The following is a 57,671-nucleotide window of genomic DNA, read 5'->3' on the forward strand; positions in this document are numbered from 1 at the left end:
GACGACCTGAATGTTCACTAAAGCAGTTTGATAGATAATCATCCAGCTTCTCCCAATCAATAAAATCAGCTAATAAGCAAAGTTTATGAGAAAGATCAATTTGCTCTGATAATTCTGGTTTGAATAGGTCTTTGGTTTCTTTGAATTTTTGCTCTTTATTACGCATGAAATTGCAAGGTTTTGCATGGTTGATACCATAAATCTTGCAATTTAGCTTGCGAAATTTCAAGTGCTAACACACTACTTATATAGCTTTAAGGAATTTTTCAGGGGCGACTAGTTAAAAGGTCTTTGTCCGATCTGATTTTTGTATCTCCTAATAATATGATCTCTAGGCTATTTCGAAAGACATTCCTATATAATATCCATGCAGCTTCTACAAAATCTTGCCACTGTCCAGCGCTCCATGCTTGTCCACCTGCAAAAAAACCAAACCATGCATTGTCTAAATCATAATAATTTTTCATTAAATTTGCTGAAGACTTAAAGCGTGATTCTGACATCATAGTGTTATTACTATTATCTAACATGAGACAACCTCCATTTATATTAATTGAATATCAACAAGCCAAAGGCTTAATGGAAAGCGTCTGTTAAATAAGCCAAGAAAAATATATTAATATTTCTCAGAATTCGATATTGATTAGAAGAAAGCCACTGGAAGCTTATGCTCTTGGTGATCAATTGAGGAAAAATACCATTATGACCTAGGTATTCTATTTGTTGAAACAGGTACTGTTTGTTAAGACAGTAGTGTCTCCTCCCAACGCCAGCTATCTTTAACCATATCACTGAGATCCTTTTCAGCTTGCCAGTTCAGCTCTTTTTTGGCCTTTTGACAATCCGCATAGCATGTCGCGATGTCACCTTCTCGTCTTGCGGTAATGTTATAAGGAATGCTCTGCCCTGTTTCCTTTTCAAACGTTTTGATGACATCTAACACAGAGTTACCTTTCCCCGTGCCTAAATTCCAAATATACACCCCTTTTTTATCGTGAATATAATCACAGGCTTTTAAATGCCCTTTTGCCAAATCAACAACATGAATATAATCTCGAACACCGGTGCCATCTTCTGTGGGATAATCATCCCCATAGACAGACAGCGCCTTTAATTTACCACTTGCAACTTGAGTAATATAAGGCATTAGGTTATTTGGTGTCCCGCCTGGCAGCTCGCCAATCAAACCTGAACTATGTGCGCCAACTGGATTGAAATAACGCAATAGTGCAATCGACCATGTGTTATCCGCTTTTGAAAGATCTTGCAGAATTTTCTCAACCATCACCTTTGATTGACCATAAGGGTTGGTTGGCATGCCAATTGGACAGTTCTCGGTAATGGGGATTTCTTTTGGATCACCATACACGGTTGCCGATGAGCTAAAGACGATATTTTTAACATTCGCCGCTTTCATTGCCTCAAGTAAATTCAAGCTTCCAGCAACATTATTATCATAATACTCAAGTGGCTTTGAGACACTTTCTCCCACCGCTTTAAGGGAGGCAAAATGAATCACCATAGTGATGTCATATTGAGAGAATACTTCTTTTAAAATCGCTTCATCACGAATATCTCCTTCAACAAAAATGGGCTTATAGCCTGTAATATCATCAATGCGATCAATCATTTTTTTATGTGAGTTGGATAAATTATCAAGGATGACAACCTTATGCCCAGCCTCAATAAGCTCAATAGCGGTATGCGAACCAATAAAGCCCGTTCCACCTGTTATTAATATCATATTTTTACACCTTAATTTTATCTAAAAACACTATACCATTTCAGATAGCAAACTCAATCTTGTAAGCATCTAAGTTTGTCCCACCCCCGGAATGATCAGCTCAAATGGCGACCAACGGATACCAAAACTCAGCCCTAATAATGACCACACAACACCTTTGGCGCTTATCTTCCAACCGATCAAACCAAACAATGAAAACTGTGTGAGTGTATATTGATTGATGTAGTCCTTACCCAAAGCCTCTGGTGGCATTGCCTCGTAAAGTGCTGGCACATCACGCACGATATAATCAATAAACGTATTACTATTTGGCCCTGGCCATGCCCGATATGTCTCCTTATAGGGATAGTGATTTACTGCGCTTTCAATTTGACTGATCGCCTTATCTGCACTTACCCCAGTTAGCTCTTTTACAAGGATAGGACGCTGATCAAACCACTTTTTGTCAGGTGAGCCATATGAAACATCGATATAGGGTTTTCCTCTATTTTTATTCCACCCAATCACTTGATAGGTGGTAAATTGATGCGCATTTTTCTTTTTAACCGATAGCCACATATGCACACTAAACATACCGCGCCAATTAAATGCTCTTGCCTTAAATAACAACACAACCGACTCATCTTGATAAGCTGATGAATCAACCATATGTGCACTTGTCCTATCGGCATCTTTATAGGATTTTCCAAGTGTTAAATTCCCCTTCCAAAGCACCCAAATAGGTCCCATTAAAAGGAGCAAAAGTACGATAATAATCAACAATGTAGATTTTAGCATCCGAGCACCTTCTATCATTAAAACTATTACTATTTTAACAATCATCACGCCGATATTCAGTAAAACAAATCGAGTTTCTTCTTATCACAGTTGCCAATTTTTAGTGAATCATGCACAATGCCGTTAAGTTAATAAATTGATTGTCTACATGGGTCTTTTTAAACGTTTCAAACGTAATAATAAACTAGAAGAAAAAGTTAATATAAATACTGAAGAACTCATCGATGAGCAACTGCCGCACGATGAAGAGAATGACAGTGATGCTAATTTAATCGAAGCAGAAGCGAGTGCACCTCAAAGAAAGATGGATCTTGAAACTGAAGCTGAAACTGAAGCTGAAACTGAAACTGAAACTGAAAGTTTTACAGCCCCAGTTTCTGACACTCAACCCTCTAATGATCAAGAAGTAGCAGAAACACCAAAAGAGAAAACCTCTTTACTGTCACGCTTAAAGTTTGGTCTTAAAAAGACACGCTCTAAGCTCTCAGGTGGCATTGGGGAGCTTCTTCTTGGAAAGAAAATCATCGATGAAGATCTTATTGATGAGATTGAAATGCAGCTTCTGACCGCCGATGTTGGTATTGAAGCGACTGAGGAGGTCATGGAGGCCATTCGAAATAAAGTCTCTCGCAATGAGCTACAAACCATGGATGCTTTAACTTCACTTCTAAAAGAGAAGTTAAGTGATATTATCACACCTTGCCAGCAGCCACTTATCATTGATACAAGTAAAAAACCTTTTGTGATTTTAATGGTTGGGATTAACGGCGCTGGAAAAACGACCACCATCGGCAAATTGGCTAAACAATTTGAGCAGCAAGGCAAATCTGTTATCTTAGCAGCTGGGGATACTTTTAGAGCTGCGGCTGTTGAACAGCTTCAAGTGTGGGGAGATAGAAATAATATCCCTGTTATTGCACAACATACTGGCGCTGATAGCGCTTCTGTTATTTTTGATGCTGTTGAAGCGGCCAAGTCTCGAGGCATTGATATTGTCATTGCCGATACCGCAGGACGTTTACATACAAAAAGCAACCTAATGGAAGAGCTGAAAAAAGTCGCAAGGGTAATGGGGAAGCTAGACCAAAGTGCGCCACATGAAGTGATGCTTGTACTTGATGCTGGCACCGGACAAAATGCCATTATGCAGGCTGAGGAATTTAATAAAACCATCCCTGTTACGGGAATTGCCTTAACTAAAATGGATGGCACAGCCAAAGGTGGCGTGATTTTTGCTATTGCTAAGCGCCTTAAAACGCCTATTCGCTATATTGGCATCGGTGAGAAAATAGATGATTTACGCACGTTCCAATCAAAAGATTTTATCGATGCCCTTTTCACACAAGATAAAGAGAACTAAACAAAAGGATTCCCTTAATGATCGGGATACATAAATCAAAGCTTGATACTCCAGCACTTATTATTGATAAAGATAAGCTTGTTAACAATATTCGCACCATGCAGAATAAAGCGCGCGCGCATGGCAAAAATGTCCGCCCTCATGCTAAAACACATAAATGCTCAAAACTTGCCAAACTGCAATTAAATGAAGGTGCCATTGGGATTTGTGCAACCAAAGTATCGGAAGCCTTAGTATTAGCTAAATCCAACATTACAGGCATTCTTATTACCTCACCTGTTGTCAGTCAGTTGAAGTTAGAGAAGTTGGCTCAGCTCTATAAGCTACAAGCTGATACGATGATTGTCAGTGATAACAAGGCAAACCTTGATCAGTTAAACATACTTGGGAAATCCATCAACCAACCCATCAATGTGATTATCGACATTGATTCAGGTATTGGGAGAACTGGCTGCACATTTGATCAAGCGCTTGAGCTTGGGCTATATGCACACAAGCTTGATTTTCTATTCCTTAAAGGCATTCAATGCTACGCAGGACACTTCCAGCATATTAACACATTTAAAGCGCGTGAAAATGCCTCAAAGTTACTACTCAATCAAGCTGGCAATATTAAACAAGCACTAATGGATCAAATAGGCGTTAATGATTTAATACAAACCGGCTCTGGCACAGGAACCTACAGCATTGATCTGACACTTGAAAGTGTCAATGAGATTCAACCTGGATCTTATACTGTGATGGATAAAGAGTATTTTGATATCGAACAAAATCAAGCGCATTTTTTACCTGTGATGACCCTTTTATCAACAGTCATTAGTGACAATCACTCAACACACGTAACAGTTGATGCAGGACTTAAAGCCCTCTATAAAGACCCAACAAAACCAAAGGTTATTGCACCGCATAATGCACTTTATTATGACTGGGACTATTTTGGTGATGAACATGGTAAACTCACTGGCAAAAACCTTCCTAAAAATGGCGAAGTGGTTGAGATGATTGTTCCACATTGCGATCCTACCATTAATCTTTTTGATCAGTTTTATATCATAGAAAATGATATTGTGGTTGATATCTGGCCGATTGATCTTCGAGGGAAAAGCCAATAATCAGTGAAAGAAAGACTCAAGGAACAGCAGTATATGGAATTAACCAATCTTGCCATTAAAACAAACTTCATTGAGTATACTGAAACTACCAACATTATAAACCATGGCAGCTTTATTCAAATTTGTACAAAACATCGCCCTGATTTTATCTGGGGAAACTATCTTATATTCCCAAGTGCGCCACAAACAGTTGATTATGCAAGGTGGATAGACACTTTTAACCATGCATTCTCTAGCCAAAAACTACAGCATTATGCCTTTAGTTGGGATCGGCAAACTAAACCAAATGCAGATGCTTTTATTACAGCCGGTTTTAAACTGTGTGAAATGACCCACTTTAGCGATGGATAAAGCACAATTTAAGCCCTTTAGCTGTCATTTAAACCTTCTTATCACACCACGAAAAACCACTGATTCATGGGATGATTACAGTGAGATTCACTTTGATGCCAATTGGCACTATGGCAGTGATCGTGAGCAGCGGGATTTCCTACTGTCACATGTAAAAGAATATAAAGCCCTCTGCCAAAGAAACAAGGCCATGCGTTTTGTGGCTTATTTAGAGGGGATCGCCGTTGGTGATTTGGGCATTCATTGGCATGGAGACATTGGTCGATTTAATGCTGTTGGTGTTCATCGTAATTACCGAAATAGAGGCATTGCCAAAGCACTTATTAGCTACGCGGCCCATTTCGCTTTTGAGCAATTAAAACTTAAAAGACTTATTATCGTTGCTGTTACAAACTATCATGCATTTGATTTATACCAATCTCTTGGTTTTCAAGCTTTTCAAACTTATGTGACTTTAGAGAAGATTAACCCTTGATTTGTCTTAGAATATTTTAACAAATGGAGAATAAGCGAATGAAAATAGCAGTTGCAATAGCATCAGGAACCTTGAAAGGCGTATTTGCTCATGGTGTTTTAAGTGCTTTAGAAGAAAAAGGGATATATGCCAACACCTATGCATGCTCATCGTCATCAACACTCTCAGGAGGACTTGCTGCTGTAAAAAAGTCACGGGAGATAGGTGTTGATTATTGGATAAATGTTGCTCAAAAATCAGAAAAGCTTAATATGAGTGATGTCGTTTTATATAGTATTGATCACTATGGAAAACTTATCAAAAGTGTGATATTTAATAACAACTGTGCTCAATTACTCGTTGCAACTAGTGAAGTGATAACTGAAGAAGCAAGGATACTCACACAAGGTAATGGCGCGAGAAAACTAGGTAGAAAGTTATTAATACAAGCATTAAAAAAAGATACAAGCTGGGTAAAAGAAAACTTGCAAAAAGTGCTCTTTAGTTCAAAAGAAGATGCGAGTAATGAAACATTAACGTTTGATAATTTCAATGAGGTTGTTTACGCTTCAACACGGATGTTACATGCTTGGAAAACCCCTGCATGGGTTAATGATAAAGCTTTTATTGATGGTTCTTATACTTGCTCATGTCCTGCTTTAGAGTTAGCACAACAAAATCAGTTTGAAGCAATCATTGTTATCTCTTCTGATCCATTGCATTGTTACAATGATTTGTTTCAAACAACCTTACTAAGCCAAGAAACTGTACAAGCTAAAAAAGTTTATTGTATCTACCCTGATTTTGATTTGAAGGAAATAGGGGTTGATTATACGAAAGCAACAGAGCAAGGTATGCGCGATGCTTATAATCAAGGATTTAAAAAAGGAATTGAGTTAGCTAAAAACTTTATCGCTGAGCCACTTAAAATTTAATGTTAGGTAGATTAAAACATTAGCGCAACAAAGGTGGTGTTTCATACATTTCATCTGCACCAACCTCTTGGTTTTCAGGCTTTTCAAACTTACGCCACTTTAGAGAAAACAAACCATGACGAAAGCCGCTAGAGAGCACAGCTTATCAAGACTAGCACGCCATAATAAATTTTGATATTCTCTCATTCCAGTCTATGATTACTAATAGAAGCCAGTTGACCAAGCTTATTATCTTATGGAAAAAATTGCAATTATTGATGATGATCGTGATATTGCTGATGGGATTTCTGCCTATTTAGAGAGAAACTGCTATCAGACGGTAGTCTATAACAGTGGACACACATTTTTAGATGAGTTTCAGACACAGAATTTCTCACTGATATTATTAGATGTCATGATGCCTGAAATTGATGGCTTAGAGGTCTGTAAAGCCCTTAGAAAAACCTCTGATGTCCCCGTTATTTTCCTCTCTGCGGCTGGAGAGGCTTTTGATCGAATTTTAGGGCTTGAGGTAGGCGCTGATGATTATATTACCAAGCCTTTTGAAACACGTGAAGTGCTGGTTAGAATCAAAGCGGTATTAAGACGCCATCAAAATAATCACCCACAGGGCTCAGGCACCATAAAAACAAAATTTTGGCAAATATCACTCAGTAAACGAATGATTACTTATAATGATGAAACTGAGGTTAAATTTACCCCAGCCGTGTTTGAGTTATTTGAATATTTATATCACCACAATGGCAAAGCTGTATCACGACAAAAAACCTTTGAAGATTTACTTAAGCGCCCTTTTGAAGAATTTGATCGCACCATTGATATACGTATTAGCCGCTTAAGAAAAATGTTAGATATTGATCCTAGTCACAAAAATAGCTATATTCAGACAATCAAAGGCTCTGGGTATTTAATGAATTTAGAAGATGAACGTTAGTCTACGCAAGGTTATTCGCGCACAAAAGCTTCTTTTTAATATCGGCCTTGCCGTTGCTTTTGCGATTATTCTTATTCAATTTATCTATACCAGCTATTATATTTATCAAGGGGTGAATTTCACCAAGTCATCCTCCATCCAAAGCTATAGCAGTATCACAAACACCCAACTCTCGAGTTTAAAGGTATTTGATATTGGCACCTTTATTAACACTGATTCACATTATAACTTAACCGATCGCTTTGCATTTTTTTCAGACTCGCCTGCCTGCACCTCCCTTGGAATCTCAGCACTATTAAAGCAAATACAAACGCCTGTGCACCGCTGTGATAGCTATTTAAACGAAAGTGGTAACTGGCTAAATATTATCTATTACTCAAAATACCAGCTAAATACTCCATTAAGTGCAACCTTTGGGATCGTTATTATCGTGCTACTTGTTCTTATTTTTATCGCTGTGATCCAAATTAAATGGAGTATGCCATTTTTTGAGTTTCAGCGATTTGCACAAGATATGGGTATGCGTATGCAGGCAAGCCCCATTCATATTCACAAAGGACTTTTTACCAAACAAGCTGCAGAGACATTTGATTTTATGCAAGAGCGCATTACTAATGTATTAAAGTATCAAAATAAGCTTCTTGCCATGACTTGTCATGACATCCGTACCCCACTTGCCAGAATGCAAGCCAGAAGATTAAAAGAATATGGTAAACTGGATAAGCTCGATCAACGCGATATTAAAGAGATCAACCAAATGTTAGATGATTTAGTCTTATTTTCTAAGGATAACTGGCTAAGTGGCATTCAATTTGAGCCCACAAATATTAGTGATTTTTTTGAGGAATGTATTAGTGCCTATCTTGAAGATGGAAGACAGATCCGCTTTGTTAATATGCTCGATGAGGATATTGAAATTGACATTAAAAAAGCCGCATTCAAGCGCGCAATTAATAACCTGATTAACAATGCGCTTAAGCATGGTAAGCACGTTGAGGTTATTCTCACTAACAACCCAAATGCACCAAGACATTTACAAATTAACATTATGGATGATGGGCCAGGCATCCCCAAAGCTGAAATTAAGAATGTCTTTAATCCATTTTATACTGGCTCCTCCAGCATAAAGGGCAATGGGCTTGGTCTTTCAATCACTAAAGAGGTTATTGATATTCATGGTGGAGCGATTACACTTTACAACCGCCCAGAAGGAGGACTAGATGTTTGCATCTTACTCTAAACATCCTTGGGTGAATGTTTTCTTGCTTTTTGTGACGCTTTTTCTCTCTGCTGTGAGCTTTATGCTTTACACCATCTACATCATCCGAGAAATCGCACTTCATGATGTTTATTATGATTTATATCTGTATCAAAGCACGCTGTTTTTTATGATTGTCAGCCTGTATTCTCTGGGCTTTTTCATCTTGCCATTTTTGCATACACTGACAGGAAGCGTCAGCCACAAACAGCTTTTGTTTTATACATTTGGCATTCAACTAGTCAGTTTGATATTACTTTATTTTTTCTTAACCTTTCTTGTCATGCTGCTCTCTGTTATTGCGATGTCTCTCTATAACGCAGCCTTTGTACTTTTGTGTATTAACATCTGGCGTATTACGCCTAAAAAGTGGCGATTTTTGATGCTTGCATTGATTAATGGAATCGTAGCAAGCATTATTACCACTGCTTTTAAGCTTAGTTTTGTTGTGTTAGAGGCCGAAGATTTAAGCACACACTCTTTGCTGATCGTTTCAAGCATTTTTTGTGCGATTAATCTTTTTTTAGTTTTTTTAGCAAGTTTCCCTCGCTCATTAAAGCGGCCAATAAAACGCATCTCAGATCATCTTTTTATCAATATTTTTCACTTGGTAAAACATTACAAAGCCTTTGTTAGACTCCTTATCCTTGTTATTATCATTTATGTGTTTTATATTTCTATCGATGCTGCAAACATTCACTGGTTTATTCTAACCTACGAGCCACTATCGATTTACCAAATGTCAATTGTGATTATTTTAGCCTTTATCATTCTTATTTTATTTGGGGTTCTTGTGACCCAAACCAGAAGAACGCACCTTGCAATTGGCTTCTTTTTTATCGCGACTTGCCTGATCTCAGGGGCATTTTATTGGCTCTCTTATTATGACATCACCAATACACTAACCATTCAGTTATTTTATTTTACCTATGAGATTCTATCTTTGATCAGCTACTCTTTTATCATTGCCGCCTGTATTGATCGTCTATTTAGTGCATTTCCTAATAATCGTGTATTTACCTTCAGTGTATTTTATTTATTGAGTAATATTTTTATCTGGATTTCACTACAGTTTGTCAGTCGCCTTTTATAGCATATACTGATTCTCTCGACATAGCTTGAATAACACTGGATAGATTGTATGCGCAAAATCCACCAATTCTTGTAAATGAAAGCAGTTAAATTTTCTTTTTAGATACGAAACCCAGTAGTAGACCTTGCGCTTATTGACATCCATTTCAAGCGCAATACTCTCAACACTTTTATACTGTGACAACAAATATAAACATTGATGATAATGCTTTGGCAGATTCATTAAGTGCATATTGGTCAATGCATTTTGGTATAAAAAGCCTGCCACATTATGAGTTAGTGCCTCATTAGTATATTGATCTTGTAGCTCTACCACAGCGCTCTCTAACGGGTTTGCTGTTAGTGTCATTCTCATTTGATAAAAGCTATTTGCCTCCTTATAGCATAAATCAGCAAGCTGAGAGAAGTGATAGTAAAGCTTTAGCGTGTGGTTTAACCTCCGATTTAGATAGAACTTATAAAGTAAAAAATTCTGATAGCGATTATTTAGAATCACATAAATACTTTCATTTAATGTGTTTGATGATAAATCAAATGCCTCCACTAATTCAGAAAATAAATAGACGCCTGTAATCCTGCTTTTATGAATACGCTCCACTAACTGCCCCAGATAGGCATTATCAAGCTTATCTAACATATTCAAAGATGCAACTTGATAACCATTTGGAAACTTTGTTATCTTTAACACATTCTCCACATTCAAAAGAGACAATCTCTTTTGTAGTTTTTCTCGAGAAAACCCCATTCACACTCCCCTAAATTTTAATCGCTAATAGCCTAGTTCATTATGCAAAACCTGTTTCAGCTGCTTCAGTGAGCCTACCTCAAAGTGTTCTTTTAATTCAGAGACATACTTTTGAATAGTTCGTTCAGTTTTTCCAACTTCATAAGCAACAGATTTCAATGTGGGTAATTCGCAAATAAGCTGGTGAATTTTACACGATCGAACTTTTTGTCTGCCAAGTTTTCCCTGTGCCAAAAATGCTTTGTATTCTTTTGAAATATCATTACTCATCCTGATGCCACATGCGCTAACTCTTTTTTTATCCAGCTGATTAAATAAACGCTCAATCATGCTTTGCTGATCGCTGATAAAGGCCTCTATCAATGGGAAAGTGAATAATGAATTATACCTTTGAAGATTTGACGCTTTTTGATTGTAGTAAAAACTATACACTCTTACTTTATTATTAAACGACTCTATGTAGTAATAAGCACCCAAAGCTTTTTGCTTTAAGTAGTTAACGTACTCATCAGAAAAATTGCTCAGTTGGGCAGTACTAAAACTATAGCGGCTTTGATCATTTGATTTGGTAAATAAGCTTGGACATAACCACAAATTTGATTTTTTTGCCATTTTGTTTTTGAAATACTCATCGGAAAACTCAAGGTTGCTACTTAAATAACGAAACTCTCCCGTAATTGAGATTTCATGGATTGCAACAAATTGAATTCCTATTGACATCAATGGCTTAATAATTTGCAAGAAACTTTCACTTTGTGCATTTATACTTTGTAAATAATCGTGCATCCTTCCCCCATCTTGAATTCACACAAACTACTTTTCAAGTGTCTAAAAGATTTGCAATGAAATTATGTAGATATGAAAATTTTATGTATATTCTTCATAAAATTACTAACACTTTCGAGCCGCTATGCTTATATAATACGTAGAGAAGGAAAAAAATGCGGACAATAAACTATGATAGATTCAAGAACCCCTATCCAACATGTGCTGATTGTAGATGATGATATCGGCATCACCGAAAGCCTACAAAGCACGCTTAAAATTCGTTTTAATATAGACTCAACTGCGCTAAATCATACACAACATGTATTACAAACGATTCAACGTAAAAAATTTGACGCTGTCATTTTAGATTTAATGCTGCCAGAAACCGACGGTATTCAACTGTGTCAGCAAATACGCCAAATTTCAAACATTCCAGTTATTATGATCACTGCATCAGAAGATGTACACGAAAGGCTTTTTGCCTTTAAATCAGGCGTTGATGACTTTCTGGTTAAGCCGTTTAACACACATGAACTTATTGCGAGAATAGAGGCTATTCATAGAAGGCTTCGTAGTCCAGAGATGCAACTTAATGATCTGGTATACGCTTTTGAACGCTGGGAGTTTGACACAAGAGACTCCATGCTTCACAGTAGTGATACTGAAGTGCCACTATCTACCGCAGATGCACAACTACTTAAAACTTTTTTAGAACATCCAAATAGAATTTTGTCTCGTGATTTTTTATTAGATGCATCCAAACATAAACAGCGCGATGTCTATGACCGCTCTATTGATGTCCGCGTGGGGATATTGCGTAAAAAAATAGAGAAGAACCCCAAAAAGCCCACACTGCTTTTAACACAACATGGTCAGGGTTATATTCTAAACGCACCTGTACAGAAAAAGCAGGTATAATATGCAGCGCAAATATCACTCGCTTATCCTCTTACTTATTTTTATTCTTCTGAGTATCTTCAGTATATTCTATCTCTTCTATTCGGCCTTTGATGAAATTGAGCGCGATGTCCATGAAGAGCTACACCATAAGATCGCATGGGAAATTGCAAAGATTATTAAATACGGTGAAGATGAAGATTTAAAGAACTTTTTAGTTACCTTTGATAACAAACACTTCTCAAAACTTAAAATTCAACGAATCACCTTGAATCTTGCTCTATCTTCTAAGCCAAAATATACCCCCGATTATACCATTAAAAATGCGCTGGATTTAGAAGAAAAAATTGTCCACCATGATCAAGCAGAGCACCATTTTTCGGTATTTATACGCAATGGCTTATGGCTTGATATCAGAGTAACCAAAAACTATCATTACTTTTTTTCAACAATGTCTGCTGAATTTGCCATCATACTGTTAATTGCCTTGTTATTACTTATTGCCTGCTTTCTCACCTATCGCATGTACCGATTAACTCATTTAAGTCGAAAAATGCTTGAGAACTTGGGCATTCCAAATGACCCTGCACTTTATGCTAGCATACTAACAGGTCCAGATGCATTGTTTCAGGAGCTTAAACTTAGGATTCAAAACCTGACAAACACACGCTCTGAGCTCTTATCCTCAATCGCACATGATTTTAAAACACCATTATCAAGAATGCGCTTTCGCATGGAAAAACTTGAAGCAGACAACCTGCCTGAGGTAAATAAAACCATTGCAGATATTGACTTATTAAGTCAAACCATCAGTGATTTTTTAACGCTTGCAACCCTCTCAAAGCAAAGTGATAAAAAAGTTGATTTAAATTTGCTTCTTCTAACTTTACAAGAAAACTATCAAGATCAGGACTACCCCTTACATTATAATGAGTCTAAAAAACCCGTTGTCCTTCATAGCAGCGTCTCTGTGCTGAGTCGAATTGTTACAAACCTTGTTGATAATGCCCTTCGGTTTGCTAGCAATGTGTACCTTAAGCTTGAGCAACGAAAAAAACTCATTATACTCACTGTTTATGATGATGGCCCAGGCGTTAAACCTGACGATTTAAATAAGCTTCAAGAGCTCGGCTTCACACGCAACAAGGCACAGCATAAAAATCACTATGGCCTTGGGCTTGCGATTGTGCACGAGCTTGTTAGCTTAACAGGTGGAAAGGTTATCTTTTCAAACCGCCACCCTTCTGGTTTTGAAGTCAATATTTATTGGCATACTAAATAATCTATCTTAGCTTTTTGCATACTTATACGCTTAAATCCAATTTACCAGCACAACGCAAAATACTATCAAAATTGTGCACACTATAGGCCTCAACTAGTGCTTTACATACTTCAATACCACGATAAGAGTTGCCAAGCTTATCAAGTCTCGGTGAGTAAATTGCCATACCAAGCACGCCTGGAATAACAATATAAATACCACCCGATACACCACTTTTTGCTGGCAAACCAATGGAAAATGCCCATTCTCCTGAATAATCATACATACCACAGGAATACATCAATGAAAGGCAATTTTTGACTGTTTCAGGCAAAAATACTTGTGTGTTTGTGATGGGATTTCTACCCCCTCCAGCAAAGCTTGCCGCAATATTTGCTAAAATCTCAACATTTAGCTCAATTGAGCAGGCTTGGAAATATAAATTTAGCGTCCTTTGTAAATCAGTGCCTTTTGGAAATGCCTGATGTTCACGCATAAAATAACCTAAAGCATAATTGCGATCAGCGGTATCTTTTTCAGAGTTATACACCGCATTGTTAAAAGTGATTTTGTCACTAGCGCTTAAGCGCTCTAATGCATCAACAATACATTTAAACCTTGCTGCTGGCGTTTTTTTTGCCTGAATCATCGAACATGACATGATTGCCCCTGCATTAATCATTGGATTATGTGGCAAACCTTCTGCATTTAGCGTTAACTCATTAAAGCCATGTCCACTTGGCTCTCTACCAACATGTTTATGCACATGCTTAAGCCCTTTTTCTTCTAATGCAAGTGCATATAGCACAGGCTTAATCATAGACTGCATGCAAAAGCGCTTATTATCACCAATTTGAAAGCTTTGACCATCAACCGTGCACACAGAAATTGAAAAAGCATCCTTCTCAACATGTTTTAGCTCTGGAATATAACTTGCAACAGCCCCTTTGGTTACCGTTTTCAATTGATGATAAATAGCCTCAATATCTTGTGTGAAAACTTTAAACCTAGGCACAACAAGCGCCCCTTTACACAGCTTTTCATAAAAGGTTAAATCTTCTTTAGCAAAAATCTGGCAGAATGCCTCATAATCAATCGCTGCATTTGCCTCTAAATTGAGTGCATCAAGCGCCTGTTTCAATGAACTTACTTTTAGATTACCCTTGCCAAAACCATGTTGTGTTAAAATCCGTTTAATACCAGATACCGTAATATGGTTACCAAATTTTTCATTAAAACACAGATAAAGCGCTTTTAATTTTGTGTGACTCACCATTGTTATAATTATGTAATTTCTTTACTCTTTAAAATGGCTTTATTGTACCGTTATAATCCCTATTATTGTATCTTTGTTCTGCTTTTTTGCAGCTGTTTTAAATGCTAATACATCTTAAAAAAGCTTTATTGACTGTATCTAAAGCATGTTTTCTTCGCATGATGATTGGGCTCTGCTCTTTAGCTATTTCATTCTAAAGACAAATGAAGCTTAATTGCTTCGTTAATCTCGCTAATCAATAGATCACTCAAGCGACCAACCATTTTTCCACTTATCCGTTCAATTGATACAGTTCTTATTTGCTGACATTGTGCTTTTGAGTCTTTTGGCAAGCTAGATTCACTTTTCTTAAGAAGAACTTCAAATGGATATACCTTTTTTATATTTGAAGTAATCGGCACAACTGTAATAGTCTCTGAAAATTTATTGTTTGCATTATTGCTAACAATAAGAGCTGGTCGTATTTTTTTAATCTCTTTACCTATAGTGGGATCAAGGTTTAAATAATAAATATCACCACGCTTCATCACTCAACCCATCATTCGCTGTTGACTCAAAGCCCTTCTCAATTTCACTATTTGCCATTTTATAACATTGCTCTAGGTGCTTTTCTTGCAAAAGTTTTAATGCCTCTTGAATCACCTTGGATTTCCCCTTTTGTATCACTTTTCCATACTCCTCCAGAAACTCAAACTGAGTTGATGGAATAGATATTGTTAATCTTTCAACACTCATATTATTACACCTAATACCGCATAAAAATCATATTAAAAGTATGAATAAATTTACTACTATTGTCAAATTACCATTTAGCAAAAAATGCAGCCATTACAACCAAACACATAAAATAATATTTATATGTTGACATTAGCCTTTCTTAGATATAAATTTTTATTTATATAAAACTTATTTGATTTGATCATGGATAAAAACACTCTACAAACAATGGAAACCATTGCAAATGTCTGCCACTTAATGGGGGAGACAAACCGCTTAAAGATACTTTTTTTATGCCTAAAAGCGCCTCAGTCTGTTTCTATGTTGGTTAAAGAGCTAGAGATTTCTCAGCCACTTGTCAGCCACCATCTCAAGCTTTTAAAAACGGCCAAACTGCTTTTTTCTGAAAGAAATGGAAAACAGATTAATTATCATATCTTTGATGATCATATTCGCTGTATTTTAGAGGATATGTATCAGCATTACAGTGATAAATCACACTTAACTACAAAAACTCAAAGTAATAAAAAGGATGCATCAAAATGATTGAGTATAAAATCTATGGCATGGACTGTGCCGATGAGGTGGCTGTAGTGAAAAGCGCACTTTTGCCTTATGTCAAAGATGATACTTTACTTCAGTTTAATTTATTAAAAGGAAAGCTCACAGTACATAATGCACAAAACTTTTCCCAAAAAGAGCTGGAAAAAAAGCTAAAATCAACAGGTTATCGCTTTGTTATTTGGTCTCAATATGAGTCACAACAAGATGAAACTCAAAGCTTCTGGCATAGAAATATGCGAACAATACTCACTGTTATCGCTGGATTGTCTCTACTTATTGGCTATCTTGTGCATGGCAGCATGCATGGCTTTTTACATGCTTTAGTAGGTGATGAAGGGCAAACACATGCCCAGCCTGTTATTTCTGTTATTTTCTACCTTGGCGCTCTTATTATCGGCGGCTGGTATATCTACCCTAAGGCGCTTCTATCACTGAAAAGGCTACGCCCAGATATTAATCTTTTGATGAGTATTGCCGTAGTAGGCGCTATGTTTTTAGGCCAATGGTTAGAGGCAGCAATGATTGTCTTTCTATTTTCCATTGCCACTTTACTTGAATCATGGAGCGTTGGACGGGCAAGAAAGGCAATTCAAGCACTTTTAGAGGTTGCACCTGATACTGCAGATGTCTATTGCAACCATCATAAAGATCTTACATCAAAAGCGGTCTCTGAGGTAAATATTGGCAACACCATCGTCATTAAACCTGGCCAAAGGATTCCCCTTGATGCTACTGTCATTAAAGGAGAGAGCTTTGTTAATCAAGCACCCATTACCGGTGAGTCACTTCCAATTTCAAAGAAAAAGGATGATAAGCTATATGCTGGGAGCTTAAATGAGGATGGGCTATTGTATGCTAAAGTCACTAAACTTGCCAATGACTCCACACTTGCTGGCATTATTCGCCAAGTTGAGCTGGCTCAAGCAAACCGCGCTACATCTGAGATGTGGGTGGAAAGCTTTGCCAAATACTATACCCCATTGATGATGTTATTTGCCTTTTTAGTGATGATCATTCCACCTTTATTCTTTGCAGGTGATTGGTATCGCTGGATTTATGAAGCACTTGTTATTTTAGTTATCGCTTGCCCGTGTGCTTTGGTTATCTCAACGCCCGTTAGCATTGTATCAGGCCTCTCGGCTGCCGCTGGTAATGGCGTACTTATTAAAGGTGGAAACTTCCTTGAGCTCGCTGCTAAAATCAAAGCCATTGCATTTGATAAAACAGGGACGATTACTAAGGGCAAGCCTTCAATCACAAACATTATAAATATCTCAAACACATACAATGATCAAACACTTTTAGCATTAGCTGCTTCATTAGAAAAGGGAAATAATCATCCCCTTGCACATGCGATCTTTGCGGCAGTTGAAGCACAAAACATCAAAGTTCAATTTGAAGCACACGATATCTCAGTGATCAAAGGCAAAGGCATTCAAGGTTATGTTGATAACCAGCTTATATGGATTGGATCTCATCAGTACTTTCATGAAAAAATGAAACTACAAGATGAATTAAAGGCATTTCACCAGCAAATACTTGAACTTGAATCCTCAGGCCATAGCCTTTTAATCATCGGCAATAATGATCATGTTCTTGGCCTGTTTGCCGTTGCTGATCAGTTAAGAGATAGTGCCCCTGCCGTTATTAAAGCACTTAATGATGAGCATATCTCTACCGCGCTTTTAACAGGTGATAACAAAGGTGCTGCAAAGTTTATTGCTAAGAAAGCCAATCTTAAAGAAGTCTACTTTGAACTGTTACCACAAGATAAAGTCACACAAATAGAATCACTTAAAAAAGAACATCATTATGTTGCCATGGTGGGTGATGGAATTAATGATGCCCCTGCACTTGCGCGCGCTGATTTATCCTTTGCAATGGGGCAAGGTGGAAGTGATGTTGCTATTGAAACAGCCGATATTGCTTTGATGAGTGATGATATGCGAAAGCTGCCATGGATCATCAAACATTCAAAGCGAGTTAAACGCATTATTCAGCAAAATATTACCTTTGCTTTAAGCATAAAAGCGCTGTTTATCCTTTTAGCCTTATTTGAGCTGGCTAGCATCTGGATGGCAATTGGAGCTGATATGGGCGCCTCTTTATTGGTTGTATTTAATAGCTTAAGGTTATTGAAAAAATAGCACTCATCACAAAGAAAAAATATTTCGCAAGCATGCTAAAATTACATCACCTGCTATAAAAGTTAAGCACTTTTATAAACGCACGATATACTCTAAGATACAAATGTTTCTATCAGCGTGAATAATGGTGAAAGTAAAATCAGTTACCCTATCGAATCTTTTGCTATTATTATCATTTGGGTTTGCCATGGCTAATGAATATAGTGATTTAACTGCAGATAAAAAGCAAAAACGACTTCAATCCTTAAGCGACCTTCAATATCAAGTGACGCAAAACGGCGCTACTGAAAAAGCATTTGATAACGCCTATTGGGATAATACCAAAGAGGGAATTTATGTTGATATTGTATCAGGTGAGCCGCTTTTTAGCTCTAAAGACAAATTCAAATCAGGCACAGGCTGGCCAAGCTTCACTAAACCAATCAAGCCAAGTGCGCTAACAACACATGAAGATAGAAGCTTTTTCTTTATTAAGCGCGTTGAGGTAAAATCTACAATTGCCAAATCACACTTGGGACATGTTTTTAATGATGGCCCTGAACCAACAGGATTACGCTATTGCATTAACTCTGCCTCACTTCGATTTATCCCTGTTAGCGAATTAGAAAAGGAAGGCTATGAGGCCTACCTTTTAGAGTTCAGCCCTCTTTCTGGCTAATTTAGATGCTGAAGCGAATTGTATTGATCCTTCTTGCAGTTGTTCTTTTTGCTTTTGCTTTACTCGGCGCCATACTACCTATCATTCCAGGGTTTGTTTTTTTATTTGCGGGCATTATCGTCTTATCTTGGACCTTTGAAAGTGTGCGAAACTGGCTTCACAAGCTGCTTCATCGCTTTCCACGCATAGAAAAGCATGTTTTGAAGGCTGAAGAAAAACTCAAAAAGTGGTTGAAAATTAAATAAAAAACGATTGACTATCAACCTGAATGGGCGTATAAAATACAGTCAGCTATTCGTTAAGTATTATTTGAGGAGATATATGCTTAAGAAATCTGCACTTAAAAAAGTAACGTTGGTATGCGCCTCAGTGCTTGGTAGCTCAGTTATTATTTACTTTGGCCTTTATCTTGATATGTCGTTTTAATGTTTTAACCTTCATTTTGATTCTGCTGGGATTCAAGATATCTTAAAACCAAGGCCAGCTCTTTTGAAATAACAAAATTATTCCGCGTTAAAAGATTAATCGTCTTCGCTTCAAAGCTATCTAATAGCCATAATTTAGAAGCAAAGTCATACACAGCATTTGCACGCAAATGTATGCTTCTAACACCCTTTTCAAGTTCTTTTATTAACTTATGTTTTGCCGGCAACTTGACAACAATTTGCTTATGCTTTGGATCATAACCTGCACAGCATTCACCTTTTAATAAAGACAACTGCAAATTCACATCGCGCATTTGTACAATTGTATTTCGCTCTTTATCAGCATTTTCATCCTCAAATGTACGCTTGCCTGCTTTTAGGTTTTGAAACGCCTGCTCTAAATGATAATGCTCATCTTTCAGTGTATTATAATGACTCAGAAGCTTTTGATATCTAGCACGAAGTCCAAAATACTGCACTTCCATATGATCATTATTCAGCTGAATTTTTTTTGCTTTTGCCTGATGCGTATTGGTATTTTTTTCAATACTTTGATCAATATAATTTTGTAGCGATTCCGCCAATAAAAGACTAACCGACTTTTTATCATCTAGCTTTAAATCTAAGGTTTTATCTGCTGACTCAATGGCATCATAGGTATGCTCAAAGAGGCCCTTATCTGCTCTTTCGATGAGCTTAAGCTCTTTATCTGCGACTTCTTGTGCAAGTTTAGGGTCATTGTTAAATAAGATCACTTTATCTGCGAGTGTAAAAAAAGAATAACGTTTATCTAAAAGCGCGCGTACCTTTGCAATAGTAATCCCATTACCGTCTCGCTTTAACATTTGACAAACTTCATTGACTTTTTTTTGTGTCAGCATCATCTCTATCCAAGTTGTTATATACTGCCTTTATCAATCTCTTCTTGGCGCAAAGTAAAGATTTCATATCCAGTATCAGTAACAGCCAAAGTATGCTCCCACTGAGCTGATAAACTCTTATCTTTAGTAACCGCTGTCCAACCATCTTTCAAGATAGTTACTTGTTTTTTTCCAGCATTAATCATAGGCTCAATTGTAAAAACCATACCGGGTTTGAGCTCGATTGCTAGACGCTCTTTCTCACGTGCACTTGAAGGAACATAATGCAGGACTTGTGGATCTTCATGAAAAACCTCACCAATACCATGGCCACAAAATATCTCTACCACCGAAAAGTTATGCTTATGCGCATGTGTTTCAATCGCCTCGGCAATATCCAAAAAAGTATTCCCAGGTTTTACATTTTGAATCCCCTTATATAAACATGCCTGAGTGATATCAACAAGACGCTTTGCCAAGACAGATGCTTTATTCTCGCCGCCAACAAAATACATCTTGCTGGTATCTCCATGCATGCCATCTTTAATCACCGTTACATCAATATTAACGATATCACCTTTTTTGAGTTTCTTATTTGAAGGAATCCCGTGACATACGACATGATTAACTGAAATACAAACCGACTTAGGGAACCCATGATAATTTAATGGCGCAGGAATGGCATTTTGCGTATTCACAATATAATCATGGCAAATACTATTTAGCTCATCTGTCGTTACACCAGGAACAACGTAGGCTCCAATCATCTCTAAAACTTCTGCAGCCAACTTTCCTGCAACACGTAGTTTTTCTATTTGTTCTTCTGTTTTAATTACAATATTCATGAATAAATATACTTACATTGATAGAAATAAATCACATCTGAGGATTATATACCAAATCGGCGCGTATTTTTTAGTATTTTTGACTTTTCAGCACCAGAAAACAAAAAAGCGCCCAAATGGGCGCTTTTTGCATTACTGAAACAACAATAATTATGCGGCTAAAGCTGCTTTTGCCTTCTCAACTAATTGAGCAAATGCATCTTTATTGAATACTGCTAATTCAGCCAACACTTTACGGTCAAGCTCAATCTCAGCTTTTTTCAAGCCATTAATAAACTTGCTATAACTTAAATCATGCTGACGTGCTGCTGCATTGATACGAACAATCCAAAGTGATCTAAATTGTCTTTTTCTCTGCTTACGGTCACGATAGGCATATTGACCTGCTTTAATAACCGCCTGTTTCGCTACACGATAGACACGCGAACGCGCACCGTAATAGCCACGGGCTTGCTTTAAAATCTTCTTATGACGACGGCGTGCTTGAACGCCTCTTTTTACTCTAGGCATAACTTACTCCACTTTAAAATTTAGTTAATCAACACACTTATGCATATGGCATTTGTTGGTTCAAGCTAGGCACATCTTGCTTAGCAATTTGATCCATACCACGCAAATGACGCTTACGCTTAGTTGTCATTTTAGTATTGATATGCGCACGGTTTGCAGCACGATGCTTAAAACCGCCCTTACCTGTTCTTTTAAAGCGCTTAGCTGCACCTTTATTCGTTTTTAGTTTTGGCATAATATACTCCGCATTTTACCATTTATATTTATTTTTTCTTAGGTCCTAAAACCATGATCATTTGACGACCTTCCATTTTTGGTCGGTGCTCCACCACGCCGTAATCTTCAAGATCAGCTTCCAAACGCTTTAACATTTCCATGCCAAGCTCTTGGTGCGCCATTTCTCGTCCTCTAAAACGAACTGTGATTTTGACTTTATCGCCATTTTCTAGAAACTTAATCAGGTTGCGTAGTTTTACCTGATAGTCCCCAATATCAGTACCAGGTCGAAGTTTAATCTCTTTAACCTGCATCTGCTTTTGCTTCTTTTTTGCCGCTGCTTTTTTCTTGCCTTGTTCAAATAGATACTTACCGTAATCCATTAAACGACAAACCGGTGGCGAGGCTTGAGAAACCATCTCCACCAAATCAACACCAGCATTTTCAGCCTTTTCTAGTGCTTCTCGTGTTGAGATAACACCAATCTGTTCTCCGTCAAGTCCAATTAATCGAACTTCTCTCGCCTTAATTTGATCATTTATCGGCGCTTTTTGGTCTGACTTGCTAATAGCTTACTCCTAATCTACTCGACCTTTTTTCATAATTTCATTATCCAGCAAGTGTTTAAACTCAGATAAACTCATCATTCCAAGGTCTGTACCATCTTGCTTTCTGACTGTTATTTTACCTTCAAGCGCTTCTTTTTCACCAGCAATAGCAATAAAAGGAACTTGCGCCAAGGTGTGCTCACGGATTTTAAACCCTATTTTCTCATTTCTCAAGTCAATTTGTGAACGAATTTTACTATCAAGCAAATTTTGATGCGTTTTTTGTATACATTCATCATATTTATTGCTCACACCTAAGATCACAACCTGAACAGGTGAAAGCCAAACTGGAAGCTTACCTGCATAATGCTCAATCAATACACCAATAAAGCGCTCAAGAGAACCAACAATCGCTCTATGTAACATCACAGGCACTTGTTTTTCACTATTTTCATCAATAAAGTTTGCGCCCAAACGAACAGGCATTGATAAATCAAGCTGAATGGTTCCACACTGCCAGCTTCTACCAATGGCATCTTTCAAATGAAACTCAATCTTAGGACCATAAAACGCCCCTTCACCCGGCAGGCATTCAAATTGAATTCCTTGGTTTTGAAGTGCATCACTCAAGGCTTTTTCAGATTTATCCCATGTTTCATCTGATCCAACACGATTATCAGGGCGAAGCGCAAGCTTAATATCAAACTCACTAAAGCCAAAATCACGATAAACCTCAAAACACTGCTCAACCATTTGAGCAACTTCTTTTTCAATCTGAGACTCTGTACAGAAAATATGCCCATCATCTTGTGTGAAACTTCTAACACGCAAAAGACCATGAAGCGCACCGGAGGCTTCATTTCTGTGTACCACGCCAAACTCTGCCATTCGAATCGGTAAATCACGATAGCTATGCAGATGATAATTATAAACCTGAACACAAGTTGGGCAGTTCATTGGGCGAAGTGCAAACTCTCTTTTCTCAGAGTGCGTCATAAACATATTTTCAGCATATTTTGCTGCATGACCTGATTTTTCCCAAAGCGATAGATCAGCCACAAGTGGCGTTCTGATTTCGGTACAGCCAAATTTTGTATTTGAATCACGCATATAGTCTTCCACGACACGCCAAAGTGCTGTGCCTTTAGGGTGCCAAAAGGCAATCCCTGGAGAGTCATCTTGAAAATGAAATAAATCTAATGCTTTACCGATTTTACGATGATCGCGTTTTTCTGCTTCTTCTAATCGTGTTAAATAGGCTTTAAGTGCTTTTTTATCCGCCCAACAAGTACCATAAATACGTGTTAGCATTTCATTATTTGAATCTCCTCGCCAATAAGCCCCCGCAACACGCATCAGCTTAAAAGCTTTGATATGGGAGGTGTTTGGAACATGCGGACCACGACAAAGATCAGTAAAACTCCCTTGTGTATAAAGCGTTAATGTTTCACCCTCAGGCAAATCTTGAATAATTTCAGCCTTATAATTTTCATTGATCGATTTAAAATAAGCAATCGCCTCATCTCGCGCCATAACACTTCTGGTTACACTTTGAGAAGCCTTGGCAAGTTCCGCCATTTTCTTTTCGATCTTCTCTAAATCTTCTGGCGTAAATGGACGTTTGTAGGAGAAGTCATAATAAAAACCATCTTCAATTACAGGGCCAATGGTAACCTCTGCATCAGGGTAAAGTGCTTTAACTGCTTGCGCTAAAAGATGTGCACAAGAGTGACGTAATATCTCAAGCCCTTCTTTATCTTTTGCTGTGATAATTCTTACCGTGGCATCTTTTTCGATCATACAACTTGCATCAACAAGCTTGTCATCCACAACACCAGCAAGTGTTGCTTTTGCAAGACCTTCACCAATACTAAGCGCAACATCATATACTGATAATGCATTTTCATATTGACGTTTTGAGCCATCAGGCAAAGTTATTACAGGCATTTATTACTCCACATTTATCAACTGCCAAAAGTCGTTTTTCACATCCGCTTTATCATTTGCCAAAAACACATTTTTAAGCAAAGCATCATCGTATTGGATAAAACCACTTGTTTAAATAAAAGATCATAAAATCCAGATATTGCATTGTTATATTGAGCACTCAAATTGTCAAGCGCGAAAAGGAAGATAGCCGATAATTCGTTAGGATTTTCTACTTTGTTTTACCGCATCGGCAAGCTCAGCTAACATATTTTCTGTTTCCTCCCATGAAACACATGCATCGGTAATACTCTTGCCATATTCAAGCGGGTTCACAAAAATAGACTGATTGCCCTCTTTAAGGTTACTCTCTATCATCACCCCAAGAATATTATTACTGCCATTTTCAAGCTGTTGACACACATCCTTAATAACAACACTTTGGCGCTTATAATCTTTATTACTGTTACCATGACTGCAATCCACCATCACTTTGTGTGGAAGGTTGTTATCACTCAACGTTTTAGCAACTGCATCAACATGTTTTTGTGCATAGTTCGGACCATCGTGACCACCACGCAAAATAATATGGGCATCATGGTTACCTTTTGTTTCAAAAATCGCAGTTGTCCCTTGTTTGGTCACACCCAAAAAGTGGTGTTTGGATTTTGCAGCTTTAACTGCATCAACGGCAATTCCAACACCGCCATTGGTTGCATTTTTAAATCCAATTGGGCAAGATAAACCTGAGGCCAACTCACGATGCACCTGACTTTCTGTCGTTCTGGCACCAATTGCACCCCATGAAATCAAATCAGAGATATACTGAGGACTCACAACATCTAAAAACTCAGTTGCACATGGCAAGCCCATATCAGAAATTTCCAATAATAGCTCCCTTGCTGTTCTAAGCCCCTTATTAATCTTAAAGCTATTATCTAAATCAGGGTCATTAATAAGCCCTTTCCAGCCAACTGTCGTACGTGGCTTTTCAAAATAAACACGCATGATAATCACAAGCTCATTTTTGTGTGCCAATGCTTTTTTATACAAAAGTGCTGCATACTCCTTGGCCGCTTTCACATCATGAACCGAACAAGGGCCAACTACAACAACTAAACGATCATCTTTGCCGTATAAAATATTGGAAACATCGTTTCTTGCACTAACCACCGTGCTACTTGCAAGCCTTGTAATCGGTAACTCTTCATGTATCACACCAGCAGGTACCAGTGTACGCCTGTCACTGATTCTTGTATTATCAGTTACATCTTGAAATTTATTCAACTTCACCACTCCAGTTGTATTCATCTACTAATATTTTAATCCACACTATAACATGAATACTATTTAACACGTAAAGCATTTTTTGGTCTTTAAACTTGACAAAATGACTTGCTGATAAAAATGTTATAATGTAACATTTCTTCATTATATATAACTTACTATTGAACACTTATGCACCTACGACGATTTATTGCTATCTCCCTCACACTACCTGTCTTACTTTTCAGCTATATTCAAGCTTATGCAACTATCAATGTTGTTGCTGCTGAGAATTTTTATGGCAATGTTGCCAAATTAATCGGTGGTGATTATGTGAATGTTAAGAGCATTATTAGTAACCCTGATGCGGATCCCCATCTTTTTAGCACATCGCCAAGCACTGCCGTTGCCCTACATGATGCTAAAGTGATTATTTATAATGGGGCAAGCTATGATCCATGGATGAAACAACTTCTTAACACCTCTACACAAAGCCAGCCTGTTATCATTAATGTTGCTGATCTTATGAAGGTAAAAGAGGGCGATAATCCGCATGTATGGTTTAATCCAAAGACATTTCCAACACTTGCCAAAGAGCTCGCTGCAAAGTTTAGCCAATTAGAGCCAAAGCACAAAAAAACCTTTATGTTGAATTTAAAAACATTCCTTGATCGTGATCAGGAGATTAACAAGCTCATCAGTGAGATTAAATCAAAGTTTACTGGCACCAAAGTTACTGCAACAGAGCCTGTATTTGGTTATATGGCAGAAGCACTTGGCCTTCAGGTGATGGATGAGAAGTTTCAATGGGTCATTATGAATGATGCAGAACCAACACCGAAAATGCTGATTAACTATCAAAATCTTTTAAAAGACCATCAAGTCAAAGTACTGTTCTACAACAAGCAGGTAAGTGATAACACCACTCAAAGCATTCTCAAATTGGCACAAGATAATCATATTGCTGTTGTTGGTGTGAGTGAAACCATGCCTCAAGATGCCAACGTGATCACATGGCTTAAATCTCTATTGAAAGATACACAAAATGCACTTATTCAAGCAAATAAACCGGTGCAAACGACTCCCTCAGAATGAATACACCCTCTCCTATTATCAGATGCCACCAACTTGAAGTTGGTTATGGTAAAAACATCCTTGCAAAAAATCTTGATCTAACTGTCTATGAGAATCAATGGATTGGTATTGTCGGCAAAAATGGCATTGGCAAATCAACCTTTTTCAAAACCCTTTTAGGTATTATTCCAAGTCTAGCGGGCACGCTTAGTGTATTTGGCGCATCAGCGGGGAAAAACAATAAAATCATCAGCTACATTCCACAAGAAAGAGAGCTTAATTTAACCGAGTGCACCTCTGGAATAACACTGATTAAAGCCTGTTATAAAGGCAGCAGTTTTGGCATTCCCTATTTCACGCGCAACTTTGAAAAAAATCTTGATTTTATTCTGGAAATCACAGGGGCAAAGCGCTATGCCTCTGAAGCATTCCATGCACTTTCTGGTGGGCAAAAAAAGCGCATTTATCTTGCCCAAGCACTGATTAACAATCCAAAGTTAATGCTACTAGATGAGCCTTTATCTGATCTAGATCCACTTGCAAAGCATGAGTTTATCAAAGCGTTAAAGCGCATTCATCAATCTAAAGAGCTCAGCCTTTTGATGATCTCTCACGACATGCATGAAATCGCTCATGACTTTGATCACTTTTTGCATTTTAAAAATCAAAGTGCGCATTTGTGTCACAAACTGCCCTGCCTTACGGAGGATGCCAGTGTTACATTATAGCTTTATGCAGTATGCCTTTATTGCGGGCACGCTGATTGCCATCATCTCAGGAATCGTGAGCTTCTTTGTTATTATACGCAAAACGGCTTTTGCAGCACATGGGCTTGGGCATATCAGTCTAACCGGCGCATCTGGGGCGGTGTTAATTGGGCTCTCTGCCATGTCTGGGCAACTTATTGCCAATCTTTTGGCTGCCTTTATCATGGGACTATTAGGTGATAAAATCAAAAAGAATGACTTGGCTGTTGGCATAGTTTTAACCTTTTTCTTAGGGCTTGGCGCTTATTTTTTATTTTTATACCAAAGCGGTTATTCAGGTTCAATCATGTCGATTTTATTTGGCAATATCTTGACCGTTTCAGTTGAACAAATCCTGATTCTTCTTGTGCTCTCTGTGATTATCCTTATTACACTTTGCATCACTGGACGTGCGCTTTTTTTTAGCTCACTTGACCCTGAACTTGCCACTGCCAAAAAAATCCCCACAAGAGCGCTTTCAGTGATCTTTTTTCTAGTTTTATCACTCACGGTTACGATGGCCTGTCAAATTGTGGGCGTGCTTTTGGTGTTTGCACTTCTTATTGGACCTGGCGCTATCGCAACACAGTGGAGTGATGGCTTTTATAAATGCATTAGCCTTAGCATTATTGTTTCTATACTAACTGTGTGGCTGTCTCTTAGCGCCGCTTTTTATCTAGATTTGCCTGCAAGTTTTTGTATCACTATGATTATCTGTTTTTTATACCTCTGCGGCATTGCTAAACACTTTTACTATCAGCATTTTAGATAAACCCATGACAGCGATTGATACTATTAAGGCCTACTGTGCTCATCATAAAATCAGGCTCACGCCAATAAGGCTACACATTATTCATTGCTTAAGCGAGCAAAGCACGCCCATTAGCGCCTATGAGTTACTTGATAGATTAAAAATTGATAATGAAAATATGAATATTATGTCCGTTTATCGCAGCTTAGATTTTCTCAAATCTCATGGTGTTATTCATAAAATAAATACCAATAATACCTATAGTTTGTGCTGTCACCCAAGTGATGTGCTCTGTCAGGTGTTTATCTGTCAAAAGTGTAATCAGTCATTTGAAGTGCATTCACTAGATATTACCAATCAGTTAAATGCACTTGCCGCAAAAAGCGGCTTTGAGATTAAACAAAATAAAATTGAGCTATTTGGTCTATGCCAAAGCTGCCGTGCTACTACCTAAATCAAGTGCTTCATCCGCTGAAGTATACTGAAGCCCAAGCGCTACAGCAACAGGCTCAGAGGTTAACATTCCCTTATGGACACTTAAGCCATTTTTTAGATGTACATCATCATTAAGCGCTTTTTTATAGCCTTTATTTGCCAATGCTAGCGCAAAAGGTAGTGTAGCATTATTCAAGGCTTCCGTTGAAGTTCTTGCAACCGCGCCTGGCATATTAGCCACACAATAATGCACCACCTCATCAACAATATAAGTCGGCTCAGCATGTGTCGTTGCCTTAGAGGTCTCAAAACATCCCCCTTGGTCAATCGCAACATCAACTACAACAGAACCTTTTTTCATTGATTTGATCATTTCTTTTGTCACAAGTTTTGGCGCTTGAGCCCCTGGCACAAGAACAGCGCCCACGACTAAATCTGCCTCTTGCACATACTTTTGTACGCTATCTTTTGTTGCATAAATACAATTAAGTTTAGGACCAAAATAATCATCGAGCTCTCGCAAACGATCCAAAGATCTATCAAGAACGGTAACATGCGCCTCCATTCCAATTGCCATGCGAATAGCATTTAAGCCAACAACACCGCCACCAATGACCACAACTTTGGCTGATTTCACCCCCGGCACACCACCTAAGAGTACACCACTTCCACCTTGCGCCTTTTCAAGACAATGCGCACCTGCTTGAATAGATAAACGCCCAGCGACCTCACTCATTGGCGTTAAAAGTGGTAACCTGCCTTTAGCGTCTGTCACAGTCTCATAAGCAATCGCCGTACAGCCTGACTCTAATAGCAAATCTGTTTGAAGCGGATCTGGTGCCAAATGTAAATAAGTAAATAATAGCTGATCTTCTCGAAGCATTCTGCATTCATTTGGTTGTGGTTCTTTTACTTTTACAATCATCTGAGCGTTATCAAAAACTTCCTTTGCTGTAGAGGCAATTTTTGCACCCACTTGGGTATACTCTTTATCACTAAAGCCAATACCATCACCTGCTTTTGTCTCAACGATCACCTCATGCCCATGATGAATAAGCTCAGCAGCACTTCCTGGCGTTAAACCAACACGATACTCGTGGTTTTTAATCTCTTTTGGTACCCCGATAATCATTTCTCACTCCTATATTAACCCTGCTAATACATCCCAAAAATAAAAGTTATTTAAGCTTTATTTTTGGCAATTAAATACCATCTGGTGAACCCACCATCAAACGAGCAAACTATAACATATTTTATCTAAATACCAAGCTGTTACGCCCATCAAATAACAAATATTCACTCTTTTGGAGTTTTTATACATAAGCTTAAGAGCAATGCTATAACTTTTATGCGCATTTCTGCAATCTCAAACTAGAGAGTTAAATATATCGCATCTTGATTGGCGTAAAAACCACTCCCAAAAACACCCCTTTTAAGAGCTTTTCTATAACACCACATCTCAAGTCACATTATCACAAAATACTGCATAACCTATGGCGCTTACAAATCAAGTAGTTTTACGCTTTTTCATCTCACTTATCAAACTACAATAATATAATTGCTTATTAAAAATTTATTGGTTACAACGTATTATTAAATTGGATGGAGACAATGAAAGTAAATCAGTTTGTCAGTCAAAGTTTTGAAATGTATATTAAAAATCATTATCACAATGATATTGCTAAAACGCTTCAGGAGTTTAAAACCTTAGGGCTAAGTTATCCACAAATAGCAGCTGAAACAAACTATTCAGAGGCCACCATTCGCAAATATTTCCGTAAATATGAAATTCGACTTAAGGGTGAAACCAAAGCTGATATAGCCAACACTCCCATGAGATACCAAGCATTTAAAAACATGCACTTAGACCTTCCCAACCTGACAGCATCAAATTTTCTATATCGCACTTGGCGCTAGCAAAATTTCAATACTTAGAACCCTATCTAACAACACAATATTAATTAGAACAGCAAGGGAGTTACTACAATGAACAACAGTGAAACGGACAGCTATTTGCCTAAGGCAATGGATAAAGCCAAATCACATTCTATACTTAGATTTACATAAAGGACAATGCATTGACATACCATGCCCCAAGCAAACCAAAATGCCATTACAAGCTTTATTCTAAATGAAAAACTTGCCGAAGCTGACGCACTCAATGATGCGATTACTGAGGCAAACAAATCAAATACACCGCTTATTAAGCATCTGGTTATCAATCAAGTTGTCGATGGAAAGCTCTTTGCAATAAAAGCTGCTGAGTTTTTCAACCTCTCTTTGTTTGATTTAAATGCCTATAATGCTGATTTCATCCCTAAAAAGATTCTCTCTGAGCGCATCAATACCACCTATCACTGCATGCCAATTTACCGCCATGGGAACAAACTATTCCTTGCAACCAGTAACCCGATGGATGTCTCCGCTGTTAGGGAGTATCGCTTTGCCAGTAATTTGGATGTTGAACAGGTGATTGTTGAGGCAAGCATACTTGATAAGCTTATCGAAGAGATGGTAGAAGTCTCCTCTGCATCAGCATTACAATCCCTCGAAAGCATGGATTTAGATGATATCGTACTTGATATTGTTGAAACGGATGAGCTCGATGACGATGATGATTTGGATGATAATGATGAGCCAATTATCAAGTACATTAACAAAGTTATTGTTGATGCCATTAACAAAGGCGCATCAGATATTCATTTTGAGCCTTATGCCAAAAGTTATCGAATACGCTATCGTATCGATGGATTGTTGCAAGAGATTTCCTCCCCTTCACTCAAAATTGCCTCACGTGTTGCCTCTAGAATTAAAATCATGTCACAACTTAATATTGCCGAGAGGCGCCTCCCGCAAGATGGTCGTTTTAAGTTAAAGGTCTCGCGCACACGCGTCATTGATTTTCGTGTAAGCATTTGCCCCACAGCGTTTGGTGAGAAGGTTGTGTTGAGGATTCTTGATCAAGCCAAAACTCAACTTGGCATCGATAAACTTGGATTTGATCCAAAACAAAAGGATATTTATCTAGCTGCCCTTGAGCAATCTCAGGGCATGGTTCTTGTAACAGGGCCCACAGGAAGCGGAAAAACAGTAACACTCTACACCGGGCTTCATCTTATCAACAAAATTGATAAGAATATCTCAACCGCTGAGGATCCTGTTGAGATTAATGTTTATGGTATTAATCAAGTGCAAATCAACCATAAGCAAGGTTTAACCTTTGCCAAAGCACTTAAAGCCTTTTTACGTCAAGATCCTGATATTATCATGATCGGGGAAATTCGAGACTTTGAAACTGCCGATATTGCAATTAAAGCGGCTCAAACAGGACATTTGGTATTATCTACTGTGCATACCAATAGCGCACCTGAAACCTTAAGCAGGCTTCTTGATATGGGTATCCCACACTACAATATTGTCTCATCAGTCTCAGTAATTATTGCACAGCGTCTGGCGCGAAAACTCTGCCCACATTGCAAAGTAAAAGCGAAAAATGTCTCTAAAGAGCTTCTGCTAGATATGGGCATACGCCCTGAATATATTGAAGGGGAGCTCAATGCTTACAGCGCATACAAAGAAGGCTGTTCAAGGTGTTTTAATGGTTATCGTGGCCGTGTTGGTGTCTATGAGGTTATGCCGATATCTCTGGCAATGAGCCGATTAATTGTGGAAGGCAGAAGCACACTAACCTTGGCAGAACAAGCACAACGGGAAGGAGTTGATAACTTACAGCAATCCGCCCTAGTGAAAGTTGTACAAGGTATGACTTCAATTGAAGAGGCACATCGAGTAACCTCAACTTAAAAGAGACACATATTATGGCTGCAAAAAATAAAACAAAGAAGAAAGTTTTTTTATGGAAAGGGACCGACCGTTATGGCATTAAAAAATCAGGGATTATTGAATCTTTAAATATTGATCTTGCTAAAGCACAAGTTGAGCGCGATGGGATCAAGATTATAAAAATCAAAAAAAAGCCAATTGAAATTTTTCCCACTCCCATTAAAGTTGCAGATATTACCCTTTTTTCAAGACAACTGGCTACCATGACAGCAGCAGGGGTGCCAATTATTCGCGCACTTGATACGATCATTGAGTCTGTTTATAAAAATAACTCCTTAAAGCGTCTTATTCTTAACCTTAAAATCACGCTGGAAAAAGGTAACACTTTGGCTGATAGTTTACGTATGCATCCTAAATACTTTGATAAGCTTTTTTGTAATCTCTGTGAAGCGGGAGAAGAATCTGGAACCTTGGATATTATGCTTGATCGCATTGCATCACATAGGGAGGCAATTGAAAGCATTAAGAAAAAAGTTAAAAAGGCGCTTACCTACCCTGCAATGGTTATTGGTGTTGCGATTATCGTGACTTGGGTTTTACTTAATTTCGCCATTCCTGCTTTTGCTGAGATATTTACCTCCTCTGGCACCAAGCTACCAACCATCACCAGAATCACCATTGACATCTCTGAGTTCACACAGCAATTTTGGTGGATCATTGTGCTTCTACTAATCATACTATTTATTAGCTATAAATTTGCTCGAAAACGCTACCCTATCACGCAAAAATGGATTGATTTCTCTTTACTTAAACTGCCTGTTATTGGCACGGTGATTCGAAAATCTGCACTTGCGCGTTTTGCCAGAACATTAGAAACCACAACAGCAGCAGGAATGCCACTTATGGACGCCCTTAAAGCAGTTGCCCCAGCGACAGGTAACATTAAATATGAAGATGCAACTTTATTTGTCAGAGATGAGGTATCCAAAGGTAAAACCATGCTAAGCGCCGCCTCACAGACAGGCGTTTTCCCAGGGCTTATGTTACAAATGATTGCTGTTGGCGAAGAATCAGGCCATCTAGAGGAAATGCTTGGCAACCTTGCCAAGATCTATGAAGAGGATGTTGATGTACTTGTTACCAACCTTTCAAGCGCGCTTGAGCCTATTATAATGATCGTTTTAGGCTGTATTGTTGGCTTTCTTGTTGTCAGTATGTATGTGCCGATGTTTAGCTTAGGGGAGGCGTTATAGATTAGTCACAACTTGGAATATCTTTCATTTGCGATAACTTAGCCCAACTGTCATCAGAACAACCTGCTGGCTTTTCTTTCGGCATACACCAAGATTGCCATGAGCCGTTGTCTTTTGTTTGAAGACAGCTTTGATACCCATCAACACTTAAATAATCAGGCGGTAGAACTTTAGTCGTCATATTATTTCCTTTATCCATATTCCCTGTTTTTGTTTGACTCGTTACAGGCAAAGGCTGAGATAAGGTCACATAAGCATTCATTACAAACTTTTTAGACACCGCAATATCTTTAGATTTTTTCGCTGTGCTTGCATTTTCCATGCTATCTGCCGCACGCACATACAACGCTGCGCGATTATCTCTAAGTACGGCTTCATTCGCGTTGTAACTAATATTTTGAATCACATAATGTGAATGGGTATCTTGATTAAACTTCTTCACATACTGCTGAATAGATTGATACATCTGAACCATTGTCTGATCTTTCGCTTTATCAATCATTTCATTGCTTGGATCATAACTAACAACATCAATTTTGAAGCTACTGTTATTAGAGTTATTACTTTTAAGTTCACTCTTTAACTGTTGAATTTGCGTATCATTTAATCTTGCTTGAATAATGATCTTAATGTTTTGCGCACCACTTGCTGCTTGTGTTTGATCTAAATCAATCACTTTCCAATCCACTTTAGGTAACACACCTTCCAAGCGCTGAAGTGCTGCTTGTTGAATGATTTGACTGTCATCTTTAAGTGCTGTTGCATTGACTGTTACATTCACTAAAGCCGTTGTTGATTTAATCACCGTTTCAATGCTTTTTGTGAAACTCAGTGTAGATGTTGGTGGAACAGGCGTATCTGCCCATGCGAATGATATTGCGCTTACAGCCAACATCAAAGGAACAACTTTTTTTATCATCTTGTTATCCTCTCTATATAATGAAAACTAAGTGTAACTTATATACACCTTTATGATAAAGTGCGTTATACCATTATTTGCATGCATAACACAAGTGATGACTTGAAAAACCTCACACCTTATTCCATACTGCTAGGTATTAGCATGCCCTTAGGAACTCCCATGTCAAAATGTAGCCTCCTTTTCCCAGTTATTTTCGCCCTCGCACTTATTAGCGGCTGTGCACAAAAATCATTTAATGCATTTGATCCAAATTATACTGACTCGCCGCCAAAAACACCTGGATACTACAATCCAAACTCACAAAAATATGGCATGCCTTCTAGCAATGCCCCTGTAGTAGAAAATGAGTTTTATTGGAAAAAATCACATGACAGTAGCGTCAGCGCACCAAATTAAGATAACGATACCTTCTATACATTGATTCATTCCCCTCTGTTCCACCACAGTGAATATAAATCACGGGTTTCTCAAGGGAATGATAATGCATCAATAGCGCCTGCCAAGCGATCGGATCATAGAGTAAATCAAAGTTAATGCCTGTCTCATGTAATAGCTTTTGATGAGTTTTAAGATGCTCAATATAGCACTTACCAAAATGATACTTTTTTCCAAGGGTTAATATGACTGGCAATTCTGTGGCTTTTTCATCGATATCTTGCAATTGCTTAAACTGCTTTTTGAGATAATCTGCATCACCAATGCACGCCACGGTGTACACACCATAGTGACTTGGAAGGTGTTTTTGTAAATAATACGCACTAACACCTGTCCCAGAGGCAATAACAATGCTTGCCTTTGATATTTTTTTTCTCTCAAGGTAATCTTCAATTTGCCTTGCACACAGCTTCAGTCCTTTTTCAGCCTCTTGTTGAAAGCCACCTTGCTCTAGAATTAAACTTGTTTCCAAATCGCCTTTATTCTGATAATGCTTTACAAGATATGCTTTAGTGCATTTCTCTTTATGCTCAACAAGATGCATCCCTGTTGCAAGTGCACGCTTTAAGCTACCAGTTGGCTGATCTTTGACATGCTCTGGTAAGGTTAACACATGATAATCAAAGTCTAATTGATAATATCGAGCAATACACGCCAATGCGAGCATATAGTTAGACTGATACCCACCATATGAGACAAGCTTTTTATAAGGATGTGGGTTTTGTAGAATCTCAGTTAAAAAATAAAGCTTAAAGGCTTTATTTCCAGATGCTGGAAACTCAAGTAAATCATCACGTTTTACGATAAACTCTTTACCATCAACCTTAACCGTCTGAAAAGAGGCATTCAATGACAAAAATTAGATTTCCATCATTTCAAAGTCTTCTTTTCCTACGCCACAATCTGGACACTCCCAATCTTCTGGAACATCTGCCCATTTTGTTCCAGGGGCGATATCATCATCAGGCCAACCATCAGCCTCATCATATATCCAACCACAAACAACACACATATATTTTTTGTATTCTAACTCTGCCATTGCCTGACTCTTTGTTTCATTCATAATTACTCACAAAATGTGACCCTATTCGGATATGCGCATATCTTACTAAGATGCTTGAATAATGTTAAGCAAATTAACCGTAAAATTTCTTTAATCTTCGCCTTTCTTCTTAGCTTCTAAATTCTGAAGTAAGCGATCTTTCTCACTCCAAAGAGCATTTAGCCACTTTTGAAAAACAGCTTTGCCTTCTTCGCTATCATAATAGTTTTGATAGGGGATCTCTGATAGCGGAATTTTTTTGATATGTACATCAATCTCTTTCACCCTGCCTGATAAAAATCCCCAAAAATTACTGTTTTTCTTATCTGGATAACTAATAGTGACATCAAGCACCCCATCTAAAGTATCCTCCAGTACATTTAACACCATTGCCACACCCCCTGCTCTTGGCTTTAAAAGATGATTGTACTGACCATCACACCTTTGATGTTTCTCATAACGAAACCGCGTGCCCTCTACAAAGTTTACAACTGATATATTTCTAGTTTTAAACTTCTGGCAAGCAAGTTTGGTTTGAATTAAATCTTGTCCTTTCTTTTCTGGGTGCTTGGCTAAATAACTTTTCGAATAGCGTTTCATCAGCGGAAAATCAAGCGCCCAACATGCCAAACCAATAATTGGGACATAGATCAGCTCTTGCTTCATAAAGAACTTACAAAAGGGAATTTTATTCAAAAATATCTGCTGCAATACGACAATATCAAGCCAGCTTTGGTGATTACATAAAATTAAGTACGAGCGTTTTGCATCAAGCTGTTCACTAAAATGTACTTTATATTGGGTTGGCAAAAGCGCCAAACTGACCTTATTGTTAATCGACATCCAAAAGCTAGCCAGCACCACCAGCACTTTGCTCATCCACTCCTGCCAACGGTAAACTGGCAGTAATTTCAACAGTGCACACAAAATCACTGGGATCGCCATTATAATCGTGTTGATTGACAAAAGCACAATAATAATGATGCCAATGATATTATGAAATATAGCTTTCACTGTTATCTCTTGATTGTTTTAATCTCGTTTACTGTACAATATACAACGTTTCTGCCACATCTTGATAGGATTTTAGTTGAATCTTGCCATCTTTATTTATATAGATAATCACAGCACCCACTCCATTAGTCGAGTAAACCTGTGCCCCACTTTGCTGATAAAGCAATTGCACCTCTTTATTTGGTACCTGAAACCCTTGATGATCTCCGGCGCTAAATATCACGCTACTGGCATTAACTGCATTGATAAACGCCTGACTTGATGAGCTTTTACTGCCATGATGTGGCGCAATAAGAACGGTAGATTTTAGCTGATTTTTTGCTGTTTTTAGCAAGAAGCGCTCTGCCTTTTTCTCTATATCTCCGGTAAAAAGTACACTTTGACCTTCAAAACTGACTTTCAGCACACATGAGCCATTATTCCCTGCAAAATGACTATTATCAAAAAAATCAAAATGAACATTATGATATTGCCAGCTTTGTGTGCTGTTGCAGCGTATAAGCGGAATATCTTTAGCTAAAGGATAAGCTTTAAGATCAACCTCGTCACTTGCAATAATTTCATCGACACGAAAGTGTTGCAGCAAAGCCTCAAGCCCTCCGGTGTGATCTTTGTCACTATGGCTTATCACAAGCGTATTAATATAACGAACGCCTTGTGATTTCAAATAAGGGATGACACTTAGATAGGCTATTGAAAACTTATTCCCCTTTGCAGCAGCTGTGTCATACACAACTGTGTAGTCTTTCATTTCAATCACCACTGAAAGCCCATGGCCCACATCTAACACCGTTATCTTAGCTTTCAGTGTTTCAGGCCACATTGGACGCTGCAATATTGGAATAATAAAACAAATAGCCAGTAACTTATAAGGCCATCTAAGTGGTAGAAGAAGCATCACAATGCCAAAAAGTACACTGAGGGCAACCCAAAGTGAAATATAATGCCATTGAATATACCAATCATGATAAGGCAAAACACTAAGCCAATCGATTAAGATCGAAATGCTTTTTGCACTTATCTGCCAAAGTGCAATATTAAAGCACTCTAATAATAGGTTAATAAACAAGCTTGGCACGACAATAAAGCTCACCCATGGAATCGCCAGTAAATTTGCAATCACGCCTATTAAAGAGAACCCCTGAAACCAGTAAACCGTTAAAGGAATAAGCATTAGCATTAATAAGAACTGAATATAAACATATTTTCTTATCCCTTTTATTCCAGCTACAACTCTGGCAATAAAAATTAAAAACAGTACCGCAGAAAATGAAAGCCAAAATCCAACCTCAAAAAAAGACAAAGGTCGCCATAGCACAACGATTATTCCTGCTAATAATAAAATTTTAAGTGAATTCATTTTCCTCTGACCTAGCATCGCAATTGAAAACACCAAAACCATGATAAATGCTCTTTGTGTTGGAATAGAAAACCCAGCCAATAAGCTATAGAAAAAAGCAGCAAAAATAGCACCAACCAAAGCGATTTTCTGAGCTGGCACCCACTGACAAGCACGAATTGACAATGACCAAAATATCCGAACAAGTACAAATGCAAAAAAGGCAATCAGCCCAATATGAAGCCCTGAAATGGCAATTAAATGAGAGGTTCCTGTTTGCTGAAAGAGTTTTTTATCCTGTGAGGTCAACTCATTTTTATTGCCAAGTAATAACGCTGCACTTAATGCCCTTAATTGCTTATCCTCTATTGACCGATTAAGTATTTTTTGTATCTTATAACGCAACTGCTCAACAAAATAAAATGGGCTTTCACCTAAAGACGATACGCCTTTTTTAGCGACAACATAGCCTGTTGCCTTTATTCCCTTTAAACGCATCCATCTGCCATAGTCAAAGACATATGGATTTTTGAATCCTGAAGGTGGACGGAGTTTAACCCAAAATCGAAATTTCATACCAGGCTTAATGCGCCAAAGATTAAACTTGTTATTTGGATAGACACTGAGTTTAATCAAACCATACTCTGTCCGAAACAAAAAGCTTGCAAACCCTCTTTCAATATCTGGCAAGGATGCAACAACCCCTGAAAGCTGCACGGGCTTATGTAGCTTTGCCGCTGGCATTTCCTTTTGATAGTCTATCAAACTTAATAAACCATGGAAAAATATAAACACAAAGCAAAGCGCATACACAACCACAAGTGGCTTTTTTGTTTTTGTATGTTTTTGGAGCTTTGCAATCATCTAATTAGGCTATTTCTTATCTCATAATATAAAGATAGCAAGGTTTTGAGAATCCTAATTGAACTTAAAACAAATCACACGACATAAGAGCAGGTAAATGCTTCAAATACTGCTGATCACTATAGCTATTCAGAGTAAGCTTAATTATGATAAAACAACGGATATACTTAATTTTTTATAATTGACTCTTATGCATATACCCAGCCAATTTGATGTTAATCAGCTAAATACAATTAAAATAAAAACATTATGTGAAAAGATACTCAATGGGATTAATAGCGCTCTGTTTCATGGTGAAAACCTTATTGAGCTTAATCATATTTTTAGACCCTATCTTACAGCAGCGCTGATGCTTGATGAGAAAAACCAAGACATTCATCAAGTCGCTTTAATTGCTGATGAGCTCTTATCAAAGCTAAATGAGCGTATTGAAAGGATTATTACACTGACAACATTAGATATCCAATCAGCTGTAACTAAAGATCCTTCATCGCCATCCAAAATTGAAGTGCTTTTATATTTTCCCGGCATAAAAGCGACCATTTTGCATCGCTTTGCGCACCTTTTACATCAACTGTCCATCCCTATTTTGCCGCGCGCAATCAGTGCTTATGCGCATAGCGTTACAGGCATCGACATTCATCCAGAGGCCAATATTGGCAAGCATTTTTTTATTGACCATGGAACCGGTATCGTCATTGGTCAAACCTGCTCTATTGGTGATCATGTTTCCATCTATCAAGGCGTGACGCTTGGCACAAAGGCGTTTAAATATGATGGCGATAAATTAAGGACAAATTATCTAAGACACCCTACCATCGAGGACCATGTTAGTATTTATGCCAATGCAACTATTTTGGGTGCCATCACCATTGGTCAAAATAGCATTATTGGCAGTAATGTTACTGTGAGCAAAGACATTCCACCAAATAGTAAAATATCCCAATCTAAGTATACCCACCATTTTTTCACCGAAGGTGAAGGAATTTAACGCTATAACACATGCTAAAGGAGCAATTATGCACACTAGAAAACGCCCTAAAATTGCCAGCAACATCATTGAGACTATTGGCTTTACCCCACTTGTTTCTTTAAGCAAACTCAATCAACAGCTCAACTGTAACATTGTGGCTAAACTTGAGTATTTTAACCCTGCCTCCAGCGTTAAAGATAGAATTGGCGCCGCGATGATTGAAGATGCGGAGCGCTCTGGAGTACTTAAAAAAGGCATGAGTATTATTGAGCCGACAAGCGGTAATACTGGAATTGCCATTGCTTTTGTGGGCGCTGCAAAAGGCTATCAAGTGATTTTAACCATGCCAGATACAATGAGTATTGAAAGGCGAAAGCTATTTGAAGCCTTTGGTGCTAAAGTGATTTTAACCCCTGGCAAACTTGGCATGAAAGGCGCAATTGAAAAAGCTACTGAGCTTGCCAGTGAAAATGATGCGTATTTTATGCCCCAGCAATTTAAAAACTCCTCCAATCCGGACATCCATCAACATACAACTGCTGAAGAGATTTGGTCCGACACTGACGGGAAGGTTGATATTTTAATCTCTGGAGTGGGCACAGGCGGCAGTATTACTGGGATTGCAACAAAATTAAAATCATATAACCCTTCCATTAAAGCCATTGCAGTTGAACCTGAGGATTCTGCCGTGTTGTCAGGAAAAGATGCAGGCCCACACAAAATTCAAGGCATTGGCGCAGGCTTTATTCCTGATACTTTGGATACTAACATAATCGATGAGATTATTGCCGTTAGCAATGAAGATGCTGGAAAATATGCACGATTTATTGCACGCACTGAAGGCATTTTAGCTGGCATTTCATCTGGCGCTGCACTTAAAGCTGCTATTGATATCGCAACACGAAAAGAAAATAAAGATAAGATGATCGTAGTCATTTTCCCCTCTTGTGGAGAGCGCTATCTTTCTACTTGGTTGTATGAAAGTGACGATATCGACATTGAGCTTCCAAGCGCATATACCACTCGCTAATCATTTTTCGGTGTTTAATGTTGAAGAAGTTTTTGATAGTTTTGAGTCATTGGATTGCAGGTAATAGCTCGGACTATTAGCAATATCTGATGACTCAAAAGAACAAGAAATTCAATAGCAGAAATAGGGTAAAATGGTTTGCGGGTGGTATAGATCATTTTGCCGTGATCGCTTGCGGTTCCTAACACTCATTGCTATGTTGATAGTGAAAGCACTTAACTATAAAAATGGGACAGCAAGCATGAAAATACACAGAAGTCTATTTATCCTATCTAGTGTTCTAACATTTACTCTAAGCACTTCGCTCTCTTATGCTGCCTCCCAAAGTATCAACACTGCCCCGAATGTTATTATTAAACCACACCCAGTAGAGTTAAATGCAGCAAGTTGGGTATTAATGGATTTTGAAACAGGCGATGTTATTGCACAAAAAAATGACAATGAAAAACGCGCCCCTGCAAGCTTAACCAAAATCATGACAGCCTATATTGTTGCAAGCGAGTTAAAACAAGGCACATTAAAACTCGACCAAAAAGTCCCTATTAGCGCAAAGGCAGCTAAAACTCCAGGCTCTAAAATGTTTGTTCGTGAAGGCTCTCAAGTCAGCGTCAATGATCTTCTCCACGGCATGATTGTTCAATCGGGCAATGATGCTTCTGTTGCTCTTGCTGAGTTTATTGCCGGCTCTGATAACAACTTTGTAACACTCATGAACAAAGTTGCCAAAGCGCTTGGAATGGATAATACTCACTTTGTGACTGTTGATGGACTACCCGGCGAAAATCAACACACCACAGCACTTGATATGGCAAAACTCGCGCGTGCTTTTATTGCCCATTACCCGAAAGTCTATCAGCTCTACTCCCAAAAGACTTTTACCTATAATGAGATTATACAACATAATCGCAATAAGCTATTAAGTGCATTTCCTGGTGCTGATGGCATTAAAACGGGCTACACGCAAAAGGCAGGCTATAACTTGGTAGGCTCTGCTGTACAAAATAATCAGCGCTTTATTAGTGTCATTATGGGCGCGCCAAGTGCAACGGTTAGATTAAATGAATCCATCAAGCTACTTAATTTTGGTTTTGGTCGGTTTGAGGATGTAACCCTATACCAAAAAGGACAGCGCTTTCCATTGAAAGACACTGTAATTCCCGATGCTAAAAAATCTTCCTACCTTACTGTTACAGTAAATAGTACCTTAATCAAAACCATTCCAAAATCATTTACAAGCCATCTTCAGCATAAGATTACATTAAAACAAGGCTTAAAGGCACCGATTAAAAAAGGAGATGAGGTCGGAACGCTTATTATTAGCGCAGGAGATAACCAAGTGGCAAAAATAGCGGTATATGCCGATAACAATGTCGATAAAATTGGTTTTTTTAGCAAATGGTTTGGTTAAGCTTTAATTTGTATTACACTAGAGAGTATTCTTCAAAATAGAATAAGACGAATAAGCCGATGAGTGATAAAAAAGATAAAAACACAAGAATTTCCGATGAGAGCATAGACAAACTGACTAAAGCACAAAAAGAAAAGGAAACCTTTTTTGAATTCCCCTGCCAATTCCCAATTAAAGTGATGGCAAACCCACAAAAAGAAGTTGCCGAATTTGTCCTTGATGTATTGGAAAAGCATGTTGAGAAGCCAGATGAGATTGACTTCAAAACAAGAGAAAGTAAAACAGGAAAATATATCTCAATCACAGCGACCTTCGAAGCAACGAGTAAAGAGCAGCTTGATAATATCTACCGTGCATTAACGGCAAATAAAGAAATACATATGGTACTGTAATGCGAGTTCGCCATTTCCCACTGACTGATTATCAAAGCATTTTCGATAAAATGCTCTCTCATACGGAAGAAACTACTCAATCTTCTGAGAATGAAATCTGGTGTGTTGAACACCCGCCTGTTTTTACGCAAGGACGACATGGGAAAAAAGAGCATTTGTTAAATGCAAAAGATATTCCAGTGGTGCAAAGTGATCGCGGGGGACAAATCACCTATCATGGCCCAGGGCAAGCAGTTATTTATTTTATGTTCGACTTAAAATCATTAAATCTAGGAATAAAAGATTTGGTTTGTCTCATTGAGAAATCAACGCTTGCACTTTTAAACCACTATCAGATCGATTCCCATTTAATTGATGGCGCACCTGGCATTTATGTTCAGAATAAAAAAATAGCCTCCCTTGGTCTTAGAGTAAAAAAGTTTAAGACATATCATGGACTAGCTATTAATACCAATATGGATTTAACACCTTTCTCTTATATTAACCCTTGCGGTTATAAAGATATGGAAATGACACAGATTTGTGATTTTAACCCCAATATTTCACTTCAACAAGTCTTCCAAGATTACATAAATATTTTCAAGTCCCAGCTTGAGAAATCATCTGACCAATTATCCTGCTCCCTATGAGGCCATACTGATAAAGACTTTGCGTAATTTTTGCTAAAAACCCCTTTAAATTGGCTACTTTTAGGCAAAATTTCAAAAAATTGTCTGTAAACCCTTGCAATATCAATAATCATTAACTAGGCTGCCAGAGGAAATATTACTTTTACTATAAAAGTTAATTAACCAATCAGGAGAGTAGAATATGAGGAAAATTATCGCAACTTCAATTATTGCAACGGCGCTCGCAAGTGGCTCTGCCTTTGCAGCAGGTGCGCAAACAGGTGTTGTACTTGGTGGTAATATTGGCTATGGTTATGCAACTAATGGCTGGACAAAAGATGACGCTGATCTTTCTGGCTCTAAGAACGGAAACCTTGCCGGTGGCTTATTCATTGGTTATGACTTTGCATTAAATAAAATGCTCAGTGTCGGGGTTGAGTTAGGTGGGCAATATGCCTATCAGCTTGTAAAGGAAAGTGATGGAGATAAATTAAATGCATGGAGCGTGCCATTATTTGCTACGGCTAAATTCTATATTCCTCATGCAATGGGGTTAAATATCTTTGGTAAATTTGGTTATGCTTATAACAGGCTAACCACTTCTGGCAATTATGTTGCTACAGGCCTTTCAGGTAATGATATTGATGGCAAAAATCTATGGCGCCCTGTTGCCGCAGGTGGTCTTGGTTTCCAAGTTCAACAGTTTAATATTTTTGCCCAATATCAATATAACTGGCTACCAGTTTATGGGAAAAATGGTGGTTACGGCACAATCTCCGGTGGTGTATCTTACACACTTCCTATGTAATCCACGATTAATTTAAATTCAAAAGGCATGATCATTTCATGCCTTTTTTGTATCTGTTGCTTTTTGCACCTAGTTTATACAAAACGCTTAAGCGGCAACCATAGTGTTATGCTTCTTAATACAAAAAAGCCAAGATAAGCCAGCCAAAGTCCCGTATTAGCAAATGGCCATAATACAAGCACAAGCACAAAATAACCGAGCATCGATACTATCATAGCATTTCGCATCGTTGTTGTTTTTAAAAGGCCAATATAAACACCATCTAACCAATAACTAAATACGGCAATAAGCGGGAAGATAATTGAAAAAATAACATATTGATCTGCCACTAACTGCACACTTTCAATCGAAGTTAAAAGCTGAATTATCCAAGGATAGATAAACGCATAAATAAGCACAAATACGACACTGAGCGAAAATGCATAACTTAAGGTAAGTTTTAGCACTTGCTTTAGCTTATCTTTTGTCGATTTGACATAACTCTCAGCCACTAGAGTTTCTGTTGCATTGGATAGCGCATCCAAAAACATCGATAAAAAAACAGCAAACTCGACCAATAAAGCATTTGCAGCAAGATCGTCCTTCCCCATATAACTTGAAAAAATCAAAAACGAGTTGATGCTAACTAGCAGGCAAACTGAACGAATAAAAATATTACTATTTACACTGAAAAACTGCCCATATTCTTTTAAATTAAATAGCATAGAAAGACGCAGATCACTGAGTAACGGAATCTTCTTTTCTCTAAAGAACTTATATACAAACATCAGTGCAAATAGTGCAGTCACCCCTTGCGCCAGAACACCTGAGTAAGCAACACCTTTTACATCAAGTGATAATCCAAGCACAAAGAATAAACTCAATACGATTCCAAGTATATTGGTAATAAGCGCCATCACAAGGGCAAGAAAAGCCCGCTGTACGGCAATGAAAAAACCAAGTAGCACATAGTTAATAAGTACAAAGATAAATAGATAGATGACTATATGAAAATAGGATTGAAATAATGCTGCAACATCAGGTTGGATATGAACTAAATGTTGAATCAAGATAGCAATAGGCAGCTGTAATATAATCAATAAGACCCCAATGACAACAGCTGTTAATAGGCCTCTATAAAGCCATAATCGCATCGCGTGAAAATCGCCACTTTGATAAGCTTGCGCAACAGCGCCTGTAGTACTCATGCGTAAAAAATAAAATAAGTAACTAATAAAGTTAACCGCAGTTGCACCAAGTGCTACAGCAGTTAAATATTGACTTGTCGGCATGTGTCCCATTAAGGCAGAATTCACAAGTCCAAGAAGTGGCACGCTAATGTTTGATAACACAAGTGGTAAAGATAAGGTTATAATTTTTTTATGCAAAAATACTCCTAGAGCGCACATCAACAAGCTAAAGCATATGATATACCCACAATAAACTATTTTACAGTATTTCTTATCTTCTTAGACTTTACTTTTTTAAGGTGTAGATATAATGCCTTTCTCTTTTGCATAATTAACGTTCTGGATAAAAGTGTACTGTAAATTGGCTGAGCATTCATGAAAATAGCAGCAATCGCAGCACTAAAGCACGTTAGGATAAGCGGCAAGATTAATGCATAGTTCATTGTCATTTCAACGACAAGCACAATGCCTGTCAATGGCGCACTAACCGTTGCCGTGAAAAGCGCACTCATCCCTGCCACGGCAAAGACTTGTGGATTTGGAATCAACTCGGGGAATAGATAATTTGCAAGCATGCCAAAGAACATCCCAAAAATTGTACCAAGCGCGAGCATTGGCGTAAATATCCCTCCGGGCACACCTGTTCCATAACTGACTAATGTTGTAAAAAAACGAAGTACAAAAAGTATAATCAGCATTGATAAACCCAAATCACCATGCAAGGCTTTTGGCATCACATCATACCCACCTCCCACAACATGAGGAAATACAGCCATTAAAATGCCAGTTGCGGCACCAATGAGTAAAATCCACTTCCAAAAGTTAAATCCTGAACGCCGAGCAAAGAAATTTAATGACTTGATTAAAAACTTATTAAATAAAACACCCAACGCACCAAAGATCGCACCAAAGATAATAAATAACCATAGGCTAGATAATGGCAAAGCCTTGTAAGTTGTCATATCTATATCCATCATTTGACGAATATTAAACCCACTATTTTGTAATACAACTTGAAGTGTAATATCTGCAACCACACAGGCAATTAAAACTGTCTGAAAGGATTTAAAGCTAAATTTAAACTGATGGCGCATTTCTTCAAGCACAAATAAAATGCCTGCAAGGGGGGCATTAAATGCAGTTGCCAGACCCGCTCCTGCGCCTGCTGCAATTAAAATATGCGCATATTCTTTGTTTAAGTTAAACAACTTTCTGACAAACTGTCCAACAGCACCGCCCATTTGTACAGTTGGCCCTTCTCTCCCTAATACCAATCCACTTGAAAGTGACATCACACCCCCAACAAACTTGGCCGGCAGCACTCGCCACCAACACATTTCTCTTTTCCCCTCTAACACCCCTTCTATCTCTTGAATGCCAGATCCACTGGCCTCAGGAACGAGCCTCCGTACAATCAAAAGTGAAAGGACTAGAAGAACAGTACTAAAGATAATGCCAAACAAACACTGTAAAATGATATTATCTGACAGCTCACTAAAAAAAGACTTTCTACCATTAATCAGCCAATGAATACAAATCTGAAAAAGTGCGCCTACCGCCCCAACAATAATCCCGGTGACACCACCGTAAATCGTGCAGCGCATCACTTGCTTTGGGTAGCGCACCTTACGTGGAAATTTTTTCATGTTATTTTTTACTTAACGTGTATATCACTAGCTTAGAGAGCATACGTGTAAATTGCAATGAAAAGGCTATTTTAGCATGGGATATTAAACAAATTATACAAAATCGCCTGACGCATATAGACACCATTTTTAGCCTGCTTAAAATACCACGCATAATCTGTTGCATCCACATCTGGAGAGATCTCTTTCACTCTTGGCAAAGGGTGAAGAACAATTAACTCATCTTTCGCAGAGCGCTCAAGCATTTCTCTGGTTAATCTATACTCAAACTGATGTAGCTCATCTCCCTCAAAGCGCTCTTGCTGTAAACGCGTCATATATAACACATTCACTTCAGAAATAACTTCTTCAAGCTCTACTCTCTTATGAACCTTAACGCCTTGTTGTGAGAGTTTTTGAGAAATTTCAGCTGGAATTTGCAAGCTCTCTGGCGCAACATAATAGATCTCAATATTATTAAAGTGTGCAAGTGCGTAGGATAAAGAGTGTACTGTGCGCCCATATTTTAAATCGCCCACCATAGCAATTTTAAGTCCATCTATATCTGAGAATTTCTCTTGAATGGTATAAAGATCTAATAGCGTCTGTGTTGGATGCTCATTCGCACCATCCCCTGCATTAATAACGGGGATATCCGATACACTGGCAGCTAGCTTTGCACTGCCTTTTTCAGGGTGGCGCATAATAATCGCATCGGCATAAGCATTTAACATGACAATAGTATCTTCCAAACTCTCACCCTTTTGACCAAATGAAGTTTGTTTACTATCAGAAAAACCTATAACTTTAGCGCCCAAGCGATAAATAGCAGACTCAAAGGACAACCTTGTTCTTGTCGAGGCTTCAAAAAAACAGCTGGCAATAATCTTATCTGTCAGAGTGTTTTCAAGCTTTCCGGCCTTGGCTTGATCGGCAAGTAAAAAGAGTCTCTCTATCTCTTCTTTTGTCACACCTGCAATTTCAATTAGATTTTTTGTACTTCTCTTCTCGCACATGGAAATTTTTTCCCACCATATTATTGCAAAATTGCCAAGTGCCTATATGCTAACAATAAACAATTAAAAGGTATAGAAATTCATGTATGCAGTTGGACTCACTGGCGGGATCGGTAGCGGCAAAACAACTGTTGCAAAGTTATTCTACCAATACTATCAAATCAATACGGTCTCTGCGGATTTGTGTGCACGAGAAGTGATTACAAGAAGCAATATTATCAGCGAAATTAGTACTCATTTTGGCAAGGAATTTGTTAATAGAGAAGGTCAAATTAACCGCCAGATGCTGCGTGAGAGAATTATCCAAAACCCAAAGGACAAAAGCTGGCTAAATGCACTTATGCATCCTATTATTCGCAAAATGCTTGTTGATCAAGTTGCTCAAAGTCAAAGCATCTACACGTTAGTTGATATTCCTCTTTTAACGTTAAAGGCGCTTAAAGATTACCCTTATTTACAAAAGATTATTACTGTAACAGCTAAATTAGAGATTAAAATTGCCCGCATTATGGCACGAGATAAGCAAAACCATCATCAAGCCTTATCAATGATAAAAGCGCAAATTGATGATGCAGAAAGAGAAAAATTCAGTGATTTTATCATCCAAAATAATCATGATGAGATTGAACTATTAAGACAAATTGAGCCAATCCATCAAAAGTTAGTTCAATTAAGCTAAATGATTAAAGCCTTGCATTAATTAAGCGAATTTCCCTATTGCCTTCAAACACACCCTCATGTTCCCAAGGATTTAATTCAGCGGCTTTGTACTCCACGCCCATTTCATGAATGTCTTCCACTTCAACCATCCTTTGTTGGCCAAAAACCGGCAATACAAATGCCAAAGATACAATAAAACTAAGTGCGCCTAATTGTGATATTAAAGAAACCACACTCATACTATCGCTGGCAAGATTCAAAGAAAATGTTGTCACAAATGCAGCCAGAGCAAAAGCACAATATAATACGATATCTTTATAGTTGGATAGGACACTTCTCCAACTTTCTTTTTCTTCTGCGGTTTTTCCTGTTGGCTTCCACCCTTGGGACTTACCAACAAGATAGTTATATACCGCTTTCATAGATACCCAAGTAATAAAGGCATTCATCACAAAAAATCCAAGGTATAACTGCCATATCCACGCGAATAGCGGTGTGTCTTTAGGCTTATTTCTAATACCATATCCAACCGTATACAACAAAGAAGGAACAAGACTCAGTCCTAACATGCTAAGCCATATCACTGATTGAGAAGGAAAGAAAATACTCAATAAGGCAATAAAGGGTGTCAGCACGGTAGAAATTGAAAACATTTGGTTGAGTATATCGAGCTTCTCTTTAATACTCACCCATCTTGAGCGACACACCTGAGAAATATATTTATGGGTTATCTGCATGTTCCCATAAGTCCAACGCATCCACATAGATTGGCATTCTTTTAAAGAAGTCGGTACCCACTCACCTGATTCTACCCATACTGTTTTACCATATGAACCTTTAAAATAGCAGCGAACAGCCGCAGCCACATCTTCAACAATCATTGGCTCACCACGAAACTCTTCAAGCCAAGGCCCTGCTTTTTGAAGTGCTTTCATTGACCAGATAGAATTGTGCCCTTGGAAAATAACAAAACCTGCCTGACCGATTAAGCTCATACTATAGCGGAGCATATTCTGTGAAATACAGCCAATCTTAGCAAAAAAATTACATGATGCATTGGTGCCTTTGATAAGTAGCGACGCAAAACCTAAATTTGGATCTTTAATAAACTCAGGCATTGCTTTTAACAGCGTATCCTCTTTAAGGGTTGAATCTGCATCTAACAGCAACACATAATCTTTACTAACATGCTCCATACCAATATCTAAGTTTTTCGGCTTAAAACCTACTGTCCCATTTCGATGTATAAATTTATAACTCGTCAACGATTTACTCTGGCTGTGTGCTTCAACATAATCTCGCCATTTTTGTAGATCTGGATGTTCTAAATCACTGTTATCAACAATAATAATTTCTTTTTTATCCTCTGGATAAACAAGTGCATTTGCTGAATCAAATGTTAACTTACAAACATCAAAAGGCTCATTTCTTGTGGCAATCAAAACACTACAGCTTGGCAGGTTATTCACATCTAAAAGCGGATGCTGCACAGGCTCTGGACGGAAAACCAAATATTGAATACATAATATGCTTTTATACACCAGCTGGTAAATAAAAGGAAGTGCAATAAATATAGCAACTTTACTAATAATAAATGACCACACAAATGTGCTATTTAAGGTGCTTAAGAGTCCATATGAAATCGCAAAGGTTGAAAGCGTACCGATGCCAATAAATAGATATTGATAGATGGGTTTAAACCTTTTTTCACGGCTCGATGAGAATCTAAGTGCACTTAACAGTGAGAGGATGAATATCACAATTAGCGCCATGGGTAGTAAAACACTACTTGAAGCAATAACAACAAAATAAGCAATTGCACTCAATAGTGCTAAAATAAGTGCAAACTTACTGTGACTCACACAAATCTCCTTAACTTTTACTTTCTATACTATGCCCATCACAAAATACTTTATGCTGGGAATTTCTGTTTTTCTCATTAGTAACAATGCTTTCATCTTAACTTCAGCATCGAGTGAATTGATGAAGTCACCCTGCCATTTAATAATAAGTATCAAACAAGTTTTGCTTATTATATTAACACTTAAGGGTGATTTTATTTCATACAACCTAATGAGATTAATACGAAATCAGAGTGTATAGAGATTAAATTAAGAAAATATTAAGAATGTATGTATCATAAATAATACAATAATTGAAATTACCAGCCAGTGATTTCTTTAAGCTTCTTGCCCATTTCTGCTGGTGATTTGCTCACTGCAACACCCGCAGCTTCAAGCGCTGCAAACTTCTCAGCAGCTGTGCCTTTACCACCAGAGATAATTGCACCAGCATGCCCCATACGCTTACCAGCTGGCGCTGTTACACCTGCAATATAAGAGACAACCGGTTTAGTAACATTATTTTTGATAAACTCAGCCGCTTCTTCTTCAGCAGAACCACCAATTTCACCCACCATGATAATCGCTTCAGTTTGCGGATCATTTTGAAATAATGTTAATGCATCGATAAAGTTTGTGCCTGGAATAGGATCACCACCGATACCAATACAAGTTGACTGACCAAAGCCAAGCTCTGTTGTTTGATTCACTGCCTCATAAGTTAACGTACCGGAACGAGAAACAATTCCAACCTTTCCTGGCATATGAATATTGCCCGGCATAATCCCAATCTTACATTCACCCGGCGTAATCACACCCGGGCAGTTCGGTCCGATCAAACGTGAACCTGAACGCTCAACATAAACCTTTGTTTCAAGCATATCCATAACAGGAATGCCCTCAGTAATACAAACAATTAACTTAATACCTGCATCAGCGGCCTCGATAATTGAATCTTTACAAAAAGGCGCTGGAACATAAATAACTGTTGCATCTGGCTGTACCGCATCGACTGCTTCTTGAACCGTGTTAAACACAGGCAATCCCAAATGTGTTGTCCCACCTTTTCCAGGAGTAACGCCACCTACCATTTTTGTTCCATAAGCAATCGCTTGCTCTGAATGAAAAGTACCTTGCTTACCAGTAAAACCCTGACAAATCACACGTGTGTCTTTATTGATTAAAACGCTCATTACTTAACCTCTTTGACTGCTTCAATGATTTTCTTTGCACCATCGGTGAACCCTTCAGCAGCAATAATATTTAAACCGCTTTCTTTTAGTTTTTGTGCGCCCAGCTCTGCGTTTGTTCCTGCTAAACGAACAACTACAGGCACTTTCACACCAACTTCTTCAACGGCAGCCATAATACCCTCAGCAATCATATCACAGCGAACGATACCACCGAAAATGTTCACAAATACGCCTTTAACCGCGTTATCAGATAGAATAATCTTAAATGCTTCAGAGACACGCTCTTTTGTCGCACCGCCACCAACATCCAAGAAGTTTGCAGGTTTACCGCCGTGTAATTTAACAATATCCATTGTTGCCATAGCTAGACCTGCACCATTAACCATACAACCAATGTCACCATCTAAAGCAACATAGTTAAGCTCCCACTCAGCAGCACGTGCCTCACGCTCATCTTCTTGAGTCAAATCACGCCATTCTGCTAACTGTGGTTGACGATATAACGCATTACCATCAACCGATACTTTTGCATCTAAGCAATGAAGATTTCCCTCGTCAGTGATCACAAGTGGGTTAATTTCTAGTAATTCCAAATCTCTTTCTTGGAACATCTTAGCCAAGCCTAAGAAAATTTTCACAAATTGTTTAACTTGATTGCCTTCTAAGCCAAGTTTAAATGCAATTTTTCTGCCTTGGTATGGCTGCGCACCGACAACAGGGTCGATAATTTCTTTGAAGATTTTCTCAGGTGTTTTCTCAGCAACTTCTTCAATCTCCACACCACCTTCAGTTGATGCCATAAAGATAATACGACGAGTACTTCTGTCTACCACTGCGCTTAAATAAAGCTCTTTGGCGATATCAGTGCAATTTTCGATTAAGATTTTACTTACTGGCTGGCCATTTTCATCTGTTTGGAACGTAACTAAGCGCGTGCCCATCATGTTTTTTACAAAGCTCGCCACATCTTCTTTAGTTGAAACAAGCTTCACACCGCCTGCTTTACCACGCCCGCCAGCATGTACCTGTGCTTTTACTACCCAAGTATCGCCACCAATTTTATCAACAGCAACCAAAGCCTCTTCAACACTGTCTACAGCATACCCTTTAGAAACAGGTAAACCATATTCCGCAAAAAGTTGCTTTGCTTGATATTCATGTAAGTTCATATCTTTCTCACTATTTACTTTACGGTTTATTAAACAAAATGATCGTTGCACAGCATGCTGGAAACACGACATTTTATTGCCATTTTCGTACACTATGCATAACGTAAATTAAAACACGGGCAAGTATATCTGATATTATCCTATGCGTTAAGACAAACTTGGCAAGTTTTTCTATTTTCACGATCAGCAATTGCTTGTTAGAAACTACTGGCTATCCTAAATAGGATTCCCTAAAATAACCTCAATGACTTTCTACGGATGGCCAAATGTATACCTATGAAATCAAACACCCGCTTATTCAACATAAGCTGACTCTTTTAAGAAAGCATAATATTACCAGCAAAGATTTTCGCCAACTTACCAAAGAGATTACGATTATGCTTTGCTATGAAGCAATGAAAGATGCCGCACTGTCTGAGTGTCAAATTGAAACTTGGCAAGGACAACTCAATGCGTCTGAACTGGCTGGGAAAAAGGCCAATCTTGTCCCTATCTTACGCGCAGGGCTTGGCATGCTTGATGGCGCCCTTGAGGTTATGCCTAATGCAAAAGTGAGTATGATTGGGATTTACAGAGATAAAATCACTGCTAAAGCGCATGTCTATTTCAATAAGCCTTGTACCCATATCGATAAGCGCCTATCTCTTGTTATTGATCCTATGCTTGCGACAGCAGGTTCGATGATTGAAGCGATTCATCTTTTAAAAAAAGAAGGGGCAAAAAAAATCAAAGTGTTAACTTTAGTCTGTGCACCTGAGGGTATTCAAGCGCTAGAAAATGCTCACCCTGATATCACACTTTATACCGCCTCTATTGATAGCAAGCTTGATGATCATAAGTATATTATTCCAGGACTTGGAGATGCCGGAGATAAATTATTTGGCACTATCTAGCTTATTTTGTGATAGATAACTGTTAATCACCTCACTGACAAAAGGAAGAATATCAAGTGCACAAAACCCAAAGACACCTTTTTCTTTCACATAATACTCAGAGGCTTCTCCTTGTATAAATATCGCTATAGAAGCGGCATCAATTAAACTTTTACATCCTCCATAAATCCCTGCAATCATACCTGTTAATACATCACCTGATCCAGCAGTTGCGAGCACTTGAGCCCCTTTATCACATAATGAAAGCGCCTTATTTTGATGATCATAGACAAGCGTTCCTTTTCCTTTTAAGAGCACATGACAAGCAAGCTTATCTGATAGATCATACACTGCTTTGAGTCTATTTTGTTGTATTTCACGACTCGCACAATCCAGTATTCGAGCAGCCTCTCCCTCATGTGGTGTAATAACTATGTCATTTTTATCAGCCAAGAAATCTACCATCAAATCAAGTGCGCCAGCATCAACAATCATGGGCTTATTATGCTTCTTAAGCGCTGCCACCATCGCTTGTGACCATGGGTTAGTCTTTAGCATCCCGGGACCCACTGCAAGCACATCAAGCTGCTCGATAGTTTGCCCGTAACGATCCAAATCATCAACACCATAACACATAATTTCAGGATAACTGATATTAATTAATGCTGCATGCTCTGGATGGGTAAAAAGACTAACTCGCCCTGCGCCCAAAGTCAATGCAGCTTTTGATGCCATAATAGCTGCCCCAGCCATTGACTTATCTCCGGCAATAATACCGATATGGCCTTTATCAATTTTGCTGATACTTTGTGAATGTTTATTAAACGCCCACATTGGGAACAAAGCTTCTTTTGTTAATAGCTTAGCAGCAGGTTTAATCTCTGCTACATCGAGTGCTTTTTGATAGTTTTCATCCATCACCAATGGTGCAAAAATAAGCTCTCCTGTATAACTGGATGCTTTTGCCATATATAGCCCTATTTTTTTACACAATAAGACTACGGTCATATCTGCATGCACCGCTTGACCCATAACACTTCCCGTGGTGGCATTGATCCCAGATGGAACATCAACACTAAGTGTATATCGCTTGGTGTTATTGATGCACTCAATAACCCTTTGACACACACCACTTACTTCACGATTAAGGCCTGTACCAAAAATGGCATCAACGATTATATCACTACCTTTTAGGTAACCTGATAAAGCATCCCATCCAAGCGATTCAATATCAAATACTGGCACAGAAAGTGATTTTGCATGCTGGTACATATAACTGGCATCTTCAGTTAATTTCTCCTTCTCAAAAAGCATTATCAGTGAGACATCCATATTTGCCATCTTGGCAAGCGCGGCAATCATAAAGCCATCTCCAGCATTATTGCCCGCACCTACAACCACAGTGATTTTTATTGAGTCACACTCCTTTTTTCTCGCTATACTTTCCACTTTTGAAAAACAAGCATACGCGGCTTTTGCCATCAATAGTTTTGATTGTATGCCTAATTTTTCTATCAAGACTCGATCTAAAAGCTGTGACTGAGCGCTAGTAAATAGTGCTTTATCAACTGTAGTATGCATATATGCCCTCCTGTTAATGCACATCTTCAACGGATAATACAACCCATTTTACATTTGATCTTTAAACTGCCAGTGCGAAGTAATCACCTCATCGAATGCACTTTGGCTTTCTTTGTTTTGAATATCATAAACCCCATCCTCACTGCGAAATTGCTCCATTGCCTGAAGCAAATAATACAGCTCTTTTTGCTCGATAAGCGCATCTTCTGTGCTAATAGTATCAAGCTTTGAGGCATCATTTTCAAAATAGTTCTCAACAGTCAAATCATACTCATCGCCCAGACTTTTAATCACCAAATGCCCAAGATCACGATAGAAATATAAACTCTCAGCGCTCATACCATCTAAATGAAGCCAGTCTTCATCATCACTATCTGAGCGATTATCTATCACAGTATTTGTGGCATTTTTCATATCTACGCGATAAAAATCATCGCCTTCACCGCCTTGTAAATAATTCTCCTCACCCTTTTTGGCAATAAGCTTGTCATTACCCTCACCACCATAAAGCTGATCAGAACCATTTGCAACCAAACGATCATCTCCTTCTTCACCATGAAACTGGTCTTGACCTTCTTTTCGCGCTTTTAAAATATCATTGCCAGCACCACTATAAATGAGATTACTCCCACCTTGCGTATAGATGCAATCATCACCATCACTTAAATATATCTCATCATCACCTTTGCCTGTATAAACGATCACTTTGCTACCATAATCAGTGGTTAGCATATCGTCTCCTTGACCTAAATAAATATGGTACTCGCCTTCCTCAAGGATAATTTCATCATCACCGTGACCTGCATAAATCCGATAAGTGCCTTGACCATAGCCTTCAATATAATCATCTCCCATTCCGCCATATACAAGATTCGTACCACCATCCATCGTCAACATATCACTCCCGCGGCCTAAGCGAATCTCATTTTCACCGCCTTCAATATACACTTCATCATCACCTTTAGCGGTATATAGCTGATTGTTACCACCTGCAATTTCAACCACATCATCTCCAGCCCCACTATAGATTATATTATTACCACTCCCAAGAATAATTTCATCGTCTCCGCCTCTGGTATGAAGGGTGTTATCTCCATTGCCAAGTGTAACAAAATCATCTCCAGATCGTGTTGAAATGATATTATCACCATCACCCAATTGAATGTCATTATTCCCTTTACCTAAGCTAATTTGCTTGTTGCCATCTTTTCCTTCAATAACATTGTCCCCGCCTTTTGCCTGAATAACATCATCCCCATTTCCAATAGACAGATAATTATCGCCCCCTTTAACATCGATTTGATCATCTCCATCAAAACTATAGAGCACATCATCCTTATTGCTTCCTTGATAGTGAACCGCCTCATTCATATCAATAACATTGTAATGGGAGTCAATAAGTGATGAAAGTGAATACTCATGACCTGCCATCAAGAGCTTATCAACACTTTGACCTTGAAAATACCCCTCCAAAGTGACTTTAGTCATCTCATAGCCTGTCTCATCATACTCAGCGAGGTACAAGTGACTATCAGATGTTAGGATATGCAAAGCTGATAAGCTAAGCGCATTTAACTGAAGCGTATCCTCATCATTTCGCGCATCTGCCATAATGTTGGTATACTCACCACTGGCAACAATATAGCGATCGGCGCCTTCACCACCAAAAAGCGTATTATGCCCTTTTTTGCCTACTAGAATATCACTTCCTGCACCACCAAAGAGCTCGTTATCATAGTCATTACCAAATAAGCTATCATCTCCAGCTCCAGCAAAGGCAGTACTTTCACCCTGATAAAACAAACGTATAACTTCATTTTTATCACTACCATGCACTTCTTTCATATTACTTTGAATATGAAAAGGGGTTAACAGCTGGTGGGTATGATCCAATACACGACCATCAGCAAAAGAAAATTCATAATAGTGCGAAACAGCTTCCCCATTTCTCTCATAAAAGAAATTATCTATCACAAGCTCACTTTGATGATAGTTATCTTTAATTCTCAAATCATCTTGATA

At 38.2% G+C, this 57,671-nt stretch carries 59 protein-coding genes (1 of these 59 running past the window's edge); 30 read left to right on the top strand and 29 right to left on the bottom strand.

From position 1 onward, the window contains the following. Window positions 1-266: 266 nt before the first annotated feature. From A37Q_RS0110625 to A37Q_RS0110635, 3 genes are all read right to left on the bottom strand, one after another. Entirely contained in the window at window positions 267-530 is a 264-nt protein-coding gene (locus A37Q_RS0110625) for a hypothetical protein (protein WP_018300252.1), read from the bottom strand. Window positions 531-742: 212 nt separating this feature from the next. After that, complete coding sequence (gene galE / locus A37Q_RS0110630; protein ID WP_018300253.1) at window positions 743-1,744, bottom strand: UDP-glucose 4-epimerase GalE; 1,002 nt, start codon at window positions 1,742-1,744, stop codon at window positions 743-745. A 69-nt stretch (window positions 1,745-1,813) separates the two neighbouring features. Continuing rightward, complete coding sequence (locus tag A37Q_RS0110635; RefSeq protein ID WP_018300254.1) at window positions 1,814-2,521, bottom strand: DUF3750 domain-containing protein; 708 nt, start codon at window positions 2,519-2,521, stop codon at window positions 1,814-1,816. A 304-nt stretch (window positions 2,522-2,825) separates the two neighbouring features. On the opposite strand from A37Q_RS0110635, the gene ftsY reads away from it, so the two are divergent. From ftsY to A37Q_RS0110680, 8 genes are all read left to right on the top strand, one after another. Beyond that, a complete protein-coding gene (gene ftsY / locus A37Q_RS15290) occupies window positions 2,826-3,881 on the top strand; it encodes a signal recognition particle-docking protein FtsY (RefSeq protein WP_234393893.1) in 1,056 nt (351 codons plus the stop codon). Window positions 3,882-3,898: 17 nt separating this feature from the next. Beyond that, complete coding sequence (locus A37Q_RS0110645) at window positions 3,899-4,993, top strand: DSD1 family PLP-dependent enzyme (protein ID WP_018300256.1); 1,095 nt, start codon at window positions 3,899-3,901, stop codon at window positions 4,991-4,993. Window positions 4,994-5,026: 33 nt separating this feature from the next. Continuing rightward, on the top strand, window positions 5,027-5,344 hold the full coding sequence (locus A37Q_RS0110650; protein ID WP_018300257.1) for a hypothetical protein: 318 nt from the start codon (window positions 5,027-5,029) through the stop codon (window positions 5,342-5,344). Next, window positions 5,337-5,819: a GNAT family N-acetyltransferase gene (locus tag A37Q_RS0110655; protein ID WP_018300258.1), complete on the top strand. Its 483-nt coding sequence runs from the start codon at window positions 5,337-5,339 to the stop codon at window positions 5,817-5,819. Before A37Q_RS0110650 ends, A37Q_RS0110655 begins: the two co-directional genes overlap by 8 nt. A gap of 38 nt (window positions 5,820-5,857) precedes the next feature. Then, window positions 5,858-6,733: a hypothetical protein gene (locus A37Q_RS0110660; protein WP_018300259.1), complete on the top strand. Its 876-nt coding sequence runs from the start codon at window positions 5,858-5,860 to the stop codon at window positions 6,731-6,733. Between the two features lie 235 nt (window positions 6,734-6,968). Continuing rightward, entirely contained in the window at window positions 6,969-7,667 is a 699-nt protein-coding gene (locus A37Q_RS0110670; RefSeq protein ID WP_018300261.1) for a response regulator transcription factor, read from the top strand. Continuing rightward, complete coding sequence (locus tag A37Q_RS0110675) at window positions 7,657-8,907, top strand: sensor histidine kinase (protein ID WP_018300262.1); 1,251 nt, start codon at window positions 7,657-7,659, stop codon at window positions 8,905-8,907. The genes A37Q_RS0110670 and A37Q_RS0110675 overlap by 11 nt, the downstream gene beginning before the upstream one ends. After that, complete coding sequence (locus A37Q_RS0110680; protein ID WP_018300263.1) at window positions 8,888-10,018, top strand: hypothetical protein; 1,131 nt, start codon at window positions 8,888-8,890, stop codon at window positions 10,016-10,018. The genes A37Q_RS0110675 and A37Q_RS0110680 overlap by 20 nt, the downstream gene beginning before the upstream one ends. Here the strand turns inward: A37Q_RS0110680 and A37Q_RS0110685 are convergent. Both A37Q_RS0110685 and A37Q_RS0110690 read right to left on the bottom strand, forming a co-directional pair. Then, entirely contained in the window at window positions 10,013-10,762 is a 750-nt protein-coding gene (locus A37Q_RS0110685) for a hypothetical protein (RefSeq protein WP_018300264.1), read from the bottom strand. The two genes, A37Q_RS0110680 and A37Q_RS0110685, sit on opposite strands and share 6 nt — an antisense overlap. Window positions 10,763-10,786: 24 nt before the next feature. Then, window positions 10,787-11,548, bottom strand: a complete 762-nt coding sequence (locus A37Q_RS0110690) for a hypothetical protein (RefSeq protein WP_018300265.1) — start codon at window positions 11,546-11,548, stop codon at window positions 10,787-10,789. Window positions 11,549-11,719: 171 nt separating this feature from the next. Between A37Q_RS0110690 and A37Q_RS15295 the strand changes: the two genes are divergently transcribed. Both A37Q_RS15295 and A37Q_RS0110700 read left to right on the top strand, forming a co-directional pair. Next, window positions 11,720-12,448, top strand: a complete 729-nt coding sequence (locus A37Q_RS15295; protein ID WP_018300266.1) for a response regulator transcription factor — start codon at window positions 11,720-11,722, stop codon at window positions 12,446-12,448. A gap of 1 nt (window position 12,449) precedes the next feature. Beyond that, the gene (locus tag A37Q_RS0110700) at window positions 12,450-13,709 is read left to right on the top strand and encodes a sensor histidine kinase (RefSeq protein WP_018300267.1); all 1,260 of its coding nucleotides are present in this window, start codon (window positions 12,450-12,452) and stop codon (window positions 13,707-13,709) included. A gap of 22 nt (window positions 13,710-13,731) precedes the next feature. Here A37Q_RS0110700 and glsA read toward each other — a convergent pair whose 3' ends face one another. From glsA to A37Q_RS0110715, 3 genes are all read right to left on the bottom strand, one after another. Beyond that, entirely contained in the window at window positions 13,732-14,961 is a 1,230-nt protein-coding gene (glsA, locus tag A37Q_RS15300; RefSeq protein WP_169710300.1) for a glutaminase A, read from the bottom strand. 191 nt (window positions 14,962-15,152) lie between these two features. Further along, window positions 15,153-15,491: a type II toxin-antitoxin system PemK/MazF family toxin gene (locus A37Q_RS0110710; RefSeq protein WP_018300269.1), complete on the bottom strand. Its 339-nt coding sequence runs from the start codon at window positions 15,489-15,491 to the stop codon at window positions 15,153-15,155. After that, window positions 15,478-15,699: a ribbon-helix-helix domain-containing protein gene (locus A37Q_RS0110715; RefSeq protein WP_018300270.1), complete on the bottom strand. Its 222-nt coding sequence runs from the start codon at window positions 15,697-15,699 to the stop codon at window positions 15,478-15,480. Before A37Q_RS0110715 ends, A37Q_RS0110710 begins: the two co-directional genes overlap by 14 nt. Before the next feature lie 186 nt (window positions 15,700-15,885). Here A37Q_RS0110715 and A37Q_RS0110720 point away from each other — a divergent pair, with 186 nt between their 5' ends. The 4 genes from A37Q_RS0110720 (at window position 15,886) to A37Q_RS0110735 (ending at window position 19,295) form a co-directional block, all read left to right on the top strand. Then, window positions 15,886-16,227, top strand: coding sequence for an ArsR/SmtB family transcription factor (locus tag A37Q_RS0110720; protein WP_018300271.1), 342 nt, complete (start codon window positions 15,886-15,888; stop codon window positions 16,225-16,227). Beyond that, entirely contained in the window at window positions 16,224-18,392 is a 2,169-nt protein-coding gene (locus A37Q_RS0110725; RefSeq protein WP_018300272.1) for a heavy metal translocating P-type ATPase, read from the top strand. Before A37Q_RS0110720 ends, A37Q_RS0110725 begins: the two co-directional genes overlap by 4 nt. Before the next feature lie 187 nt (window positions 18,393-18,579). Beyond that, complete coding sequence (msrB, locus tag A37Q_RS0110730) at window positions 18,580-19,050, top strand: peptide-methionine (R)-S-oxide reductase MsrB (RefSeq protein WP_154648679.1); 471 nt, start codon at window positions 18,580-18,582, stop codon at window positions 19,048-19,050. 5 nt (window positions 19,051-19,055) lie between these two features. Continuing rightward, complete coding sequence (locus A37Q_RS0110735; protein WP_018300274.1) at window positions 19,056-19,295, top strand: DUF4564 domain-containing protein; 240 nt, start codon at window positions 19,056-19,058, stop codon at window positions 19,293-19,295. A gap of 185 nt (window positions 19,296-19,480) precedes the next feature. Here A37Q_RS0110735 and A37Q_RS0110745 read toward each other — a convergent pair whose 3' ends face one another. From A37Q_RS0110745 to A37Q_RS0110775, 7 genes are all read right to left on the bottom strand, one after another. Continuing rightward, complete coding sequence (locus A37Q_RS0110745; protein WP_035405234.1) at window positions 19,481-20,356, bottom strand: hypothetical protein; 876 nt, start codon at window positions 20,354-20,356, stop codon at window positions 19,481-19,483. A gap of 17 nt (window positions 20,357-20,373) precedes the next feature. Next, complete coding sequence (gene map, locus A37Q_RS0110750; RefSeq protein WP_018300277.1) at window positions 20,374-21,180, bottom strand: type I methionyl aminopeptidase; 807 nt, start codon at window positions 21,178-21,180, stop codon at window positions 20,374-20,376. A 150-nt stretch (window positions 21,181-21,330) separates the two neighbouring features. Beyond that, the gene (rplT, locus tag A37Q_RS0110755) at window positions 21,331-21,690 is read right to left on the bottom strand and encodes a 50S ribosomal protein L20 (protein ID WP_018300278.1); all 360 of its coding nucleotides are present in this window, start codon (window positions 21,688-21,690) and stop codon (window positions 21,331-21,333) included. Window positions 21,691-21,727: 37 nt separating this feature from the next. Next, window positions 21,728-21,925, bottom strand: a complete 198-nt coding sequence (gene rpmI, locus A37Q_RS0110760) for a 50S ribosomal protein L35 (RefSeq protein WP_018300279.1) — start codon at window positions 21,923-21,925, stop codon at window positions 21,728-21,730. A 28-nt stretch (window positions 21,926-21,953) separates the two neighbouring features. After that, complete coding sequence (infC, locus tag A37Q_RS16305) at window positions 21,954-22,475, bottom strand: translation initiation factor IF-3 (protein WP_154648680.1); 522 nt, start codon at window positions 22,473-22,475, stop codon at window positions 21,954-21,956. A 9-nt stretch (window positions 22,476-22,484) separates the two neighbouring features. After that, window positions 22,485-24,401 carry a threonine--tRNA ligase gene (gene thrS, locus A37Q_RS0110770; protein ID WP_018300281.1) on the bottom strand — a complete coding sequence of 639 codons (1,917 nt, stop codon included), beginning with the start codon at window positions 24,399-24,401 and terminating at the stop codon, window positions 22,485-22,487. A gap of 201 nt (window positions 24,402-24,602) precedes the next feature. Then, on the bottom strand, window positions 24,603-25,691 hold the full coding sequence (locus A37Q_RS0110775) for a 3-deoxy-7-phosphoheptulonate synthase (RefSeq protein ID WP_018300282.1): 1,089 nt from the start codon (window positions 25,689-25,691) through the stop codon (window positions 24,603-24,605). A gap of 147 nt (window positions 25,692-25,838) precedes the next feature. Between A37Q_RS0110775 and A37Q_RS15305 the strand changes: the two genes are divergently transcribed. From A37Q_RS15305 to A37Q_RS0110800, 4 genes are read left to right on the top strand one after another with little or no spacing between them, the layout of a single operon-like run. Then, the gene (locus A37Q_RS15305) at window positions 25,839-26,741 is read left to right on the top strand and encodes a metal ABC transporter solute-binding protein, Zn/Mn family (protein ID WP_018300283.1); all 903 of its coding nucleotides are present in this window, start codon (window positions 25,839-25,841) and stop codon (window positions 26,739-26,741) included. 14 nt (window positions 26,742-26,755) lie between these two features. Continuing rightward, the gene (locus A37Q_RS0110790) at window positions 26,756-27,448 is read left to right on the top strand and encodes a metal ABC transporter ATP-binding protein (protein ID WP_026196651.1); all 693 of its coding nucleotides are present in this window, start codon (window positions 26,756-26,758) and stop codon (window positions 27,446-27,448) included. Continuing rightward, entirely contained in the window at window positions 27,429-28,238 is an 810-nt protein-coding gene (locus A37Q_RS0110795) for a metal ABC transporter permease (protein WP_234393780.1), read from the top strand. Before A37Q_RS0110790 ends, A37Q_RS0110795 begins: the two co-directional genes overlap by 20 nt. Before the next feature lie 4 nt (window positions 28,239-28,242). Continuing rightward, window positions 28,243-28,671, top strand: a complete 429-nt coding sequence (locus tag A37Q_RS0110800) for a Fur family transcriptional regulator (RefSeq protein ID WP_018300286.1) — start codon at window positions 28,243-28,245, stop codon at window positions 28,669-28,671. On the opposite strand, the gene ald is transcribed toward A37Q_RS0110800, so the two are convergent. Next, window positions 28,642-29,784 (bottom strand): alanine dehydrogenase, encoded by a 1,143-nt coding sequence (ald, locus tag A37Q_RS0110805; protein WP_018300287.1) that lies wholly within the window; start codon window positions 29,782-29,784, stop codon window positions 28,642-28,644. The two genes, A37Q_RS0110800 and ald, sit on opposite strands and share 30 nt — an antisense overlap. A 479-nt stretch (window positions 29,785-30,263) precedes the next feature. Here ald and A37Q_RS0110810 point away from each other — a divergent pair, with 479 nt between their 5' ends. From A37Q_RS0110810 to A37Q_RS0110820, 3 genes are all read left to right on the top strand, one after another. Continuing rightward, on the top strand, window positions 30,264-30,569 hold the full coding sequence (locus A37Q_RS0110810; RefSeq protein ID WP_018300288.1) for a hypothetical protein: 306 nt from the start codon (window positions 30,264-30,266) through the stop codon (window positions 30,567-30,569). 171 nt (window positions 30,570-30,740) lie between these two features. Then, complete coding sequence (gene pilB, locus A37Q_RS0110815; protein ID WP_018300289.1) at window positions 30,741-32,456, top strand: type IV-A pilus assembly ATPase PilB; 1,716 nt, start codon at window positions 30,741-30,743, stop codon at window positions 32,454-32,456. 14 nt (window positions 32,457-32,470) lie between these two features. After that, complete coding sequence (locus tag A37Q_RS0110820) at window positions 32,471-33,688, top strand: type II secretion system F family protein (protein ID WP_018300290.1); 1,218 nt, start codon at window positions 32,471-32,473, stop codon at window positions 33,686-33,688. 1 nt (window position 33,689) lies between these two features. Here the strand turns inward: A37Q_RS0110820 and A37Q_RS15950 are convergent, their stop codons facing one another. After that, entirely contained in the window at window positions 33,690-34,607 is a 918-nt protein-coding gene (locus A37Q_RS15950; protein WP_018300291.1) for a hypothetical protein, read from the bottom strand. 162 nt (window positions 34,608-34,769) lie between these two features. Here A37Q_RS15950 and A37Q_RS0110830 point away from each other — a divergent pair, with 162 nt between their 5' ends. Then, the gene (locus tag A37Q_RS0110830; RefSeq protein WP_018300292.1) at window positions 34,770-35,006 is read left to right on the top strand and encodes a hypothetical protein; all 237 of its coding nucleotides are present in this window, start codon (window positions 34,770-34,772) and stop codon (window positions 35,004-35,006) included. Here the strand turns inward: A37Q_RS0110830 and A37Q_RS0110835 are convergent. The 4 genes from A37Q_RS0110835 to A37Q_RS0110850 all read right to left on the bottom strand — a co-directional run bounded on the left by A37Q_RS0110835 (window position 34,990) and on the right by A37Q_RS0110850 (window position 39,304). Beyond that, a complete protein-coding gene (locus tag A37Q_RS0110835) occupies window positions 34,990-35,901 on the bottom strand; it encodes a hypothetical protein (protein WP_018300293.1) in 912 nt (303 codons plus the stop codon). The two genes, A37Q_RS0110830 and A37Q_RS0110835, sit on opposite strands and share 17 nt — an antisense overlap. A gap of 3 nt (window positions 35,902-35,904) precedes the next feature. Beyond that, complete coding sequence (locus A37Q_RS0110840; RefSeq protein ID WP_018300294.1) at window positions 35,905-36,108, bottom strand: rubredoxin; 204 nt, start codon at window positions 36,106-36,108, stop codon at window positions 35,905-35,907. 90 nt (window positions 36,109-36,198) lie between these two features. After that, window positions 36,199-37,101: an acyltransferase gene (locus A37Q_RS0110845; RefSeq protein ID WP_018300295.1), complete on the bottom strand. Its 903-nt coding sequence runs from the start codon at window positions 37,099-37,101 to the stop codon at window positions 36,199-36,201. A gap of 28 nt (window positions 37,102-37,129) precedes the next feature. After that, window positions 37,130-39,304 (bottom strand): DNA internalization-related competence protein ComEC/Rec2, encoded by a 2,175-nt coding sequence (locus A37Q_RS0110850; protein WP_018300296.1) that lies wholly within the window; start codon window positions 39,302-39,304, stop codon window positions 37,130-37,132. Between the two features lie 190 nt (window positions 39,305-39,494). Here A37Q_RS0110850 and epsC point away from each other — a divergent pair, with 190 nt between their 5' ends. The 6 genes from epsC to A37Q_RS0110880 all read left to right on the top strand — a co-directional run bounded on the left by epsC (window position 39,495) and on the right by A37Q_RS0110880 (window position 44,523). Next, entirely contained in the window at window positions 39,495-40,295 is an 801-nt protein-coding gene (gene epsC / locus A37Q_RS15315) for a serine O-acetyltransferase EpsC (protein WP_018300297.1), read from the top strand. Between the two features lie 28 nt (window positions 40,296-40,323). Beyond that, window positions 40,324-41,307 (top strand): cysteine synthase A, encoded by a 984-nt coding sequence (gene cysK / locus A37Q_RS0110860; RefSeq protein ID WP_018300298.1) that lies wholly within the window; start codon window positions 40,324-40,326, stop codon window positions 41,305-41,307. Window positions 41,308-41,548: 241 nt separating this feature from the next. Then, window positions 41,549-42,715, top strand: coding sequence for a D-alanyl-D-alanine carboxypeptidase family protein (locus tag A37Q_RS15320; RefSeq protein WP_035405258.1), 1,167 nt, complete (start codon window positions 41,549-41,551; stop codon window positions 42,713-42,715). Between the two features lie 59 nt (window positions 42,716-42,774). Beyond that, window positions 42,775-43,107, top strand: a complete 333-nt coding sequence (locus A37Q_RS0110870) for an HP0495 family protein (RefSeq protein WP_018300300.1) — start codon at window positions 42,775-42,777, stop codon at window positions 43,105-43,107. After that, window positions 43,107-43,736: a lipoyl(octanoyl) transferase LipB gene (gene lipB / locus A37Q_RS0110875; protein WP_018300301.1), complete on the top strand. Its 630-nt coding sequence runs from the start codon at window positions 43,107-43,109 to the stop codon at window positions 43,734-43,736. Before A37Q_RS0110870 ends, lipB begins: the two co-directional genes overlap by 1 nt. Window positions 43,737-43,917: 181 nt before the next feature. Further along, the gene (locus tag A37Q_RS0110880) at window positions 43,918-44,523 is read left to right on the top strand and encodes an outer membrane beta-barrel protein (protein WP_018300302.1); all 606 of its coding nucleotides are present in this window, start codon (window positions 43,918-43,920) and stop codon (window positions 44,521-44,523) included. A 74-nt stretch (window positions 44,524-44,597) separates the two neighbouring features. Here the strand turns inward: A37Q_RS0110880 and A37Q_RS0110885 are convergent, their stop codons facing one another. From A37Q_RS0110885 to pyrB, 3 genes are all read right to left on the bottom strand, one after another. Beyond that, window positions 44,598-45,890 (bottom strand): MATE family efflux transporter, encoded by a 1,293-nt coding sequence (locus A37Q_RS0110885; protein WP_018300303.1) that lies wholly within the window; start codon window positions 45,888-45,890, stop codon window positions 44,598-44,600. Window positions 45,891-45,946: 56 nt separating this feature from the next. Next, window positions 45,947-47,338, bottom strand: coding sequence for a H(+)/Cl(-) exchange transporter ClcA (gene clcA / locus A37Q_RS15325; RefSeq protein ID WP_018300304.1), 1,392 nt, complete (start codon window positions 47,336-47,338; stop codon window positions 45,947-45,949). Window positions 47,339-47,409: 71 nt separating this feature from the next. Continuing rightward, complete coding sequence (gene pyrB / locus A37Q_RS0110895; RefSeq protein ID WP_018300305.1) at window positions 47,410-48,333, bottom strand: aspartate carbamoyltransferase; 924 nt, start codon at window positions 48,331-48,333, stop codon at window positions 47,410-47,412. An 82-nt stretch (window positions 48,334-48,415) separates the two neighbouring features. Here pyrB and coaE point away from each other — a divergent pair, with 82 nt between their 5' ends. After that, a complete protein-coding gene (gene coaE, locus A37Q_RS0110900) occupies window positions 48,416-49,012 on the top strand; it encodes a dephospho-CoA kinase (protein WP_018300306.1) in 597 nt (198 codons plus the stop codon). Window positions 49,013-49,016: 4 nt separating this feature from the next. Here the strand turns inward: coaE and A37Q_RS15330 are convergent, their stop codons facing one another. From A37Q_RS15330 to sucC, 3 genes are all read right to left on the bottom strand, one after another. Then, on the bottom strand, window positions 49,017-50,855 hold the full coding sequence (locus tag A37Q_RS15330; protein ID WP_018300307.1) for a glycosyltransferase family 2 protein: 1,839 nt from the start codon (window positions 50,853-50,855) through the stop codon (window positions 49,017-49,019). A 299-nt stretch (window positions 50,856-51,154) separates the two neighbouring features. Then, the gene (gene sucD / locus A37Q_RS0110910; protein ID WP_018300308.1) at window positions 51,155-52,027 is read right to left on the bottom strand and encodes a succinate--CoA ligase subunit alpha; all 873 of its coding nucleotides are present in this window, start codon (window positions 52,025-52,027) and stop codon (window positions 51,155-51,157) included. Then, the gene (sucC, locus tag A37Q_RS0110915; protein WP_083907053.1) at window positions 52,027-53,268 is read right to left on the bottom strand and encodes an ADP-forming succinate--CoA ligase subunit beta; all 1,242 of its coding nucleotides are present in this window, start codon (window positions 53,266-53,268) and stop codon (window positions 52,027-52,029) included. The genes sucD and sucC overlap by 1 nt, the downstream gene beginning before the upstream one ends. A gap of 194 nt (window positions 53,269-53,462) precedes the next feature. Between sucC and upp the strand changes: the two genes are divergently transcribed. Beyond that, the gene (gene upp, locus A37Q_RS0110920; protein WP_018300310.1) at window positions 53,463-54,089 is read left to right on the top strand and encodes a uracil phosphoribosyltransferase; all 627 of its coding nucleotides are present in this window, start codon (window positions 53,463-53,465) and stop codon (window positions 54,087-54,089) included. On the opposite strand, the gene A37Q_RS0110925 is transcribed toward upp, so the two are convergent. Together A37Q_RS0110925 and A37Q_RS0110930 are read right to left on the bottom strand one after the other, a co-directional pair. Further along, window positions 54,072-55,649: a bifunctional ADP-dependent NAD(P)H-hydrate dehydratase/NAD(P)H-hydrate epimerase gene (locus A37Q_RS0110925; protein WP_018300311.1), complete on the bottom strand. Its 1,578-nt coding sequence runs from the start codon at window positions 55,647-55,649 to the stop codon at window positions 54,072-54,074. The two genes, upp and A37Q_RS0110925, sit on opposite strands and share 18 nt — an antisense overlap. Before the next feature lie 48 nt (window positions 55,650-55,697). Then, window positions 55,698-57,671: the final stretch of a calcium-binding protein gene (locus A37Q_RS0110930; RefSeq protein ID WP_018300312.1), read on the bottom strand. The gene runs 4,608 nt beyond the window's last position; 1,974 of the gene's 6,582 nt are visible here — the last part of the coding sequence; its start codon lies beyond the right edge, outside the window; its stop codon occupies window positions 55,698-55,700.

The sequence above is a fragment of the Fangia hongkongensis FSC776 = DSM 21703 genome (assembly GCF_000379445.1).
In the GTDB taxonomy this organism is placed as follows: Bacteria; Pseudomonadota; Gammaproteobacteria; order Francisellales; family Francisellaceae; genus Fangia; species Fangia hongkongensis.

Excerpts from the sequence above, each read along its gene's own strand:
- A37Q_RS0110625 (WP_018300252.1), bottom strand. The coding sequence starts at position 530 with ATGTTAGATAATAGTAATAACACTATGATGTCAGAATCACGCTTTAAG.
- galE (WP_018300253.1), bottom strand. The coding sequence starts at position 1,744 with ATGATATTAATAACAGGTGGAACGGGCTTTATTGGTTCGCATACCGCT.
- A37Q_RS0110635 (WP_018300254.1), bottom strand. The coding sequence starts at position 2,521 with ATGCTAAAATCTACATTGTTGATTATTATCGTACTTTTGCTCCTTTTA.
- ftsY (WP_234393893.1), top strand. The coding sequence starts at position 2,826 with ATGGATCTTGAAACTGAAGCTGAAACTGAAGCTGAAACTGAAACTGAA.
- A37Q_RS0110645 (WP_018300256.1), top strand. The coding sequence starts at position 3,899 with ATGATCGGGATACATAAATCAAAGCTTGATACTCCAGCACTTATTATT.
- A37Q_RS0110650 (WP_018300257.1), top strand. The coding sequence starts at position 5,027 with ATGGAATTAACCAATCTTGCCATTAAAACAAACTTCATTGAGTATACT.
- A37Q_RS0110655 (WP_018300258.1), top strand. The coding sequence starts at position 5,337 with ATGGATAAAGCACAATTTAAGCCCTTTAGCTGTCATTTAAACCTTCTT.
- A37Q_RS0110660 (WP_018300259.1), top strand. The coding sequence starts at position 5,858 with ATGAAAATAGCAGTTGCAATAGCATCAGGAACCTTGAAAGGCGTATTT.
- A37Q_RS0110670 (WP_018300261.1), top strand. The coding sequence starts at position 6,969 with ATGGAAAAAATTGCAATTATTGATGATGATCGTGATATTGCTGATGGG.
- A37Q_RS0110675 (WP_018300262.1), top strand. The coding sequence starts at position 7,657 with ATGAACGTTAGTCTACGCAAGGTTATTCGCGCACAAAAGCTTCTTTTT.
- A37Q_RS0110680 (WP_018300263.1), top strand. The coding sequence starts at position 8,888 with ATGTTTGCATCTTACTCTAAACATCCTTGGGTGAATGTTTTCTTGCTT.
- A37Q_RS0110685 (WP_018300264.1), bottom strand. The coding sequence starts at position 10,762 with ATGGGGTTTTCTCGAGAAAAACTACAAAAGAGATTGTCTCTTTTGAAT.
- A37Q_RS0110690 (WP_018300265.1), bottom strand. The coding sequence starts at position 11,548 with ATGCACGATTATTTACAAAGTATAAATGCACAAAGTGAAAGTTTCTTG.
- A37Q_RS15295 (WP_018300266.1), top strand. The coding sequence starts at position 11,720 with ATGATAGATTCAAGAACCCCTATCCAACATGTGCTGATTGTAGATGAT.
- A37Q_RS0110700 (WP_018300267.1), top strand. The coding sequence starts at position 12,450 with ATGCAGCGCAAATATCACTCGCTTATCCTCTTACTTATTTTTATTCTT.
- A37Q_RS0110710 (WP_018300269.1), bottom strand. The coding sequence starts at position 15,491 with ATGAAGCGTGGTGATATTTATTATTTAAACCTTGATCCCACTATAGGT.
- A37Q_RS0110715 (WP_018300270.1), bottom strand. The coding sequence starts at position 15,699 with ATGAGTGTTGAAAGATTAACAATATCTATTCCATCAACTCAGTTTGAG.
- A37Q_RS0110720 (WP_018300271.1), top strand. The coding sequence starts at position 15,886 with ATGGATAAAAACACTCTACAAACAATGGAAACCATTGCAAATGTCTGC.
- A37Q_RS0110725 (WP_018300272.1), top strand. The coding sequence starts at position 16,224 with ATGATTGAGTATAAAATCTATGGCATGGACTGTGCCGATGAGGTGGCT.
- msrB (WP_154648679.1), top strand. The coding sequence starts at position 18,580 with ATGGCTAATGAATATAGTGATTTAACTGCAGATAAAAAGCAAAAACGA.
- A37Q_RS0110735 (WP_018300274.1), top strand. The coding sequence starts at position 19,056 with ATGCTGAAGCGAATTGTATTGATCCTTCTTGCAGTTGTTCTTTTTGCT.
- A37Q_RS0110745 (WP_035405234.1), bottom strand. The coding sequence starts at position 20,356 with ATGCTGACACAAAAAAAAGTCAATGAAGTTTGTCAAATGTTAAAGCGA.
- map (WP_018300277.1), bottom strand. The coding sequence starts at position 21,180 with ATGAATATTGTAATTAAAACAGAAGAACAAATAGAAAAACTACGTGTT.
- rplT (WP_018300278.1), bottom strand. The coding sequence starts at position 21,690 with ATGCCTAGAGTAAAAAGAGGCGTTCAAGCACGCCGTCGTCATAAGAAG.
- rpmI (WP_018300279.1), bottom strand. The coding sequence starts at position 21,925 with ATGCCAAAACTAAAAACGAATAAAGGTGCAGCTAAGCGCTTTAAAAGA.
- thrS (WP_018300281.1), bottom strand. The coding sequence starts at position 24,401 with ATGCCTGTAATAACTTTGCCTGATGGCTCAAAACGTCAATATGAAAAT.
- A37Q_RS0110775 (WP_018300282.1), bottom strand. The coding sequence starts at position 25,691 with ATGAATACAACTGGAGTGGTGAAGTTGAATAAATTTCAAGATGTAACT.
- A37Q_RS15305 (WP_018300283.1), top strand. The coding sequence starts at position 25,839 with ATGCACCTACGACGATTTATTGCTATCTCCCTCACACTACCTGTCTTA.
- A37Q_RS0110795 (WP_234393780.1), top strand. The coding sequence starts at position 27,429 with ATGCCAGTGTTACATTATAGCTTTATGCAGTATGCCTTTATTGCGGGC.
- A37Q_RS0110800 (WP_018300286.1), top strand. The coding sequence starts at position 28,243 with ATGACAGCGATTGATACTATTAAGGCCTACTGTGCTCATCATAAAATC.
- ald (WP_018300287.1), bottom strand. The coding sequence starts at position 29,784 with ATGATTATCGGGGTACCAAAAGAGATTAAAAACCACGAGTATCGTGTT.
- A37Q_RS0110810 (WP_018300288.1), top strand. The coding sequence starts at position 30,264 with ATGAAAGTAAATCAGTTTGTCAGTCAAAGTTTTGAAATGTATATTAAA.
- pilB (WP_018300289.1), top strand. The coding sequence starts at position 30,741 with ATGCCCCAAGCAAACCAAAATGCCATTACAAGCTTTATTCTAAATGAA.
- A37Q_RS0110820 (WP_018300290.1), top strand. The coding sequence starts at position 32,471 with ATGGCTGCAAAAAATAAAACAAAGAAGAAAGTTTTTTTATGGAAAGGG.
- A37Q_RS15950 (WP_018300291.1), bottom strand. The coding sequence starts at position 34,607 with ATGATAAAAAAAGTTGTTCCTTTGATGTTGGCTGTAAGCGCAATATCA.
- A37Q_RS0110830 (WP_018300292.1), top strand. The coding sequence starts at position 34,770 with ATGTCAAAATGTAGCCTCCTTTTCCCAGTTATTTTCGCCCTCGCACTT.
- A37Q_RS0110840 (WP_018300294.1), bottom strand. The coding sequence starts at position 36,108 with ATGAATGAAACAAAGAGTCAGGCAATGGCAGAGTTAGAATACAAAAAA.
- A37Q_RS0110850 (WP_018300296.1), bottom strand. The coding sequence starts at position 39,304 with ATGATTGCAAAGCTCCAAAAACATACAAAAACAAAAAAGCCACTTGTG.
- epsC (WP_018300297.1), top strand. The coding sequence starts at position 39,495 with ATGCATATACCCAGCCAATTTGATGTTAATCAGCTAAATACAATTAAA.
- cysK (WP_018300298.1), top strand. The coding sequence starts at position 40,324 with ATGCACACTAGAAAACGCCCTAAAATTGCCAGCAACATCATTGAGACT.
- A37Q_RS15320 (WP_035405258.1), top strand. The coding sequence starts at position 41,549 with ATGAAAATACACAGAAGTCTATTTATCCTATCTAGTGTTCTAACATTT.
- A37Q_RS0110870 (WP_018300300.1), top strand. The coding sequence starts at position 42,775 with ATGAGTGATAAAAAAGATAAAAACACAAGAATTTCCGATGAGAGCATA.
- lipB (WP_018300301.1), top strand. The coding sequence starts at position 43,107 with ATGCGAGTTCGCCATTTCCCACTGACTGATTATCAAAGCATTTTCGAT.
- A37Q_RS0110880 (WP_018300302.1), top strand. The coding sequence starts at position 43,918 with ATGAGGAAAATTATCGCAACTTCAATTATTGCAACGGCGCTCGCAAGT.
- clcA (WP_018300304.1), bottom strand. The coding sequence starts at position 47,338 with ATGAAAAAATTTCCACGTAAGGTGCGCTACCCAAAGCAAGTGATGCGC.
- pyrB (WP_018300305.1), bottom strand. The coding sequence starts at position 48,333 with ATGTGCGAGAAGAGAAGTACAAAAAATCTAATTGAAATTGCAGGTGTG.
- coaE (WP_018300306.1), top strand. The coding sequence starts at position 48,416 with ATGTATGCAGTTGGACTCACTGGCGGGATCGGTAGCGGCAAAACAACT.
- sucD (WP_018300308.1), bottom strand. The coding sequence starts at position 52,027 with ATGAGCGTTTTAATCAATAAAGACACACGTGTGATTTGTCAGGGTTTT.
- sucC (WP_083907053.1), bottom strand. The coding sequence starts at position 53,268 with ATGTCGTGTTTCCAGCATGCTGTGCAACGATCATTTTGTTTAATAAAC.
- upp (WP_018300310.1), top strand. The coding sequence starts at position 53,463 with ATGTATACCTATGAAATCAAACACCCGCTTATTCAACATAAGCTGACT.
- A37Q_RS0110925 (WP_018300311.1), bottom strand. The coding sequence starts at position 55,649 with ATGCATACTACAGTTGATAAAGCACTATTTACTAGCGCTCAGTCACAG.